Source organism: Rhodanobacter spathiphylli B39, assembly GCF_000264295.1.
Classification (GTDB): Bacteria; Pseudomonadota; Gammaproteobacteria; order Xanthomonadales; family Rhodanobacteraceae; genus Rhodanobacter; species Rhodanobacter spathiphylli.
Window position 1 is genome coordinate 114,973 of the sequence record NZ_AJXT01000048.1, and the last position, 55,105, is coordinate 170,077.

Genomic DNA, 55,105 nt, shown 5'->3' on the forward strand with positions numbered 1-55,105 from the left:
GCCGCCGGTTCGGCCCCGCGCAGGTGCAGCCAGTGCCGCCACGACACCACCGCGTTGATCCAGTACACCGCGTACAGCACCGAGGTGAGGTACAGGCCGCGGCTGGCGTACAGCGGCACCGCGATGGAGTTGACCAGCAGCCAGAACGGCCAGCTCTGCACGTGGCGGCGCATCATCAGCAACTGCGCCACGATGCTGAAGGCCAGCACGGTGGAGTCGAGGAACGGCGCATAGGCGTCGGTGAAGCGATGCAGCAGCACGCCGTAGCCGAGCGCACCCAGCGTGCCGCAGAGGAGCTGCCACAACAGTTGGCGCGTCGGCAAATCCGTGACCGGCAGTGCCTCGCCATGGCTGCCATGCAGCCACTGCCACCAGCCCACCACACTGGTCACCACGAAGAACGCCTGCAGCACCGTATCGGCGTATAGACGGCTTTCCAGGAACACGAAGGCGAACAAGCTGCAGCCGATGATGCCGGTCCACCAGGTGTGCACGCTGTTGCGTCCGGCCAGCAGGATCGAGGCGCCGGTGATCAGGTTGGCGGCGATTTCCAGCAGGTTCACGTGCGGGCAGGGTCCGCGAGAAACGTCTCGAGCTCCCGCAGCCGCGGCATGCCGCCCTGCGCGCCCAGCTTCGTCACCGACAGCGCGGCGGCGGCGCAGGCCTTGCGCACGGCGGTGGGCAGGCCTTCATGCAGGAATACCGCCAGCGCCGCGTTGAAGGTGTCGCCCGCGCCGGTGCTGTCGACCACGTCGACCGTGAAGCCGGCCTGGTGCAGCGGTTCGCCCTGCTCGCGATACCACGCGCCTTCGCCGCCGCGGGTGAGCACGACCGGGCATGGGGCGCGTTGCATCAGCGCCTTGAAGTCTTCGCCGGGATCGGCGCCGAGCAGGATCGCCAGCTCGTGCTGGTTCGGCGTGACGTAGCGAACCAGCTTCAGCCAGTCGACGGGCAGCTGCTGCGCGGGCGCGGGGTTGAGGATCACCGGCACGCCGAGACGCTGGCCCAGGCGCACGGTGGTCTCGACGGTTTCCAGCGGGATCTCCATCTGCACCAGCACGGCGTCGGCGCGTTCGATCAGCGAACGGGCGGCGTCGACCTGGGCGGGCATGACGCGGCTGTTGGCGGCGGGCACCACGATGATCTGGTTTTCGCCCTCGGCGACGGTGATCGAGGCGGTGCCGCTGGCGCTGTCGTCGAAACGGGCGACATGGGTGAGGTCGAGGTGTTCGGCGGCGAGGCCCGCGTGCAGCTGGTCGCCGAAGGCGTCACGGCCGAGCGCGCCGACCAGGGCCACTTCCGCGCCCAGTCGTGCGGCGGCCACCGCCTGATTGGCGCCCTTGCCGCCGGGCACGGTGAGGAAACGTTCGCCCAGGATGGTTTCGCCCGGGCCGACGAAGCGCGGCGCCTGGGTGACCAGATCCATGTTGATGCTGCCGACGACGACGATGCGTGTCATGGCTCAAACCCCTTGCGCAGGTTCCACGATTGAAGGGGGAGAGCTTAGCTGCTGCGGGCGGTGGAGGCGGGCTTGGGCGGGGGCGGAGAGCGACCCCTCCCCAGCCCTCCCCTGCGTTGCAGGGGAGGGAGCTCAAGGCTCAGGGGGACGGGACGCGACCGATGCCGGTGTCGCCGCCGGGCAGCAGGTCGGGGGCGGGGCCGGCCACGGCCAGCAGGGATTGCGCGTAGGCGTCCTCGATGCTGACGGTGGAGACTTCGTCCCAGCTGAAGAACGAGGGCTCGCGCATCCACTCCGCGTCGGGGCTCAGTTCCTGCATGTTGAAGCCGTCTTCCTCGACGTCGACCAGGCGGCCGATGTAGCAGACTTCGGATTCATCCTCGCTGTCGACATGCACGCCGATCACCGGTGCCTGGGCGCCGGCGGCCTGGATCACTTCGCGGATGTTGTCCAGCGGGAAGCCGCGCGGCGGGTGCGGCTGGATGTGCTTCAGGGCCAGTGCCTTGGCGAAGAACACGTGGTGCTTGTCCGGCGCCTCCAGTTCGGAGATGTCGCGGTGGCGCATCACGTACATGCCGTCGTAGGTGATGCCGTCGCCGACCACCCACAGCAGGAAGAACTCGCGCCCGACGCCACCCACGTAACCGCAGAAGCTGCCGTGCTCCAGCCCCTCGCGCCACAACCGGACCAGGGTCTGGTTCTGTTGCGCCTCGCGCAACTGGGCGCGCTGGCCGGTGCCTTTCAATTCGATAACGTTATTCACGGCGTCCATTTTAGCAGAGCCGCCTGAGCGGCTTGTTAGTACCCCAAAGCTAGAGGATGTAGCGGCTGAGGTCTTCGTCCAGGACCAGGCTTCCGAGGTTTTTGTCTACATGTTCGGCGTCGATCAGGTACTTTTCGCCGGATTTGTCCGCCGCCTCGAAGGAAATCTTCTCCAGCAGCCGCTCCATCACGGTGTGCAGCCGGCGCGCACCGATGTTCTCGGTGCGTTCGTTCACCTGGAAGGCCACCTCGGCCAGCCGGTCGATGCCGGCATCGGAGAACTCGATGCCCACCCCCTCGGTGCCCAGCAGGGCCACGTACTGCTTGGTCAGCGCGTTGTGCGGTTCGCGCAGGATGCGCTTGAAGTCGTCCACGGAAAGCGCGGACAGCTCGACCCGGATCGGCAACCGGCCCTGCAGCTCGGGGATCAGGTCGGACGGCTTGGCCAGCGAGAACGCGCCGGAGGCGATGAACAGCATGTGGTCGGTCTTGATCGGGCCGTACTTGGTCGACACGGTGGAGCCTTCCACCAGCGGCAGCAGGTCGCGCTGCACGCCCTCGCGGCTGACCCCGGCGTGGCCGTGGTCGCTGCGCTGCGCCACCTTGTCGATCTCGTCGATGAAGACGATGCCGTTCTGCTCGGCGTTTTCCATCGCCTGGGCGCGGATCTCCTCGTCGTTGAGCAGCTTGCCGGCTTCCTCGTCGATCAGCAGCGGCCGGGCCAGCTTGATCGCCAGCTTGCGGCTCTGCGTCTTGGCGCCGCCGATGTTCTGGAACATCTGGCGCAGCTGCGCGCCCATCTCCTCCATGCCCGGCGGCGACATGATTTCCACGCCCACGTTCATGGCGAAATCCAGCTCGATTTCGCGCTCGTCCAGCGTGCCTTCGCGCAACTGCTTGCGCAGCTTCTGGCGGGTGTCGCTTTCGATGGCGGGCTCGGGCTTGGCGTCGTGGCTCCAGTCGCTCGGCTGGGACTGCCGGCGCGGCAGCAACGCGTCGAGGATGCGATCCTCGGCGCGGTCTTCGGCTTGCGAGCGCACGCGCTTGACCGCCTGCTCGCGGGTCAGCTTGTAGGCGCCGTCGGCCAGGTCACGGATGATCGATTCGACATCCTTGCCCACGTAACCCACTTCGGTGAACTTGGTTGCCTCCACTTTCACAAACGGAGCGTTGGCCAGCGTGGCCAGGCGTCGCGCGATCTCGGTCTTGCCCACGCCGGTGGGGCCGATCATCAGGATGTTCTTGGGGGTGATCTCGTTGCGCATCTCGGCCGGCAACTGCATACGCCGCCAGCGGCTGCGCAGCGCCACCGCCACGGCGCGCTTGGCGTCATGCTGGCCAATGATGTAGCGGTCGAGTTCATTGACGATTTCGCGGGGAGTGAGTTCGGACATGGGCTTTACTCAAAGGAACGGGGAACAGGGAACGGGGAACAGGGGACAGCGGTCGGCGGTTTGCCGTTCCTCGTTCCCTGTTCCCCGTTCCCGCCTCAAAGCTCTTCGATACTGACGTTGTGGTTGGTATAGATGCAGATGTCGCCGGCGATCTTCAGCGCCTTCTCGACGATGGTGCGGGCATCCAGTTCGGTGTTTTCCAGCAGGGCCATCGCCGCGGACTGGGCGAATGGGCCACCCGAGCCGATCGCGATCAGGCCGTGTTCGGGTTCGACCACGTCGCCGTTGCCGGAGATCAGCAGCGAGGTTTCCCTGTCGGCCACCGCGAGCATCGCCTCGAGCTTGCCGAAGCGGCGGTCGGTGCGCCATTCCTTGGCCATCTCCACCGCGGCGCGGGTGAGGTTGTTGTTGTGCTTTTCCAGTTTCTGTTCGAACAGCTCGAACAGGGTGAACGCATCGGCCGTCGCGCCGGCGAAACCGGCCACCACCTCGCCGGCTTTGCCGAGCCGGCGCACCTTGCGCGCGTTGCCCTTCATCACCGTGTTGCCAAGGGTGACCTGGCCATCGCTGCCGATCACGACGCGGCCGTCGCGGCGCACGCAGACGATGGTAGTGGCGTGAAACGATTCCATGGGTGCTCCGCAAGAGGATGTCTGAGCGGATGAGATGGGGCCATGGCCGGGATGCTTCAATGTCGGTGGTCAAGCTCCCTCCCCTGCATGCAGGGGAGGGAGCACAGCTTACGGTTTGCGTTTGGCTCGTGGATGCGCGGCGTCGTAGACCCTGGCCAGATGCTGGAAATCCAGATGGGTGTAGATCTGGGTGGTGGCGATGTCGGCGTGGCCGAGCAGTTCCTGCACGGCGCGCAGGTCGCCGGAGGATTCCAGCATGTGGCTGGCGAAGGTGTGACGCAGCAGGTGCGGATGGATGTGTTTCGGGATGCCCTGTTGCAGCGCCAGCTTGTTCATGCGCAGCTGGATCGTGCGGGGATTGATCGGCGCGCCGCCGCGGCCGCGGAACACCGGGCCGTCGGCCGGCATGCCCTGCTCCGCACCGAGCGCGCGCAGCGCCGTCACGGCGTGACGGCCGACCGGCACGATGCGGGTCTTGCCGCCCTTGCCCAGCACGCGCACCTCGCCATCGTCGAGGTTGAGGTCGAGCCAGCGCAGGCCGACCAGTTCGGACAGGCGCAGGCCGCTGGAATAGAACAGTTCCAGCATCGCGCGGTCGCGCACGGCGAGCTGGCCGCCGCTGTCGGTTTCGACCAGGGCGGTGGCCTCGTCGACGTCGAGCACCTGGGGCAGCTTGCGGCGCACCTTGGGGCCGCGCACGCCGAGCAGCGGATCGTTCGCCAGCTGGCCTTCGCGGGTGAGCTGGCGAAACAGGCTGCGGCAGGACGACAGCAGGCGTTGCAGGCTCTTCGGTGCCAGCCCGTCGCGATGCTCGCCGGCGATGAAGGTGCGCATCCGGTTCGCGTCCAGCGCATCGAACGACGCCATCCGTTGCTCCTGCATGAAGCGCAGCAGCTTGGCCAGGTCGCGCCGGTAGCCGGCGATCGTGTGCGGCGAAGCGTGGCGTTCTTCGGCGAGGCGGCCGAGCCAGCGTTCGACCTGTTGTTCGGGCGTCATCGCCGGCTCAGGAGATGTCCCGTGAGCGCGCCAGCGCCGCGGTGATGGTGGCCGAGATCATCTTCAGGAACAGCGTGCCCATGCCCGGCTGGAAGCGGTCCGGGTCGGCGCTGCCGATGGCCAGGATGCCGCAGTCGCCGAGCCGCATCATCGCCACCGAATGGATCTGCGGGGCATCGACGCCGAACAGGCGCACGAGTTTTTCGCTCGCCAGCCGTCCGGACACGGGTTCGTTCTTGTGCAGGAACTCGCTGAATTCCGGCAGTGCGCTGGCGCCTTCGGGAATCTGCTGCATCCAGTCGGTGCGCGGCAGCTGCGGCTCGTCGCCGAACAGCAGCAGGCGTACCTGCTCGGTGTGGAAATCCGCGGACAGCCTGGCGATGACCGTGCGCACGGTGACCTCCATGGTGTTCGCCCGCAGCAGGGCCACGGTCAGCGCATGGACACGCTCCATCAGCTTTTCGTTCTCGGCGGCGATGGCGACCAGCTCGGCCAGCTGGCGTTCCAGTTCCGCGTTCTTGTCGCGCAGGCTCTGCAGCTGATAGACCGCCAGCGAGGCCACCGCGCCCTCGGGGCGCGGCATGGTCAGCTTGGCCGCCAGCTCGGGATACTCGCTGAGAAACTCCGGATGGCGCTTCAGGTAAGCGGCGACCACCCGGGCCTGGGTGGCATCGTCGAGCAGGGTTGCGGTCATGCGCGGAGTTCCTCGAACCGTTCCGGGGCACGCGCAGGATGCGTGCCGCCTGGCGCGAGTGTGCGATGGACCGGGGCGCGCTTCAACCGCCCCGGTCGCCGTCGACCGCGGGAACCGGCCATTCGCCCTCGAACACGAAGGCGGCCGGACCGGTCATCCACAGCGGATGGCCGGGGCCGGCCCAATCGATCCGCAACTTGCCGCCGGGCAGTTCGACGCTCACCGAGTCGCCCACCTCGCCGCGCTGGTGCAGCACCGCCATCGCGGCACAGGCGCCGGTGCCGCAGGCGCGCGTCCAGCCGGCGCCGCGTTCGTGCACGCGCAGACGCAACTGCGTGCGGTCCAGCTGCAGGACGAAGCCGGCGTTGGCGCCTTCGGCAAACCGCGGATGGCTGGTCAGCAGCGGACCGAGCTGCTCCAGCGCCGGGTCGGCCAGATCGGCCACGCTCACCACCGCGTGGGGATTGCCCATCGAGACGGCGCCGAACTCGACGCTTCGATCACCCGCGAGGATCTCGTAGCGATCCACCCTCGCCTCGGCCGACAGCGGAATGCGCGCGGGTTCGAACATGGGTTCGCCCATGTCCACGGTCACCTCGTGGGCGTCCAGCAGGCGTACCGTCACGGGCCCCGAAGGACTTTCGATCATCACCTGCTCGCCCAGCGCCAGCGCGCCGGCGCGATGCAGCCACGCCGCCACGCAACGCACGCCGTTGCCGCACTGGCCCGACGGCGAACCATCGGCATTCCAGATGCCGTAGTAGAACGCGCAGGACGGATCGCGCGCGGGCTCGACGCTCAGCAACTGGTCGAAACCGACGCCGACATGGCGATCGCCCAGCGCACGGATCTGTTCCGGGTTCAGCGGAAAAGGATGCTGCCGGCAATCCAGCACGACGAAGTCGTTGCCGATGCCGTGCATCTTGGAGAAGCGCAGCTGCATCGGGTCGTGCCGCTCAGCGTGGCTGGCTGGCCGGTGCAACCGTCGCCGGCGCCGTCGCGGTGGAAGCGGTGGCGGGATGGCTGGGCAGCACCAGCGGGCCCTTGTTGCCACAGCCGGCAAGCAGGACGAGGGCGAGGCAGCAGGCCAGCAGCGAAAGGGTACGGGACATGGCGGGATTTCCTGTGGATTCGCGCAGTATAGCGAGGCCGGGCACCCCGCTCAGCGGGCGCCGGTTATCATGCCGACGCAGGTCGCCGGCCGCGGCGACGAGGATTAAGACGATGGACTGGGCCACCCTGCTGCGCTTGCCGACGACCCTGCTGCTGGTGCTGGCTGCCGTGCTTGCACTGGCCACCCTGGTGCAACTGGTGGCCGTGCGTCAGCGCCTGCAAGGCGGTCGTCGACTGGCGGCCAGCTGGCGTGCGCTGCTCTGCCTGACCTGCCTCGCCCTGACCCTGCTGCTGGCCGGCGCCGGCTATGCCTTGCGCGGCTACCGCCTGTTGGGCGAAGAGGCGCCGGTGGTGGAGATCGACGCGCGGATACTGTCGCCGCAGCGCTGGGACGTCACCCTCAACTGGCCGGATGGAAGTACGCGCCAGGTGCAACTGGCGGGAGACCAGTGGCGCATCGAGGCCGTGGTGCTGAAATGGAAACTGCCGGCGCTGCTGGCCGGTGTGCCGCCGCTGTACCGGATCGACCGCCTGTCCGGCCGCTATGACGATGCGGCGCAGGAAATGAACGCGCCGCGCACGGTGATCGACTTCAGCGAGAACGGCCGCTTCGACCTGCTCGACCTCAAGAAGCAGTATCCGCGCTGGCTGCCCGAGGTGGACACGGTCTACGGCAGTGGCGCGTTCCTGCCGCTGGTCGACCAGGGCCACTACACGGTGAGCCTGATGCGCACCGGCGCGCTGGTGGCGCGGCCGGACGAGGCGACCGAGCGGCGCATCGGGCAGCCGCTGGGTGGCTGAACGGACCGGCGCTCAGTCCAGCGACTTTTCATAACGCCACGCGTCCGCGCCGTCCTGGTAGTAGCGCTCGTAGCGGCCGATGCGCTGGAACCCCGCGCGCTCGTACAAGCCGATCGCAGCGGCGTTGTCGGTGCGTACTTCCAGTCGCAGCGCGCGGCAGCCGCGATGCCGACAGGCATTCACCACCGCTTCGAGCAAGGCTGCACCGACACCCTGGCCACGTGCCTCGGGCCGGGTCGCCAGCGAATAGAGCCGACCCACGCCACTGCGCTTGCGGAAAAACAGCACGGCGCTGCCCAGCAACGGCCGAGGGTGGCCGGTGGCGACCAGGATCATCGCGGTATCGCTGTCCAGGTGGCGGCGATACTGCGCGCGGCTGAGTCGGTCGCTGCTGAAGCTGCGCTGTTCCAGGGCGACCAGCTCGTCCAGGTCGGACGAGGCAGCTCGGCGCACGCGCGCGCCGGCGGGAACGGGCGGCACATCGGCGGATTCCGCCACGACGCGGCGCGCGGAGTCGGGTGAGGCTAGGGGCGTTTGAGTCGGCACGCGCGGACTCTAGCAGCCGGCGGGCCGGAAGGTGCGCATCGCAGTGCCTTCGTGCCGTTTAGTCACGCTTCAGCGCCTGCCCTTGTGCAGCGTGGTTGCTGTGCCAAACTGCGCGACTTGCACGTACCGCCCTGCCCACGCAGGCCTGTCCGCCGTCGCCGCATCGCCTGAGTGGTGTCATGACCCGTCTGGTCATCGTTGTCGAAAAAGCCTCCGACTGGGGCTCGTACTATCCGTCCGTCGATGTCATGAGCGCGATGGACTACCTGCGCAAGCCGGTCGGCGGCGACGACGAGCGCACCCACGTGATCAACCTGTGCCGCAGTTACAAATATCTGGGCACCGGCTACTACGTGTCGCTGCTGGCCGAGGCGCGCGGGCACAAGGTGATGCCGTCGGTGCGCACGGTGAACGACCTGCGCCGGCGCTCGCTGTACGGCCTGGACATCGACGACCTAAACCAGAAGCTCACCCACTTCCTGCCTGCCGGCGGGCGCGACACCACCGATTTCGGCATCCTGGTCTACTTCGGCGAGACCGCCTACCCGGCGCTGCAGGACCTGGCCCGGCAGGTGTTCGAAATGTTCCCCTGCCCGTTGCTGCGCATCGAGTTCGAGCGCGACCGCGTGTGGCAGGTCAGCTCGATCAAGCCGGTCGGCCTGCACACGCTGGACGACGCCCAGGAAGACGCCTTCGCCGAGGAGCTCGATCGCTTCTCGCGCAAGTTGTGGCGCAAGCCGCGTGCGCGCCGGCAGTTCCGCTACGACCTCGCGATGCTGGTCGATCCGAAGGAAAAGATGCCGCCGTCGAACAAGAAGGCGTTGAAGGCCTTCATCGACGCGGGCAAGGAACTCGGCATCGAGGTCGACCCGATCGGCAAGAACGACTACCAGCGGCTGGCCGAATATGACGGTCTGTTCATCCGCGAGACCACCGCCTCGGACAACCACACCTACCGCTTCGCCCATCGCGCGGAGAAGGAAGGCATGGTGGTGATCGACGACCCCAGCTCGATCCTGCGCTGTACCAACAAGATCTACCTCAACGACCTGATGGTCTCGCGCAAGCTCGCTGTCCCTCGTACGGAAATTCTCTACCGCGACGACAGCAAGGGCATGAAGGAAGTCGTCGCCAAGCTGGGCTTCCCGCTGGTGCTGAAGATCCCGGACGGTTCGTTCTCGCGGGGCGTGGTCAAGGTCGAGGACGAGGCGGCGCTGGCCGCCGCGGCCAGCGGCCTGTTCCAGCACAGCGCGCTGCTGCTGGCGCAGGAATACGTCTACACCGAATTCGACTGGCGCATCGGCGTGCTCAACCGCGAGCCGCTGTACGCCTGCAAGTACTACATGTCGCGCGGCCACTGGCAGATCTACAACCACGGCGCCAAGGGCACCGCGAAGTCCGGCGGCTTCGAGACGATTGCGGTGAAGGACGCGCCGGCCGAGGTGGTCAAGCTGGCGCTGAAGGCGACCCAGCCGATCGGCGATGGCCTCTACGGCGTCGACCTGAAGCAGGTCGGCAGCAAGCCTGTGGTGATCGAGGTCAACGACAATCCGTCGATCGATGCCGGCGTCGAGGACGCCCATCTCGGCGACGAGTTGTACTCGCGCATCATGCAGGAGTTCCTGCGCCGGATGGAGCGCAAGCGCCAGGGCGGCAGCGCGCGCTGAGAGGTTGTGAGTTTTCAACCTCTCAGGTCGGCCATGGATGACCGAGCATGAAGCAGTCATGCAAGTGACTGTTTCATGTGAGCGAGTCCGGGCGTGTACCGGACTCGCGATAGAAGGAAACCACAGGAAGTGGCTTTCTTCACAGGCGCTGAGCGCAGGACGATCGTCTCGTGCAGAGGGCGGGTCGGGGCCGATGGCGCCTCGACGGTTCCCGCGATGTCCCGTGCGCAACGGGCGGGTTCAGGCAGACGCCCTTCGTCAGCGGGGCGACGCTGACGCGATTTCCTTCCTGGTGAGATTGCAACGCAGCGTGTCGTCGCTGCCGTCGTCGTAATCCTGGCGCGAACGGTAGCCCGTGGCATTCCAGTATTCCGGATGTTCGGCATCCCGCTCCAGCGAAATCACCGCGAAGGCGCAGGCGGAACCCGGCTTCAACAGGAAGACCCTGCGCGTCGCGCCGCCAACGGCGGGCTGGTCGAGCACTTCGTAGGCTGTTCTTGCACAGCTCGCAAACGGGGTGTGCCACGCGATGATCCTGGCCTGCACCAACAGGACGCCCCGACATTGCCGGCCGCTTCCCTCGAACTGGCCAGTCAGCATGGCATCGCCCGCGTTGGCGCAACCGACCAGCAGGATCAGGCCCGCCAGCACGGCCATCCTGCGTCGGATCACGGCCGGCATGGCGGCACGTTGCCCTGCTGGATGACCGACAGGGCGAAATCCAGCTTTTTCGCGCAGGCCGCGTCGTCATACATGGCGACGTTTGCCGTGGTGGCAGCCCGCCATCCCGCGACCGTCTGGCGGGGCCTTTTGATATTTCAGAACCTGGCCTGGGTGCAGCCCACGCACCCCGGGGTTCCATGCCTGCATGACCGCAACCGTGCTTCCGTGCGCATGCGCCAGCTTGTCGAAGCTGTCGCCAGCCTTCACGGTCAGCTGGTGGATCGTGTTGTCCTTGTCGAGCACGTCCTTCACCTCGAACCCTGCGAGTTTGAGCAGCAGATAACCCACGCCTGCGCGAATGTTGTAAAGCGGCGTCGTGCGCACGGCCTTCCTGGTCAGCGGCTGCTTCCAGGCCGGAAGAATCAGGCGTGACGCCGGCGCTCCCGACAGCAACTGATCCGGCCCTGGATCATTGCACCCGGGCGCCGAGCCGGTGCCGGATACCGGCCACGTCGGGCCGTCCTGCGACGTTGAACGCCAACGTCGAGGGTGGCGCTGGAGCTGCTGCGGGAATACTGAAAAGTCGTAGGCAGATATCGACTCGCCGGCTGCCCTGCAAGGAACCGGCCGGACAATCCGCCGGGGTCACATGGCGCGGCGGATCGCGCGTCGCTGCGGTCGGCACAACGCCAGCACCTGCCGCGGCAGCGTCGGCTCCAGCACCAGCACCACGATCATTGGCGCGCCGCACAGCCAGAACGCCGGCGTCCAGCCGAGCAGCTCCGTATGAGCTGGCACCAGCATGCTCAGAAGCAACAGGGTTCCGCCCAGCAACCAGAGCACGGCGGCGCCGAGCAGGCGCAGGTGGCGCGGCGAGGGCAGGACGGGCATGCGCATGGGAGCTCTCCTCGGACAGGTTGTCCGCAAGTTGCCGGACCGCCATCTCATCACCTGCGACTTCGCTTCCCCAAAAATCCGGCTTGTAGAATAGTGGCCAGACATCCTGCGGGGAATCGCATGCCCATCGCCCAGTTCGCCGTATTCGGCCATCCGATCAGCCATTCGCTGTCACCGCGCATCCACCAGGCGTTCGCGCAACAGTTCGGCATCGAACTGGAATACCGCGCGGTCGACGCGGCCCCGGCCGATTTCGCCGAGGCCGTGCGGCGGTTCTTTGCCAGCGGCGGTCGCGGCGCCAACGTCACCCTGCCGCACAAGGCCGCCGCCTTCGCGCTGGCCGACCAGCGCAGCGCGGCCGCCACCCGCGCCGGCAGCGCGAACGTGCTGACCCGGCTGCCTGACGGCGAGCTGGCGGCACACAACACCGATGGTGCAGGCATGGTGCGCGACATCACCGAGCGCCACGACCTGGACCTGCGCGGCCATACCGCGCTGCTGCTGGGCGCGGGCGGCGCCGCGCATGGCGTGGCGTGGAACCTGCTGGACGCCGGCGTGGAAACGCTGACCATCGTCAACCGTTCGCCCGAAGCGGCCGATGTGCTGGCCGACGCGATCGGCGACCCGGCGCGTGCGCACACGCGCTACTGGGACGACCTGGCCCATATCGGCAGCTACGACCTGATCGTCAACGCGACCTCGGCCGGCGTGCTGGGCGTGGCGCTGCAACTGCCGTTTTCGCTGATCGGCGCGCGTGCGCTGTGTTACGACCTGTCCTACGGCTCCGCCGCCGGCAGCTTCCTGGCCTGGGCCAAGGCGGCGAGTGCGCGCTATGCCGTCGACGGCCTCGGCATGCTGGTGGAAACCGCGGCCGACGCGTTCGAGTTGTGGCATGGCCGGCGCCCCGAGACCGAACCGGTCTATCAGTCCCTGCGTCAGCAAGCCGCGTGAGTTCGGCGATTTGCCGGATCGGTTGCGGCGCCTGCTGCATCGCGCCGTCGATCTCCTCGCCGATTCCCGGCATGCCGAACGGCAAGCCGGCCGGCTTGCGCTGCGTGCAACTCACCGACGACAACCGCTGCGCGATCTTCGGCCGGCCCGAGCGCCCGGCGGTGTGCAGCAGCCTGCGCGCCGAGCCGGCGATGTGCGGTAAGGATCGCGCCCATGCGCTGGCGTGGCTGGCGCGACTGGAAGCGGCCACGGCGACGACGTGAGCGCCGCGCCACACGACTGCAACAAATCGCCGCCAAGATGCCGCCACCCGCCGGGAGCGCGTCGATGACGGAGGCTCCAGTGCGCGGCCATCGCTTGTGCAGCAGGTGTTATGTCCCGCTTCCTTTCCGCCGTGTCGCATCGACACGCGCTTGCTCTTGTCTCCTTGCTGGTGCTGGTCGCGGCTGTCGGGATTTTCCGGCATGGCCAGGCGGCGGCGAATGCCGCGATCGAGGACGCCGCGTTGTCGACTGGCTGGGTGAGCGAGGCATCGACCGACGATGCGCAGAGCGGCACCGGCATCCTGCTCGGGCTGGCCCGCGACGCGATGCGGGACGGTCGACTGGTGGCGCCGGCAGGCAGCAACGCGTTCGAGTTCTACCTCAGCGTGCTGCAGCTGGAGCCGGCAAACCTGACCGCCCACGAGGCCCTGCGCGAATCGTTCGTGCGCGCCTCGGAAGAGATCGAACGCACCATCAACCGGAAAGACCTCGAAGAGGCGCGGCGCGAGATCGACCTGCTGCGTGAGTTCGACAGCGACAACTTCACGCTGGCCCTGCTTGGCGGCAAGCTTTCCGCCGCGCGCAACCTCATGACGAAGCAGCACGAGGCGGAGGCGGAGCGCATCCGCCAGGCAAGGGCTGCGGGAAGCTGAGCCGGCATGGCCGTCAACGCAGCGACGGTTCCGCCCTTCGCCACAGCAGGACGCCCGGCTCCGGCTGCATGAACGCGCAGTGGTCGGTGAGGTCGAGGCAGATCGCCTTCTTGCGGCGCAGCCGGTTGCAGCTGCGCGGAAACAGCGCGCGCGGTGCGGTCATTCGACCCCGGCCAGGTAGCGATCCTTCAGCCGCACGTAATGGTCGGCCGAGTAATGCAGCTGCTCGATCTGGCGGTCGCTGAGCAGGCGCACGAACCGCGCCGGGTTGCCCAGCCACAGCTCGCGCTCGCCGATCACCTTGCCCGGCGCCACCAGGCTGCCGGCGCCGACGAAGCCGTATTTGTGGACGATCGCGCCGTCCATCACGGTGGCATGCATGCCGATCATGCAGTAGTCGCCAATGGTGCAGGCATGCACCACGGCGGCGTGGCCGATGGTGACGCCCTCGCCGATCAGGCAGGGAAAGCCCGGACCGTACGGACCGGCGTGGGCCACGTGCACCACGCTGCCGTCCTGGATGCTGGTCCTTGCGCCGACGCGGATGTGGTGGACGTCGCCGCGCAGCACCGTGCCGGGCCAGATCGAGACATCGTCGCCGAGCACCACGTCACCGATCACGCTGGCGGCCGGATCGACGTAGACGCGTTGACCGAGGGTGGGCGTGACGCCCTGGAAGCTGCGCAAGGAGTTCATCCGGGCATTCTAGCGGCGGGGCCGCGTCGTCACGTCGCCGCGCTTGATTTCGCCCCGTCCGGTTGCCACGCTGGCGCATCGCAAAGGAGCGTTCATGAGTCACGACAACCCCCTGCTGGCTGACGATACCTTGCCGGCGTTCTCGCAGATCCGCCCCGGACACGTGCTGCCGGCCGTCGAGTCCATCCTGGCCGACTATCGCGCCGGCATCGACGCCTTGCTGGCGCCCGCCTCGCCGCGCGACTTCGCCACCGTGATGCTGACCCAGGAGCGGCTGGAGCAGCGGCTGGCGCGCGCATGGGCGCCGGTGTCACATCTGCATTCCGTCGCCGACAGCGAGGCGCTGCGCGAGGTCTACGCGCCGGCCGAGGAGAAGCTCACCGACCACGCGATCGAACTGGGCCAGAACCGCGAGCTGTACGCCGCGGTGCAGGCGCTGGCCGATGCGGCGGACTTTCCGTCGCTGCCACGGCCGGAGCGTGCGCTGGTCGAGCACGCCTTGCGGGATTTCCGCCTGTCCGGCGTGGCGCTCGAAGAGCCGGCACGCTCGCGCTTCCGCGAGATCGGCGTCGAGCTCAGCAGGCTTTCGACCGAATTTTCCAACGCCGTGCTCGATGCCAGCGAGGCGTGGCACGAACACGTCACCGACGAGCGCGATCTCGCCGGCATCCCCGATTCCGGTCGCGCGGTGCTGCGCCAGTACGCCGAAGACCAGCAGCTGGATGGCTACCTGGTCACCCTGAAGCAGCCCAGCGTGCAGGCGGTGCTGACCTACGCCGACAACCGCGGCCTGCGCGAACGGGTCTACTGGGCGTACCAGACGCGCGCTTCGGACCAGGGCCCGAACGCGGGCAAGTTCGACAACAGCGCACGCATCGAGCAGATCATGGCGCTGCGCCACGAGGCGGCCGGCCTGCTGGGCTTCGCCAACGCCGCCGAGGAGTCGCTGGCGACCAAGATGGCCGGCTCGCCGACCGAGGTGCTGGAATTCCTGCACGACCTGGCCGCCCGCGCCAAGCCGGTGGCGCAACAGGAACTGGCCGCCCTGCGCGCCTTTGCCCGCGAGGAATTGCAGCTCGACAACCTCGAACCGTGGGACGTCGGCTATGCGTCGGAGAAGCTGCGCCAGCGCGAGTACGCGCTGGACGAGGAGCAGCTGAAGCCGTACTTCCCCTTGCCGGCCGTGATCGATGGACTGTTCGGCCTCACCGAAAAGCTTTACGGCATCACCCTCGCCGTGCGCGATGGCGTCGACGTATGGCATCCGGACGTGCGCTATTACGACGTGCGTGATGCCGATGGCCAGGTGTTCGCCGGCGCCTATGTCGACCTGTACGCGCGCAATGGCAAGCGCGGCGGCGCGTGGATGGATGTGTGCCGCGCCCGTTTCGACGACGGCGACCGGAAGCAGCTGCCGGTGGCCTTCCTCACCTGCAATTTCGCGCCGCCGACCGAGGGCAAGCCGGCCCTGCTCACTCATGACGACGTGCTGACCCTGTTCCACGAATTCGGCCACGGCCTGCACCACCTGCTGACCGGGATCGCGCTGCCCTCGATCGGCGGCATCGATGGCGTCGAATGGGACGCGGTGGAGCTGCCCAGCCAGTTCATGGAAAATTTCGGCTGGAACCGCGAGGCGCTGGACCTGTTCGCGCGGCATTACGAGACCGGCGAACGCCTGCCGGATGCGTTGTTCGAGCGCATGCTGGCCGCGCGCCACTTCCACGCGGGACTGTTCCTGGTGCGCCAGCTGGAATTCGCCCTGTTCGATTTCCTGCTGCACCTGGAGTACGAGCCGACGCAAGGCGCGCGCACGCTGGCGGTGCTGGAGCAGGTCCGCAAGCAGGTGGCCGTGCTGCATCCGCCGGCCTGGCAGCGCTTTCCGCACGGCTTCAGCCACATCTTCGCCGGTGGCTACGCCGCCGGTTACTACAGCTATCTGTGGGCCGAACTGCTCAGCGCCGATGCGTTCGGCGAGTTCGAGGAACATGGCGTCATCGATCGCGCCACCGGCGAGCGCTTCCGCGCCGAGTTCCTGTCGGTGGGTGCCAGCCGGCCGGCACTGGAAAGCTTCATCGCCTTCCGTGGCCGCAAGCCGGAACCCGAGGCGCTGCTGCGCAGCCACGGGCTGCTCTGACCGACGCAACGCCGCGGCCATCGCCGCGGCGTTGTCCGGGAAAGTCCAGACGCCGGGCAAGAAAAAACCCGCCGAAGCGGGTTTCTTCAAGACCGCTCAATTCCCGGGGGAATCAGGCAACCTGGACTTCCTCAGCCTGCAGGCCTTTCTGGCCCTTGGTGACGACGAACGTGACGCGCTGGCCTTCCTGCAGGGACTTGAAGCCCGTGCCCTGGATCGCGCGGAAATGCACGAACAGGTCGTCACCGCTTTCCGGGGTGATGAAGCCAAAACCCTTGGCGTCGTTGAACCACTTGACTGTACCGCTCTGACGATCCGACATGTAACATTACCTTTGAAGCATGGATGATTTGCGGCCCTTGGCGGCGTGCGCCGAACCGCAATAGAAGCAAGCGGTCGCCTTTACGCGGTACTCTTGCTCGACCAGCATACACCGTATTTCGGCGGTTTGCTGGGTTTTTCAGGCAAACGTCCCCGAACCCGCGTTTCCGTTCATCGAAACCGCCGCCTTGCCCCCGAAAGTCGCGTCGCCACGGCCCGCCTGCGCTGCCTCGTTCCGGCGCTTCCCCGTACAATGACCCGATGAAAGTCGCCTCATGGAACGTCAATTCGCTGAAAGTGCGCCTGCCGCACCTGACCCAGTGGCTGGCTGACGCGCAGCCGGACGTGGTGGCGCTGCAGGAAACCAAGCTGGAAGACGCGAAGTTCCCGGTCGACGAGCTGGCTGCCGCCGGCTACCGGGCGGTGTATTCCGGCCAGAAGACCTACAACGGGGTGGCGATCCTGGCCCGCGAGGAGCCGGCCGACATCATCACCGACATCCCCGGCCTCGATGATCCGCAGCGCCGCATCCTGGCGGCGACTGTCGGCGGTCTGCGGGTGGTCGACCTGTACGTGGTCAACGGCAAGGCGGTCGGCGACGAAAAATATGCCTACAAGCTGGACTGGATGGCGAAAGTGCGCGAGTTCCTGGCGCGCGAGCACGAGCGTCACCCGAACCTGGTGGTGCTGGGCGATTTCAACATCTGCCCGGACGACCGCGACGTCTATGATCCGGCGGCCTGGGGCGAGGACATCCTCTGCTCGCCGCCGGAACGCGCCGCGCTCAAGGCCATCACCGACCTCGGCCTGCATGACAGTTTCCGCCTGTTCCAGCCCGAGGCCGGGCACTTCAGCTGGTGGGACTATCGGCAGGCGGCATTCCGCCGCAACATGGGCCTGCGCATCGATCTGATCCTGATCGGCGAGGCGTTGAAATCCGCTGCCACGGCGGCAGCGATCGACCGCGAACCGCGACGCTGGGAACGCCCTTCCGATCACACGCCGGTGACGCTGGAACTGGATATATGAACGACATGACGAAAGCCGAATGGCCCAGCTCGCTGGACGACAGCGAACTGGAAGAACTGGATCGCTACCTGCGCGCGCATACCAGCGAAGGCGACCTGCTGCTCGACGGCGTCCACGGCCTGCTCAGCGCTCTGGCGGTGGGCCCGCTGCTGGTGCTGCCCGACGAATGGCTGCATGAAGTGCTGCACGAGCCGTTCACCGACGAGGACGAAGGCAATCGCGTGCTGGCCTTGCTGGCCAAGCTCAACGATTCGATCAGCGCCGAGCTCGATGTCGACGCCTATGAGCCGATCCTGGGCGAAGTGGAGATGGAAGGCGGCCCGATGCTGTCGGCCGCGGGCTGGTGCGAGGGCTTCAGCCGCGGCATCGACTTGCGCGCGGCGCTGTGGGAAAACCGCCTGGCCGAAGACCCGCAACTGATGGAACTGCTGGGTCCGGTGATGGCTCTGGCCGTCGACGAGGGCATCCTCAGTGCCGACACCGAATTCGAGAAACTCAGCGAAGAAGAGTACGACGAATGCCTGGCCCAGGTGCCCACCGTGCTTGGTGCGGTCAACCAGTACTGGCAGGCCAAACCCGCCACTGAAGCCGAAGTGGAGACGATGGTGTTGCAGCAACGTCCCGGCAAGCAGGAAGAGGCCACCCCGCCGCGCCAGCGCAGCGGCCACTGGGTGCACTGAACAGGGTTTTGCCTGGCTGCAGGCGCGTTTCCGTTTATCCCGGAGTCGCCGTGTCCGAAGTCGGTTTGTACCACCCGCTCAACACGCTGAAGCCGGTCGCCAGCGGCCTCTGGATCGTCGACGGCCCGCTGGTGCACATGGCCGCACTGGGGCTGCGGGCACCGTTTCCCACCCGCATGACGGTGGTGCGGCTGGCCGATGGCGGTTTGTGGTGCCACTCGCCGATCGCGCCCGACGAAGCCTTGTTCGCCGCGATCGACGCACTCGGCCCGGTGCGTCATCTGGTGTCGCCGAACCTGCTGCACTACGCGCACATCGCGGCCTGGAAACGGCGCTATCCGCAGGCGACGGCGTGGGCCTCGCCGGGCGTGCGCGAACGCGCCGCCAGCCAGCACATCGAGGTCGCGTTCGACGCGGATCTCGACGATGCGCCGCCTCCGGCCTGGGCCGCCACGATTGACCAGCTGCGTTTTCGCGGCAGCCGGGTGATGCAGGAAATCGTCTTCCTGCATCGCGCCAGCGCAACCCTGATCCTGGCCGACCTGATCGAGAACTTCGAAGCGGAAAAACTCCCGCCAGCGATGCGCTGGATGGCGCGACTGGGCGGCGTGATCGATCCCGACGGCAAGGCGCCGCTGGACCTGCGCCTGACCTACGTCGGGCGCAAGGACGAGGCGCGCACTTGCCTGGCGCGCATGCTGGCGTGGCAGCCGCAGCGGGTGATTCTCGCCCACGGTCGCTGTTATCCGGACGACGCGCCGGCCGAGCTGGCCCGGGCATTCCGCTGGCTCGACTGACCCCGGCGTTGCCCCTGCCGGAACGATCCGTTCCCGCGCCGGCGCTTGGACAGACGCTCGAACGGGGCCATCTTGGCGGCCAGTCCTTCCCTCCACCGGAGCAAGCCATGAGCGATCGCCACATCACCCGCCGCATCCGCGGCATGGACACCTCCGACGGCGCCGGCGTGAAGCTGAAGCGCGTGATCGGCCAGCCCGGGCTGGACATGCTCGATCCGTTCCTGCTGCTGGACGAGTTCCGTTCCGACCAGGCCGGCGACTACATCGCGGGCTTTCCCGAGCATCCGCATCGCGGCTTCGAGACCGTCACCTACATGCTGGCCGGCCACATGCAGCACGGCGACAACCACGGCAACCGGGGCGACCTCACCCCGGGCAGCGTGCAGTGGATGACCGCCGGCCGCGGCATCCTGCATTCGGAAATGCCGCAGCAGGAAGACGGCCTGATGTGGGGCTTCCAGCTGTGGGTGAACCTGCCGGCGAAGGACAAGATGACCGCACCGCGCTATCAGGACATCGGCCCGGAACGGATTCCCGTGGTGCATCCGGCAGCCGGCGTCGAGGTGAAGGTGATCGCCGGTGAACTGGCCGGTGCCAGCGGACCGGTCGAAGGCATCGTCACCGCGCCGGTGTACCTGGACATCAGCCTGCAGCCCGGCGCGCAGTTCACGCTGGATCTGCCCGCCGGCCATCACGGCTTCGCCTACGTGTTCGAGGGCGAATCAGCCCTGGTCGGCGGCGAATCACTGCGGCGCAGCGAACTGGGCGTGCTGTCCGAAGGCGAACGACTGCAGCTGGCCGGCGGTGACCAGCCCTCACGCCTGCTGGTGGTCGCCGGCAGGCCGCTCAAGGAGAGCGTGGCGCGCTACGGGCCGTTCGTGATGAACACGCCCGAGCAGATCCACGAAGCGATCGCCGACTTCCGCGCCGGCCGCTTTTAATCAGATAACGCGCTTCTTGCGCGTTGCTCCCTCTCCCCCGGCGACCGCAGGAAGTCCCCTTGCGGGAGAGGGGTTGGGGTGAGGGTCCACGCGTCCAGCGTTGCCTGGGCGAAGCGCGCTTCTGTCGAAAGAGGCGGGCATTGCCCGCCTCTTTCCGCCGAGCCGCAACAAAAGCAGAACCGGCGGACAGTGTCCGCCCTGCGTGGCTTCCGTGCAGGGAAGCACCGGGCCGTCGGCGCGATTCACTCACCGCGCAGATCCTTTCCACTGAGTCGCAAATTTTTCTTCAGGTACTCGCGCACCGCCGCGTCCGGCGGCGCGGCTGCGACGCCGCCCAGGTGACGGTGCAACAGTCGTTCGGTGAGGTAGAACATCGCCTCCTTGGCCAGCGGGTTCTCGTTGGTGTGGCCAGCCTCGTCATCCACCAGCAGGCTGACGTCCCGCTCCAGCAGCTTCAGTTGCGCGGCGTACGCGAGCACGCCGCGGATCGCCACCCGGTGATCCTCGCCGCCGGCGATCAACAGCAGCGGACGCCGCATCCGTGCCGCGTTGGCCAGCGGCGACTGCGCATGCAGCCGTGCCATCGTGAGCGGGTCGCCCAGATCCAGCGACAGCGTGCGCAGCCAGGCTTCGAACGGGATGTAGCGGGAAAGGTTCAGCGCTTCATTGCTGCGCGACACCCAGCGCAGGTCCCAGCCGAAATCCGCCGGTGGCACGATCGCCACGCCCACCTTGAACAGCGCCGGCTGGAAGGTCACCCCGAGCAGGGTCGAATAGCCGCCGAACGAAGCGCCGGCGATGCCCACCCGCTGCGCGTCGCCGATGCCCTGCGCCAGCAGATGGCGCGTGCCTTCCACGATGTCCTGCTGCACCCGGCCGTCGCCGAAGTCGCCCCGCGCGGCGAACACGTAGTCGCGGCCGTAGCCGGTGGAGCCGCGGAACTGCGGCTGGAACACCGCGTAGCCGCGATTGACCAGGAACTGTCCGAAGCTGCCGTAATCCGGACGGTCGTGATTCCACGGACCGCCATGCGGCGTCACCACCAGCGGCAACGTGGCCGGGTCGGCACCCGGCGGCAGCAGCAGGAAGCCGTGCAGGCGCATGCCGTCGGAAGCCGTCCAGCTGAGCGGAATCTTGCGCGCCAGCGCCGCCCCGGGCAGCGGTTGCAGCGGCTTGCCGCTGCGCTGCTGCACCAGCGCGTCGTCGAGAAACGGCGTGAACCGACCCGATGACGGCTCGTAGAGATGCCAGCGCCCGGCCTGCAACGTAGGCCCGCGCTCGCCGACCAGCCAGGCGGCCTGCGCGCCGCGACCGACCTGGATGTCCAGATCGCGCTGCGGGAAGTGGCGGGCGATCGCCTCGACCGCCTGCTGCGTCTGGGTATCCAGCCCCCGCTGCGCCGACGTGCTGCTGCGCCAGCTGGCGATCAGCGGCTGGCCGTCGACGGGATCGAGCAGCAGCGCATCGAGGTCCGCTTCGCCCGCCGGATCGGTGAGCAGCGTGTGCAGCGTGCCTAGCGCATCCAGCCGCGCCAGGTCGAGCAGGTTGCCGCCGTGATCCGTGCGCAACAGCAGCTCGCCGTCCGGTGCGGTCACCGGCAACAGGTTGCAGCGTTGCAACCGCTGGCAGCGCAGCACCTCGTGCAGACTGCCGTTCGCGTCGACGCGATGGATCACCAGGTCCTCGTGCTCGACTCGTTCCAGGAAGGCCAGCCGACCCCGCGGATCGAACGCGAAGCCGGCCAGCTCATCGGCGTCCTCGTGCAGCAGGCTGCGCTTGCCGTGGATGTCCACGCGCAACAGGCGCCACGCCCTGGCCGATGCCGGCGACGCGGCGGGCACCTGCTCGCTGATGACGACTGCGGCGTCGCGCAGCGGATCGACGGCACGCAGCTCGCGCCGTTCGCCGCCACCCAGCGCGGTGACGATGCCGGAGCCGCCCTGGCCGACTGCCGCCAGCGCAAACAGCTGGCGCGGCGATTCCAGCAGCAGCCACCGGCTGTCACGCGACCAGTAAAGCTGGCGCGCCTCGGTGCGTGACAGCAGCTGCCGCGCGGTGCCCCCCGCGGTCGACTGCAACCACACGCTGCGCTGGTTGCCCTGCACGCGCAGCCAGGCGACGGATCGCCCGTCGGGCGACAGGCTCACGCTGTCGATCATCCGGTCGACCAGGAAGGCGCTGCGCGGGAAGCGCGGCGCCGGCGGGCGCGCCTGCTCGATGGCGACCGCGCGATGCAGGGCGGCAGCGTCTGCCGCGTCGTCGGCACGTAGCACTCCGCTCGCCAGCGCCAACACGAGGGCGCACGGCACCGCCCACCACTTCGGGAACGTGGACATGGATGTCTCCGGCTGTAGGCCCGTCATGCCGACGGGCCGCATATCAAGGGCCGCGTGGCGTTCGCCACGCGTGGTCATGCCGCGGCCTGCGCCGCGCGTGGTCAGGCGGTGGCGGGCCGCAGCCTACGTCGGTACGTCGCGTATTCGCCGGCCGGATACAGCAGCCACAGACTGGCCAGCGCCGGCAGTCCGACCACGGCGCAAGCCAGCAGCCAGGCCAGCCGCGCCGGGGTGGACAGGGCGCGTCGACGGCACAGCCAGATCGCCGCCAGCAGCGACAGCAGCATCAGGGCGCCGGCGAACAGCTGGACGCGGCGGGGAATCGGCGGTGGCGCGGTGACGTCCAGCGGGTCGACCACCGCGAACAGCCCCAGCGCCGCCACGCGCAGCGCGTACAGTGCCGGCGATGGCCACCATGCCTTGTAGCGGTACAGCGCGGGGTAGTCATAGCCGATCGCGCGATGGGCGACCTCGGTGACGTGGCCGGAGTCGTCCAGCCACAGCACGCTCTGGTACGGCGCCACGCCGGTGAGTTCGTGCGCGTAGGTGGTGAAGGAGAACGACACCAGGTAGCCGTCCACCAGCTCGATCAGATCGATGTCGCGCAGGTCGCCGCTGCGGCCGGGAATCGGCAGCCGCTGGCGCGGGCTCAGCAAGGCGTCGCCGGCGGCCGCGTCGCGGCCGTCGAAGAAATACAGCGCGCGATCGCTCAATACCACCAGGCTTTCGCCCACCGGCGTCACCCCGGCCAGGATTTCACTGGCGGGCAGGCGGATGCGCGGCAATGCCTGATGGCTGGCGCTGACGTAGTGATAAAGCGTGTTGCCGGCGATCAGGGCGCCATCGCCCCTGGGTAGCGCCGGCAGGCTGCCGGCCGCCTGCGCCGGTGCCGGGAACGCGGCATCGTCGGTGCCCACGCCAAGCTCGCCGAAACGCCGACCGTCGGTGAGGCGATAGCCTTCGAAGCGCATGCGATCGTGGCTGAACACCCAGCGCACGCGCAGCTCGTCGTCATCGAATTCCATCTGCGCCGCCGCGGCGTGGGTGAGCTCGTTGCGCACCGGCGTCGCTGCCAGCTGCGAGCCGATCGGCTGCACCTCGGACAGCGCCACCTGCTCGCGCCACAGCGGCGCCTGCGGCGCGCGGCTGACGGCCAGGCCAGCCAGCATGCGCTGCTGCGCCGTCATCCGCTCGGTTTCGTTGTGGCCACCGGGCGGCGGCACGCTCATGTTGTTCGGATGCGTGCCCTGCATGATCCACAGCATCTCCATGCCGAAGCCCAGCAACAAGGCCAGCAGATAGACACCCATCTGCAATGGCAAGGCGGTGATCACGGTGGCGGCGAGCGAACGCGGCGGCGCGCTGAGGTCGGGCTTGAACGCGACCAGCACCATCGCCGCCAGCCACAGCAGGGCCAGCGCCTGCACGATCAGCACCCGTGGACCGATGGCCTGGCTTACCGCCAGCAGCACCAGGAACACCAGCGCGCAAGTCGAGTGACGACGGCCGCCGAGCATGCAGTACGCGCCGGCCAGGTAACCGCAGGTGGCGATCAGCAGCGCGGCCAGCGGGAACAGCCAGTGGCGCAGATCGACCACGCGCGCCGTCATGCCTGCCTGGTAGCCGGCGATCAGCAGCACCGGCAAGGCGGCCGCCACCGCCAGCAGCACCGCTCCGGCACCGAGCAGCGACGCGGCGATGCGCCAGCCCGGCAGCGGCCGGTGCAGCAGGTTCAGCCAGGTGTTGGGACGCCGGTAGCTGCCCATCTGGTACAGCCCCAGCAGCAGGCCGGCGAGCACGTACACGCCACCGAACACGCGGTAGACCAGCAGCGGCTGCTGCGCCAGGTCGACCACCCGCGCCAGGAAGCCCAGTACCAGCAGGTGCAGCACGGCGCCGGCGATGGCCCAGCCGCGGAAGCGCAGCAGTTCGCCCTTGAAAAGATCACGCATGGTGTTCCCCTTGATGGTCAGGCCGCGGCCGGCACGGCGTGGTTCTTGGCCAGGAAGCCGTTGACCGCGCGATCCAGGCTCACCGGCATGCTCTGTACCGAGCGCGCGCCGCTGGCCTTCAGGAAATCGGCGAAGTCCTCGTCCTGGTCCAGCACCAGGTAATGGTGCAGGCCGTCGATGCGCTGCACCTGCAGCAGCCCGGGCACGCTGGCGGGCGCCGGCCCGGCGAACGGAATGTCCGCCACCCAGTGCATCACCCGCGCGCAGAAATCGTCGGGCGCCGACATGTTCATCAGGTGGCCGCGCTCCAGGATGATCAGGTTGTCGGCGACCCGCTCGACCTCCTCCATCTGGTGCGAGCAATAGATCACCGTGCACTGCCCGGCCGCGTTGGAATACAGCAGCGATTCGAGGAAGGCGCGCTTGGCCACCACGTCCAGGCCCAGCGTCGGCTCGTCCAGCACCAGCAGTTCGGGCCGTTGCGCCAAAGTCAGCGCCAGGTTGAAGCCGGCGCGCTCGCCGCGCGACAGCTGGCCCACCTTCTGCTCCGGCAGCACGTGGTAGTGGCCGATCACCTCATCGAACGCGCGCTGATCCCAGCGCGGGTAATGGTGGCGCTGCATCGCGGTCACCGCCGCCACGCGCATCCAGTTCGGCAGCGTGTGTTCCTCGTTGACGAAGCCGATCCGGCCGCGATCGGTCGGGGTCAGATGCTGGCTGTCGCGGCCGAGGATGCTGGCGCGGCCCGAGCTCGGCGGCAGGAAGCCGAGCAGGATGCGGAACAGCGTGGACTTGCCCGCGCCGTTCGCGCCCACGATGGCGTGGATGCGGCCGCTGGCGATGCGCAGGTCGAGATGGTCCAGCGCCAGCTTGGCGCCGTAGCGCTTGCACAGCGCCTCGGTCTGGATCACGTACTCGGAAGGTGTCGGCTCAGTCATGCTCGTCTCTCGTCTCTCGCCTCCGGATCAGGCGCGGGTTGCGGGGTCAGGCGGTTTTTTTTGGGGCGAGCACGCGCAGCGCGCGTTCCAGCCGGCTCAGCGCGCGTTCGGGCGGATAGTCCAGCGCGGCCACCTCGTGCACGAAACCCTGCACGGCTTCGTCCATGCGACGGTCGCGCTCGGCGTTGCTGAGCCGCTGGCGTGGCGTGGCCACGTACAGACCCAGGCCCTGGCGCGACTCCAGCCAGCCTTCGCCGGTGAGTTCGGCGTAAGCCTTGGCCACGGTGTTCGGGTTGATCGTCAGTTGCTGCGCCAGTCCGCGCACGCTGGGCAGCTGCGCGCCCACGGCGAGTTCGCCGGTGGCGATCTTCATGCGCACGCCGTCGACGATCTGCTTGCTGATCGGGCGTGGGTCGCCGGTGGCGATCTGGATCAGCAGGGCTTGGGTTCGGGCCATCAGGATCTCCGCTTGGCTGTACCTTCTGTACTGTGTGCATTAGTACAGTAGGCGCCAGCCAGCGGTCAAGCGGTTTCGCTGTCAGGCCCGCTGGGGGGTCAGTGGGGGGCGTCGATCAGCACGGTGGCCGGCAGCTCGCGGATGACAATCTCGCCATGCTGCCAGGGCCTGGGCGCGCCATTCACGCGTGCCGCACCGGCGGGACTGCCGGCATATGGCCAGCGCAGCACCAGCCCACCGGGAGGCATCGCATTGCCGGCCGGCAGCGACAGCTCCAACTGCCTCTCGTGTTCGCGCAGGCGGTAGCCGAGTTCGCCATATGGCGTGCGCAGGTGCGCGATGCCGATGCCTTCGTCGCGCAGCCAGTCCGCGGGAATACCGTCGGCCAACACCAGGGCGCGATCACTGCGGCGTTCCCAGGCGAACATGTCGTACAGCGAGCGCAGGAAGTCCGAGGCGATCCAGGCGTGCGGCATGTCGCCGACGAAGCGCGGCTGGCGCGCGTCGTGACCGACCACCTCGGCCCACTGGTTCCACGCGGCAGGGCGGCGGTCGGCCATGAAGAAGGCGAGCAGTGGCGGAATCCGTTCGCGCCAGCCCAGTCGCACGAAGGCTGCCACGTTGCGCCACTCGTACGGGGTGTAGTCGTTCCACGCCTTGCCGCTGTCGCGGCGTGCAAGGAAGTCCTGCCAGTAGCGCTCGAAGGTCTGCCGCAGCAAGGCCGGCGGCAGCCATGCCTGCGCGCCGCCGGGCGACAGCGCGATGGTGGTGGAGGTGGCGTCGAAGTCGCCCAGCTCGGCGGCACCGGGGATGTAGTCGATGCGGTGTTCGTGCGTCGAGGCGAGGATCGATGCCTGCAGGTCGGCGCGGAACTCGTCGCGTGAAGCGGCGTAACGGGTCGCCGCGTCAGGCTTGCCCACCGCGTGGGCCAGTTCCACCGCATCGTCGTAGCCGCGCAGTGCCCAGAAGTCGTCCCAGTACGAATGCATCGGCTTGGCCGAGTAGCCCTCGTGGCTGATCGAGGCGGGCATCAGGCCGTACAGAGCGGTGCCGCGATTCGCCGGGGTGCGTTCGCTGGCGCGCAACGCGTCCACGTATGCCACCGTGCGTTCGATGTGCGGCCACAACCTCAGCAGCCCGGCGCGATCGTGGCCGTAACGCCACCACTCGGCGATCGCGAACAGCAGTTCGCCCGGGCTGTCGTTCTCCGGCACCGGATCGGCGCCGCGTGCATCGACGCAGCACGGCACCTTGCCGGTGCTGAACTGGTATGGCGCGTACCAATCCACAAACGCACCGACGACGTCGGCATGACCGCTGCGCAGCAGCGCCTCGCTCATCATCGCGCCGTCACGAATCCACGTGCGTGCGTACGAACGGGTGCCCGGTTGCAGCGCCGGCCCATCGCGCGACACCAGCATCTGTGCCTGGGCGCTGCGCGCCGTGTCGACCAGTGCCTGCTGCGCGGCGGGCAAATGCAGGCTCACGCGGTTGAGCTTTTCGCGCCAGTTGGCGGCCACTTCATCGCGTTGCCGCTGCAGCCACGGCAACGCATCGGCGAGCAGCGTGAACGGCTTGCCGTCGGCGGGCACAACCAGGCCGAGGTCGACACTGGCGTGCGCCGGCACGGTCAGCCGATACAGCAGCGCGCCCTGCGCATAGCCGCTGTCGTCGTACAGCGTGGTGATGCGCGGCCGTTCGCCGCGGGCCAGTCGCTGCGGCAAGCTGAGGTCGCCATGGCGGCTGCCGACAAACGCCGTGGGCGATTGCAGGGGCAGGACGCGCAACGCCCGGTTGACCTGCACGACATGGCCATCCCAGTGGAGGTCGTGGATCGGGCTGATGCCGCCGGGCGTGTTGAGGAACTGGGTCGGCGGATTGACCTGGAACGGTCGCAGCAGCAACGCCAGTGTGAGCGTGCGTGGTTGCGCACCGTCGTTGTGCAGGCGGTATTGCAGCAGCAGGTTCGAATGATCCGGCGTGCCGCTGGCGAAGGCGGTGGTGTCCAGCTGCACGCCGTCGGCCTGCCAGTGCACGGTGGGGATCGGCAGGTAGCAGTCCTGCAGGCTTTGCGTTGTCTGCACCGTGGCCCAGTCGATCAGCGTGTTGCCGTCCAGCAGCATCGGTTCGATCGACCAGCCGCCCTTGCGCACTTCCACCGCGCCATCTTCGGAGATCAGCGCCGATTGCCGCGCGCCGCCATCGACGCCGATCAGAGTCCAGTAGCTCTGCTCGCCGGAGAAGCCGCGTGGATAGATGCCGCGCGCCGCACGCCTGGCCTGCTGCATCAGCACGGCATTCGGGGTGAGGCTGGCCGGCGCCGGCTCGTCGGCAGGTGCCGGCGGCAATCGGGTCAGCCGGAGGTTGCCGACACAGAACTCGCCGCGCCCACCCTGCCCGGCATACAGCGTGAATTCCAGCGTCTGCGTCTGGCGCAGCGTGCGATCCTTTGCCGGCCCCCATGCCGAGTCGATATCGCGCTTGTTCGCGGTGATCGTCTGCCACGCATCGGTGGGCTGGAAGTGTTCGCGGCGGTACCACCATACGTTGTCGCCGCTGGCATCGATCAGTTTCAGTTGCAGATCGTTGGGCGGCATCGTGCCGCGCACGTCGAAGGAGAGCGCGTAGTTCGCGGGGAAGCTGATCGGCAGCGTCCGCCGCAGGGTGGGGCCGCCCGACACGCCGTTGAAATCGAAGTCCAGGCAGATCGCCTTGCCGTGCGGGCCGTTGGCCGGGCGCAGGGTGGCGTTGATGTCGTCGGTGGCGGTGGCCTGCCAGGCATCCGGTTGGGTGAAGTCATCCAACGTTCGCGACGTTGCCTCGGCATGCGCGAGGTGGCTGACAACCAGCAGGGCAAGCAGCACGAGACGGCAGTGGCGCATCTTCAACCCTTCACGCTGCCCAGCAGCAGTCCTTCGAGGTAGTAGCGCTGCAGCGACAGGAACAGCAGCAGCACCGGCAGCACAGTCACCACCGAGCCGGCCATCATCAATTCGCTGTCCTGCGAATGTTCGCGCGCCAGCGAGGCCAAGCCGATCGGCAGGGTGTAGTGCTCCTGTCCGGTCAGCACGATCAGTGGCCACATGAAATCGTTCCAGGCGGCGAGGAAGGTGAAGATCGCCAGCGTCACGACGATCGGTTTCAGCAATGGCAGCACGATCTGCACGAAGATGCGCCACTCGCCGGCGCCGTCGATCCGCGCCGCCTCCAGCAGCTCATCGGGAATGCCGCGCGCGTACTGGCGCACCAGGAAGATGCCGAACACGGTGGCCAGTGCCGGCACCACCACGCCGGCGTAGCTGTTCACCAGGCCCATGTGCTTCAGCAGCAGGAACAACGGCAGCATCGCCACTTGCGCCGGAATCACCAGCGCGCCGAGCAAGGCCTGGAACAGCCGCTCGCGGCCGGCGAAACGCAGCTTGGCGAACGCGTAGCCGGCCAGCAGGTTGCAGGCCAGCGACAGCACGGTGATGGTGCCGGCGACCAGCAGGCTGTTGAGCAGGTAACGGCCCATGCCGGCATGCACGAACAGTTCGCGGTAGTTGCCCCAGCTGGCATGGCGCGGCAGCAACGGCGGTGGCAGGGTGCTGGCGGCGCCGGGTGCCATGAACGATACCGACAGCATCCACAGCAGCGGGAACAGCGCGACGGCGGCCACGCCGATCAGCAGGCCGTTGACCAGTGCCTTGGCCAGTCGCGGGCTCAAGTTTCGTCTCCGCGTCGCGACAACTTCAGCATCAGCACGGTCACCGCGAACATGATCAGGAACAGCAGGAAGGCCACCGCCGAAGCCGAACCGAGATTCCACCACTTGAAGCCCTCGTCGTACATCAGGTACAGCACGCTGACCGTGCTTTGCAGCGGGCCGCCCTCGGTCATCACGTATGGCTCGGCGAACAACTGGAAGTAGCCGGACACGGTGAGGATGCCGACCATCAGCATGGTCGGCTTCAGCATCGGCAGGGTGATGTGGACGAACTGCCGCCACGGTGACGCACCGTCGATCCGTGCGGCCTCGTACAGGTCCGGCGGGATCGCCTGCAGACCGGCGAGGAAGATGATCATGTTGTAGCCGAAGTTTTTCCACGCCGCGAACGCGATGATCGTGGGCATCGCCCAGTGCGGATCACCGAGCCAGTCCACCGGATGGACGTCCAGAAGGCCAAGAAGGTAGTTCGCCATGCCGTACTTGGTGTTGAACAGATAGCGCCAGATCACCGCGGTGGCCACCACCGTGGTCACCACCGGCGCGAACAGCGCGGTGCGGAAGAACGGTTTGCAGCGCGCCAGCGGCGAGTTAAGCAGCATCGCCGCACCGAGCGAAGCACCCATCGACAGCGGCACGCCGACCGCGACGAAGTACAGCGTATGCCCCAGCGCCGACCAGAACAGCGGACGCTGCAGCAGTTCCCGGTAATTGCCCAGCGCCACGAAGCGCAGGTTGCGGATGTCCGCCAGCGCGTAGAGATCGTAGTCGGTGAGGCTGAGCACCAGCGCGGCCAGCACCGGCAGCAGGAAGAACACGCCCAGCACCACCAGCGCCGGTGCGAGGAACAGCCACGCGGTGCGCTGCGGATTCATCGCGCAGGCTCCTCCGTGTGGCCGCCGTGATCGAGCACCCAGCGCCGCTTGGCCAGGATCGTGTCGGCGCGGCGATCCATCTCGGCCGCGGCCTGGTCGATCGTCAGCCGGCCGGCGATCGCCTCGGCGGCGACCAGCTGCATCTCGTTGGCGATGCGTTCCCACTCTGGTACCGCCGGCGTGGGCCTCACGTGTTCCAGTTGCTCGCGGAAGGCGCGCGCCTTGGGATCGTCGCGCAGCGCGCCGCCCGCCCACGAGCTGCGCCGTGGCGGCATGTCGCCGAGCAAGTCGTAGAACTGCTGCTGCACCGCCGGTTGCGACAGGTACTCGATCAGCTGCCAGGCCGCCTCCTTGTGCTGCGAGCGGCGGAAGATCACCAGGCTGGAACCGCCGGCCACGCCGATGCCGGCACCGTCCGGACCGGGCAGCGGCGCGGTGGCCCAGTCATCCTGCTGCGAAGCGGGCAGGCGCGAGCGGAACTCGCCGATGTTCCATGGGCCGGACAGGTAGAACGCGTACACGCCGCGGCCGAATTCCGTCCACGGGTTGCCCGCTTCCACATTGGTGATCGCCGGAGCCTGTTGCAGCCGGAAGGTGTCGACGTAGAAGGTCAGCGCGCGCTTGAAGCCGGCGCTTTCGAAGTTGCCGTAGCGGCCGCCGTCGCGCAGCAATGGCTCATCCTGCTGCAAGGCCAGCGACATCAGCTGCTCGTACTCGTTGGTCGGCAGCAGGATGCCGTAGTGGTGATGCGCGGGATCGCTCATTGCGGCGAGCTGTTGCCGCCACTGCGCCCAGGTGCGCGGCGGGGCATCGAAGCCGGCGGCCTTCAGCAAGTCGCGGCGATAGAACAGCAGCCGCGTGTCGACGTACCACGGCACGCCGTACAGCGTGCCGTCGATCACGTTGGTGGCCCAGATGCTGGCGAAGTAGTCGCGCGGCTGGATCACCCGCGAGCGGCCGACCCGCGCCTGCAAGGGCTCCAGCGCGTGCAATGCGGCCAGCTCGGGCAACCAGGTGTTGCCGAGCTGGCTGAGGTCCGGGGTGGAATCGCCGGCGAAGGCGGTAAGCAGCTTCTGGTGCGCGGCGGTCAGCGGCAGCTGCTGCACCCTGACGTGGACGTCCGGGTGGGCGCGTTCGAAGGCGGGCAGCAACTTGACGATGGCTTCGCCTTCGCGGCCGATCGTCCAGAACGTCAGTTCGTGGTTGTCCGGCGCTTGTGTGCAACTGCCCAGCAGGGCGCTGCAGCAGGCGATCGCCACCAGCCATGCGTGCCGCCACGGGCGCGCACGGCAGCTCATTTTTTCGACGCCTCGGCGGCCAGCCAGCCGCCTTGGAAGCCGGCGCGCTGGAGTCCCTTGCGGATGTACGGGTTCTTCTTCATCACGTTCCAGACGAAGTCGCTGCGCCAGTTCTCGATCATCAGCACGATCGGCCCCTGGTCGATGCCCAACTGCTCGCTGTCGACCCAGCCCATCGGCAGCACTTTGCCCGTGCGTAACTCCGTTTGCACGTGGAAGCTGGGATTGAAGGCGTCGACGAAGCCGTGCCGGTTGTAGATCGCGCTGCCGTACCGGCGCTTCATCTCCTCCAGCGCGGGAATCACCAGCTCGGGCGCGAACGCGATCGAGCCGGCGACCGCGGTGGGCACGAGGGTGCCATCGTCGACCAGGTAGCCCAGTCCGGCGCCCCGCGCCGTGTAGCCGTAGAACTGGCGCTTGCTCTTGCCGTCCATGACGATGCCGCCGGGACCGTTGCTGGCGGTGAGCCCCCACATGTTCGGGCCGTAGCCGGTCCAGCCGCCCGGGTTGGCGATCGCGTAGTTCCTCTGGGCGATCACCGCGCGGCGGCTGTTCTCGAAATAGTCGAGGTCGTGCTGGCGGTTCCAGGCATCGCGGATGCCGCGGAAGTCGATCCACACATGGCTGTACTGATGGCCGAACAACGGGCCGAAGTTCAGCAGTTGCTCGCCGTGGAAGCTGCCCCAGCTGCGGTCGTAGGTGCGGGTCCATGCCGTCCAGGCGTCGGCGTCCACCGGATGCGTGGGCGAGCCCAGCGCCAGCACGTAGACCAGCATCGCCTCGTTGTAGCCTTCCCAGTCGTGCGGGATGAACTTGCCGCCCGGCGTCCAGCCCATGCTGATCAGCGGCGCGCGCACCTGTGCCCAGGGCCAGTCGACCCGCCGGTAGATGCGGTCGGCCAGCGTGCGGATTTCCTGCTCGGCCGGCGTGCCGCGGTCGTAGTACGACTGCGCGAACAGCACGCCGCCCAGCAGCAGCGAGGTGTCGACCGTGGACACCTCGGTCCAGCGGGCGAAGCGCCGGCCGCTCTTCATGTCGAGGAAGTGGTAGAAGAAACCGTGGTAGCCGCTGTCGTCGTCCTCGCTGTCGCCCTGCGGCGCGGTGTCGAAGAAGCGCAGCGTGGCCAGCGTGCGCTCCACCGCCTGTTCACGGGTGATGTAGCCGCGCTCCACGCCCACGCCGTAGGCGGTCAGGCCGAAGCCGACCGCGGCGATGCTGGAGAAGGATTCGCCCGGATAGTGGTCGGGCACCAGGCCATTGGCCGGGTCCGCGCTGTCCCAGAAGAACTGGAAGGTGCGCTGTTCGAGGTCGTTGACCAGCGCCGGTACTTCGGGCGTGCTGGTGGTGGCGGGAGTGGGATCGGGTCGGGCCTGCCAGGCCGGGCTGGCGGGAGCTGCCAGCACCAGGGCCAGGCCGAGCAGGAGGGAGGCAAGCCATGCGGGCCGGTGGGGAAACGTCATGATCGGTCTGCCGTACTTGTGAGCGACGCCACCTGGACCCGCGGGTGGCGCGGGTTCAGGTGGACGTCCAGACGTCCGTTCTCACGAGGCGGACGGTTGAATCGGTAGTGCCTTGCCGCGAGCGGATCAGAACGTGTAACGGGCGCCGATCTGGAAGCGGCGGGTCTGGTTCGGGTCGGCACTGGTGGCGCGGCCGAAGTCCGGGTTCGGGTTCAGCGTGCCCCAGTTGTACTGGTTGTTGATGTAGCCGTTGTCGACGTCGCGGTTGAACACGTTCATCACGTCGAAGCGCAGCTCCAGCGCCTGGCTTTCGCCCCAGCGGAATTCCTTGGCGATCGACAGGTCGAGGTTGAGGTACTTCTGGCCGTACTTGCCGTTCTTGTAGAAGATGCAGTTGTAGTCGCAGCCCGGCACGTTGGCGAAGTAGTCCCAGGGCAGGCCCGAGCCATAGGTGAAGATGCCGGTCAGGCGGGTGTCCCACGGGCCGCGCACGATGCCGTTGAGCACCAGGTGCTGCTTCTCGCCCACGTTGTCGGCGAAGTAGCCCGCCGGATCGACATAGTCCAGCGAGTAGTTGTCGCCACCCTGCTGGCGCGCGCGCTGGTAGGTGTAAGCCAGGCCCACGCCCCAGCCGGACGCCTCGGTGTACGGCTTGTCGATGCTGACCAGCACGCTGCTGGACTGGGTCTTCTTGTCGGTGTTGTGCAGCACCACGCCGTACGGGCTGCCGGGCATCTGGTCGAGCACGAAACCCGGCTCCGGCAGGCGGTTCCAGATCCAGGTGAACTGGTCGTAGCCCAGCACGCGGGCCAGTGTCAGCGAGGCGGTCCAGTCACCCATCACCTGGCGCACGCCCAGACTGAACTGGTCGGTGTGCGGCGGCTTGGTGTTGTTGTTGATCACGTCGATTTCGGAACTGAAACCGGCCGAGCCGGATGCCAGCAGACCGTTGAGGCCGGCCGGCGTCAGGTAGCTCGGGTCCCATGCGATGGTGCCGGGAGTGACGCCGCCGGGGCTGAACAGGAAGGTGTAGTTCGGCACCAGCGAGTGCAGCTCCTCCTGGCTGATCCAGTCGAACGGCGTGCGGTCGTAGTAACGGCCGGCACCGCCGAAGATCGTGGTGCTCTGGTCGCCGTCCTTGCTGACGTCCAGCGAGAAGCCCAGGCGGGGCTGGATCGCGCCCTTGTAGCCGTCGCGGTTGTGGCCGTTGCTGATGTAGTTCTGCAGGCCCAGGTATTCCAGCGTGGGAATCTGCTCGGCCGGCGTCACGTAGTCCTTGTTGAGGGCATTGGTCTCGTAATCCCAGCGGATGCCCAGGTTCAACTGCAGGCGTTCGGTGATGTCCCAGTCATCCTGCACGTACAGGCCGAGCTGGTTGGTGTGCAGGTTGGCGCTGGCCCCGTTGGGCGCGTACACCGCCTTGTACGGCGAGTTGAAACCGCCGGGATAGGCCGCGTCCTCGCTGAAATAGTAGGTTGGCACGGTGGAGCTGTTCTGTTCCAGCGTGATGCCGTAGGCGGCGTACTTGATGCCCGCCTTGATCGTGTGGTCGGGCAGGCCGAACCAGGTGAAGTCGTCGCGGAAGGTACGCTGGTTCTGGCCCTTGTCCTGCAGGTCACCGCCGGCGCCGATCACCGCGATGCCGGGATCGTAGATGGCCCGCACCGTGCCGGATTCGGCCGAGGTGGGGTGCCATTTCGCCGTGCCCGCATCCAGCAGCAGGTCATTGGTGTAGCTGTCGCCGCGCTTCTGCCATTTCAGCAGCAGGTCGTCGACGTTGTTCTTGCGGTTGCTGCGCGCGCTGTAGGCGGTGGTGCCGCCGAAGCCGAGCTGTTCGCTGTCGCGGCGCGTGGTCAGGCTGAGGTCGACGTTGTTGTCGTGGTTCGGCTGCCAGCTCAACTTGCCGAAGAAGGTCTTCTCGTTGAACGGCGCCGAGAACGTGCCGTTGTACTGGGCGAAGCGCGGGTCGTTGATCTGCACCGTGTTGTTGGCGGTGTCCTTGCGCTCCTCGTAGTTGATGAAGAACTGCGCCACGTCCTTGATGATCGGTCCGCCCAGGGTGAAACCGCGCTGTTCGCGCTTGTACTCGGGTTTCTTGACGTGGTTTTTCTTGTCGAACGAGTTCTGCGCGATCATCGACGTGTTCTGGAAGTAGTCGTAGAGCGAACCGTGGAATTCGTTGGTACCCGACTTGGTCACCGCGGTGATGATCGCGGTGCCGGCCTGTTCGTACTCGGCCTTGTAGTTGTTGGTGAGTACCCGGAATTCCTGCACCGCCTCCTGCGAGAACGGGTTGCCGCGGGTGGAATCCTGGCCGGCGATGCCGCCCTTGAGCACGTTGTTCTTCAGGCTGGCGCCGTCGATGAAAACGTTTACATTCTCGGCCGATTGACCGCCCGACGAAAAGCTTTTCGAGTTGGGGTCGCGCGAGGTGGTCACGCCCGGCACCAGCTTGGCGAAATCCAGGAAGTTGCGCTCGTTCTGCGGCAGTTGCTGGATCTGCTTCTGGCTGATGTTGGTGGCCACTTCCGAGGTGCGCGTCTCGACCAGGGTGGTGGCGTTCACCGAAACGCCCTGCAGCTCGGTGGCATTGCTGGTGCTGGGTCCGGCCGCGGCGGCACCGGCGTCCAGGTTGAGGTTCAGCGCCTGGCCGACCTGCACCGTGACGGTGCGGCTGGCGCTGCTGCCGTTGCCGCTGGCCACGATGGTGTAGCTGCCCGGGCTCAGTCCGGCCAGGGTGTAGTTGCCGTCCGCACCGACCTTCGCCTTGCTGACGAAACCGTTGGCGGTATTGGTGGCCACCACCTCGGTGGGCATCGCGTCCTGCGGTGCGCTGACGTGCCCGCGCAGGATCGCCGTGCTGGTCTGGGCGTGCGCGCCCGGCAGCGCGAATGCGGTGACCAGCAGGCCGGCGAGCGCCAGCGAGATGTGCCTGGATAACGTACGTTGATTGACCATGACTGACCCTCTCCCGTAATCGTTGCAAGGTGGTGGAACGCTCTTCCGTCGTTGCCGTGCCGTTGTCTGCGGACCGTTACCGCGGCCCGCCTGGATTGCACCGACCCCTGCCCGGTGCGGTTTCTTCCGGCGCGATCCGGCGCCGGTATGTCGGTGTGTGTCAGCCCGAGGGCGCGGCGCTGGACGCCCGCACCACCAGCTCGGCGTCGACCCGTCGCCGGCTGCCCGCGCGCACGTCGTCCGGGTGGTCGAGCTGTTCGCCCAGCAGGGCCATCGCCTGCCCGCCCAGTTCCGCGATGTGCACCTGGATCGTGGTCAGCGGCGGTGTCACGTAGCGCGCCATCGGCACGTCGTCGAAGCCGCCCACGGCGATGTCCTGCGGAATGCGCAGGCCCGCCTCGCGCAGGGCCGCCAGGCAGCCGATCGCCATCATGTCGTTGGCGGCAAACACCGCATCCGGCCGCGGCCGCATCGCCAGCACCTGGTGGCCGGCGCGATACCCGGATTCTTCGCTGAAGTCCCCGCGCAGCATCATCATCGGACTGTCCGGTGCATGGCTGGCCAGCGATTCGCGATAGCCGAGTTCGCGCTGGGTGGCGTCGCGGTTGCCCGGAGGCCCCTGGATGAACACGATGCGCCGGCGACCCAGCGACAGCAGGTGTTCGACCATCAGCCGCGCGCCGCCGTCGTTGTCGACCGACAGGGCGCAGTAGTCGGCGCCGGACAGCCGGGTGTTGATCAGCACGGTGGGAAGATTCTGCGGCAGGTTCTGCCGCAGGAAGTCAGCATCGGCGTGGGGTGACATCAGCAGCAGGCCGTCGACCCGCCCCTGCATCGCGCGCAGGGCGGCGGCGGCCGCTTCCGCGTCATCGTGCGAGCTGGAGACCAGCAGGTGCAGGCCGCGCGATCGCGCCGCCAGGTCGATGCCGCGGATCAGTTCGGAAAAGAATTCGCCGTACAGATCCGGCAGCAGGGCGCCCACCGTGTTGGTGCGCCGGGTAATCAGCATGCGGGCGGCGGCATGCGGCACGTAGCGCAGGCGCTGGGCCGCCTCGAGAATGCGCTGGCCGGTCTCGGCGGTGACGCCACGGCCGCCATTCAGCGCGCGCGACACCGAGGCCACCGATACACCGGCCTCGCGCGCTACGTCTTTGATGGTTGCTGCTGGCATTGTCGACCCGATCCGCGAACAGGGAACCGCACTGCGGCGCCAACGTAAACGTTTTCATGGCCGATTGTAAAGCGCTTGTAAAACGAAACCTCTGCTGCGCCGCGGCAGGTCTGCCGCGCAGCGAAGCGTGCCTCCGGGCAGATCCCGTGGTGCCTGCCCGGCCCACCGATTTGCGCCCGGATGCCGTCGCCGCCCGTCGATTGGCACGATTGAAGCATGGTATTCGGCGGCTTGACGGTTCTGTGACCGGCGTCGTTATCGGCCCCCGCCTGACCGCTTGTTAAATTTTCAGTTTCGCCGTTAAATGCAGGTTAATCTTTGTGGACTCAGTCAACTGTATCCTCAAGTTATCGCGGTTACTCAACAAACGATAGGCAACTTGCTGTTTTTCCAGACCATGATGACTGCTGCCCTCACCCTGCTGCTTGTCTCCACCGTGCTGGTCGCCAGCGCCGTGCGCCATGTGCCGGCCGGCCAGGTTCACAGCCTGTATCGCCGCGGCAAGCTGGTGCGGGTGCTGCAGCAGGGGACGCATCTGGTGTTGCCGTTGTTCGATCGGGTCGCCCACAAGATCAACCTGGCCGGGCAGACGCTGCGGCTGGACGCGTCACAGGAGGATGCCGGCGAGGTGCGCGGTACCGTGTACTGGCAGGTGCTGGAGCCGGAGCGGGCGGACGCGGTGTTCGAGCAGGTCGACCAGCTGATCCGCCGCGGCGCCCGCGAAGCGCTGCGCAACGAGCCTGCCGCCGCCGACACCGATCGGCGCGACCTTGGCGCCCGCATGAAGCAGTCCTTGAACAGCGCGCTGCGCGAGCGCGGCATGATGGTGACGCGGGTCGAGTTGGACGCCGCCTGAACCACGTCATCCGGAACGGGGAGATCGCGCCAGGGCGTCCCAGAACGCTCGCGCCGCAGGGGATTTGCAGGTATTGAACCCGCTACGGCGGGTTTTTCTTTTGGCGGGGCTGGCAAGCGCGGCAGCGGCCGTCGATACTTTGCGGCCCCATGTGACGAGTGAACCGATGACCAGCCGCGACGCCCTGCAGGCACGACTCGAACAAGGCATCGCCGTGCTTGGCCTGTCGTTGCCGCCCGAGGCGGTGCCGCGCCTGCTCGACTACCAGGCCCTGCTGCAGCGCTGGAACGCGGCCTACAACCTCACCGCGGTGCGCGATGCGGACGAGATGATCACTCGCCACCTGCTCGATTCGCTGGCGATCCTGCCGTACGTGCAAGGCCAGACCCTGGCCGATCTCGGCACCGGTCCGGGCCTGCCCGGCATCGTGCTGGCGATTGCCGCGCCCGGTCGGCAGATCCTGCTGGTGGATTCCAACGGCAAGAAGGTGCGCTTCCTGCGCGAGGCGATCCGCTCGCTGAAACTGGAAGGGGTTCGTGCCGAACAGTCGCGGGTGGAAGACGTCGAAGGCCAGTTCGACTGCGTCACCGCCCGGGCGTTTGCCAGCCTCGCCGACATGCTGGGCTGGGGTGGTCATCTGCTGGCCCCGGACGGAATCTGGCTGGCGATGAAAGGCAAGCGGCCGGATGACGAGCTGCCGGGCATTCCGCCGGGCTTCGCGCTGCGCAGCACGCACGAGTTGACGGTGCCGGGCCTGCCGGCCGAACGCCACCTGCTGGTGCTCGGCCGCACGGGGTGAGCGATGTTCCTTCCCCTGCGGGGCAGGGGAAGCGAAAGCTTCCGATGGGTCAGTCGTCCAGCACGGCGCCGTTGCTCTCGATCACCCGGGCATACAGTTTCGCGGTGGCCTTGGGTGTGCGCTGCTGGGTGGCGAAGTCGACGTGGTACAGCCCGAAACGCTTGGAGAAGCCCAGCGACCACTCCAGGTTGTCCAGCAGCGACCACGCGTAATAGCCCTTGAGGTTCACTCCGGCCCCGATCGCCTTGTGCAGCGCCTTGAGGTGCTTGCGCAGGTAGTTCGTGCGCAGCGGGTCGTCCAGCTCGCCGTTCTCGGCCACCGGCGGGTCGTAGAACGCCGAACCGTTCTCGGTGATGTACAGCGGGATGTCGCCGTAGCGATCCTTGAACCAGGTCAGCGTGTCGGTCAGGCCCTGCTCGAACACCTCCCAGCCGGTCTCGGTATAGGTCTTGTTCGGCTGGCGCACCGGCACCGCCTTCAGCGGATAGGCGTTCGCATCGTGTTTCACCACGGCGCGGGTGTAGTAGTTGATGCCGACGAAGTCGACCTTCTGGTTCGTCAGCTTGAAATCGTCTTCGGGAAAGTCCGGCCAGGCCTCGCCGAAGATCTCCTTCAACTCGGGCGGGTAGCTGCCCAGCAGGGCGGGGTCGGCGAATTGCTCGTTCATGTAGGCATGCGCGCGGCGGGTGGCGGCCAGATCCTCGGCGCTGTCGCTGTGCGGGTATTTCGGCTCGATGTTGAACACCACGCCGATCTCGTGCCTGCCATGGGCGCGATAGGCCTGGATGCCGGCGCCGCTGGCACGCATCAGGTTGTGCGCGGCGATCGGCGCCTCGTACTTGCTGCGATGGCCCGGCGCCAGCGCGCCGTGCAGGTAGCCGCCGTCGGTGACCACCCAGGGTTCGTTGAGCGTGGCCCAGCGCGGCACGCGGTCGTCCAGCGCCTTGAACATCACCTCGGCGTACTCGGCGAACCAGTGCGCGATGTCGCGGTTGAGCCAGCCGCCGCGATCGTCCAGCGCCGCCGGCAGGTCCCAATGGAACAGCGTGGCGTTCGGCACGATGCCGTTTTCCAGCAATTCGTCGACCAGCCGCGAGTAGAAATCCAGCCCCTGCGGATTGACCCGGCCGATCCCCTCGGGCAGCACCCGCGCCCAGTTGATGCTGAAGCGGTAGCCCTGCAGGCCCAGCGCCTTCATCAACTGCACGTCGCCCTTGTAGCGGCGGTAGTGGTCGCAGGCGACGTCGCCGGTGTCGCCGTTCACCATCATCCCCGGCGTGTGGGCGAAGCGCTGCCAGATGCTGGGGCCGGCGCCATCGGCCAGCGGCGAACCCTCGATCTGGTAGGCCGATGTGGCGGCACCCCAGTGGAAGCCGTCGGGAAAGCGGAAACTGGGGCGTGTCATCGGGATTCCTGCAATCAAAGTGCTTGATGTAAACGATTACATGGGCAGAATAGCCGAATGTTTCGCCGCTGTGCACGCCTGGGCATGCCGTGGCCGAACCGATGAAGATTCACACCGATGACGATGCGGCCATCGTGGCCACCCCCCGCGGAGATGCCGATGGCCACCGTACGCCTGGATCAGTTGCGCAAGGTCTACCCCAACGGCCACGTCGGCGTGGCGGGCGCCAGTTTCGATATCGCCGACGGCGAACTGCTGGTGCTGGTGGGGCCGTCCGGCTGCGGCAAGACCACCCTGCTCAGGATGATCGCCGGCCTGGAAACGATCAGCGACGGCACCCTGGCGATCGACGGCCGCGTGGTCAACGACGTGGCGCCCAAGGATCGCGACATCGCGATGGTGTTCCAGAACTACGCGCTGTACCCGCACATGACGGTGGCCGAGAACCTGGGCTTCGGCCTGAAGCTGCGCGGCCACGGGCAGGCCGACATCGACGGCCGCGTGGCGGCGGCGGCGAAGACGCTGGAGCTGGAAGATCGGCTGGCCTCGCGCCCCGGCGCGCTGTCCGGCGGCCAGCGCCAGCGCGTGGCGCTGGGCCGGGCGCTGGTGCGCGATCCCAAGGTGTTCCTGCTGGACGAGCCGCTGTCCAACCTCGACGCCAAGCTGCGCCTGTCGATGCGGGTGGAGATCGCCCGGCTGCATCGCCAGCTCAAGGCCACCATGGTCTACGTCACCCACGACCAGATCGAGGCGATGACCCTGGGCCAGCGCATCGTGGTGCTCGATGGCGGGGTGATCCAGCAGATCGACACGCCGATGAACCTGTACGACAAGCCGGCCAACCTGTTCGTGGCCGGCTTCGTGGGCAGCCCGGCGATGAACCTGCTGCACGGCACCCTGCAGCGGCAGGACGGCTGGAAGCTGGTCACCGCGCAGGGCGACATCGCGCTGGGCGAACCGCCGCAGGCCTCCGCGTGGGAGCCGTGGCGCGATCGTGCGGTGGTGCTGGGCGTCCGCCCGGAGGACCTGCAGCCGCAGCCGTCCGGCGCGGCCGCCCCCGCCCTCACCGCGCAGCTTGAAGTGCTCGAACCGGTCGGCAACGAGGTCTTCCTCAACCTGCGCCACGGCAGCCAGCCGCTGGTCTCCCGGGTGGCGCCGCAAGCCCTGCCCGAGCCTGGCAACGCCGTGCCGTTGGGCCTGGCGCGCGAGCGGCTGCACCTGTTCGATGCGGCCAGCGGCCAGCGCGTCGTGCCGTGAACCGGCGGCCGGCCCGGCAGGCAAGCCGCGGCGGCAATGCTAATCTAGCCGTCCTTCGCGAACGGTAGCTATCCATCCATGGCCCGCATCATCGCTGTCGCCAACCAGAAAGGCGGTGTCGGCAAGACCACCACGGCCGTCAACCTCGCCGCGGCGCTGGCCGCGGCGAAGCGCAAGGTATTGCTGATCGATCTCGATCCGCAGGGCAATGCCACCATGGCCTCGGGCGTCAACAAGCGCGACATCCAGGCCAGCGGATGCGAGGTGCTGCTGGAGGAAGTGACCCTGGCCGCCGCGATCGTGCCCACCGATGCGCACTACGACCTGCTGCCGGGCAATGGCGACCTCACCGCGGCCGAGCTGAAGCTGATGGATGCGCTGGCGCGCGAGCATCGGCTGAAGGAACTGCTGGCCACGGTGACGGACAACTACCACACCATCCTGATCGACTGCCCGCCCTCGCTGAACCTGCTGACCCTCAACGCGCTGACCGCGGCCGATGGCGTGCTGATCCCGGTGCAGTGCGAATACTTCGCGCTGGAAGGCCTTTCCAGCCTGCTCGACACGGTCAAGGCGGTGCGCCACCGGCTGAACCCGAAGCTGGAGATCGAAGGCTTGCTGCGCACCATGTACGACGTGCGCAACAACCTCGGCAACGAGGTGTCGGCCCAGCTCACCCAGCATTTCGGCGACAAGGTGCTGCGTTCGATCATCCCCCGCAACGTGCGCCTGGCCGAGGCGCCCAGCCATGGCCAGCCGATCCATCTGTACGATCGCAGCTCGCGCGGCGCGATCGCCTACATCGGCCTGGCCGGCGAAGTGATCCGGCGCGAGCGCGGGCTGCCGCGGAACGTGGCGGCGGAGCCGGTCGAAGACATCGAGGTGGCGGCGCCGGCGCCGGCACACGACGACAGCGGTCCGACGCTCAAGGCGCCGGCCGCCAATCACCAGGAATGAGAGCCTGTTCGTGACCTTCAGACACCCCGCGTTGTCATCCCGTGGCTGTCAGGTGGCAGTGCGTGGTGCCGGCCTGCCTGGCCGGCAGGCCAAGCCGCGCGCTGCCGCATGGCGGCCACGGGATGACAACCCATCGGGCCGGATCTGTTTGCGTGCAGGCCGGCGTCATCATTCGGTCGTGGACGGACGTCCACTCCCTCACTCTTCCTTGGCCTGCGCGCAAACAGATTCCGGCGCGGGGTGTTTGAAGATCATGAACAGGCTCTAGACATGGCTGCTGCGAAAAAACGTGGATTGGGACGCGGGCTCGACGCCCTGCTCGGCGGCGATGGCGACGCCACGCCGTCGATGCTGGCGCAGGAAGGCGAGCTGCGCATGCTGCCGATCCAGCAGGTCCAGCCCGGCAAGTACCAGCCGCGGCGGCACTGGAACGACGAGGCGCTGGACGAACTGGCCGCCTCGATCAAGGCGCAGGGCCTGATCCAGCCGGTGGTGGTGCGCGAGCTGGGCAAGCACAGCTACGAGCTGATCGCCGGCGAGCGGCGCTGGCGCGCGGCCCAGCGCGCCCAGATGAGCGAGATCCCCGCGCTGATCAAGCAGGTCTCCGAGGCCGCCGTGCCGGCGATGGCGCTGATCGAGAACATCCAGCGCCAGGACCTCACCCCGCTGGAAGAGGCCGACGCGCTGAAGCGGCTGATCGACGACTTCGAGCTCACCCACCAGCAGGCCGCCGATGCAGTGGGGCGCTCGCGGGCATCGGTGTCGAACATGCTGCGGCTGACCGACATGCCCGAGGCGATCAGGCGCCTGCTTGACGAAGGCAAGCTGGAAATGGGCCACGCCCGTTGCCTGCTGACGCTGGAGGAGTCCATCGCCGTGCCGCTGGCGCGCCAGGCCTCGACGCTGGGCTGGTCGGTGCGCGAGCTGGAGGAAGCCGCCCGCCGCGCGCAGACCGCGCCCAAGGGCAAGGCCAGGCACGCGCCGGCACGCGACCCGAACATCAGCGCGCTGGAACGCGAGCTGGGCGAGCGCTTCGCCACCCGCGTCGAGCTGGCCCAGGGCAAGGGCGGCCGCGGCAAGCTGGTGATCCACTACCACAGCAACGACGAACTCGACGGCATCCTCGGCAAGATCCGCTGACCTTGGTGAAAGATGAAACGCTCCGGGCCGGTCTATCTGGCAGTGAGTTCCCGACAACGTCAATTCGAGGCGCTGACCCGCGCGCACGCCGGCGACCTGTACCGCTTCGCCTACTGGCTGTGCGGGCAGGACGCGCTGGCCCAGGACCTGGTGCAGGAGACCTTGCTGCGCGCGTGGAAAAGCCTCGATGCGCTGCGCGAGGCCGAGTCCGCCAAGCCGTGGCTGCTGACCATCCTGCGTCGCGAACACGCGCGCCTGCATGAGCGCAAGGCGCTGGATACCGTCGAGCTGGAAGACAACCTCGCCGAGGACGCCGCCTGGGCCAGCCCCGAGCGCCACGGCGATGCCGCCGAACTGCGTGAAGCCATGTCCCGATTGCCGCACAAATATCGCGAACCGCTGCTGCTGCAGGTGCTGGGCGGCATGAGCTGCGACGAGATCGCCGCCGAGCTGGACCAGCAGCCCGGCACAGTGATGACCCAGTTGTTCCGTGCCCGGCAGAAGCTGAAATCCATCCTGCAGGGCGGCCGCCCGGAGGCGCAGCATGGACTGCCTTGAGTTCCGCCGCCGCCTCGGCGCCGAGCCGCACTCGCGCGCGGCCGAGCTGCTCGCCCATCGCGACCGCTGCGCCGCGTGCGCCGCCGCGTGGGAGCGCGCCCAGGCCTTCGAGCGCGAACTGCACGCCGCGCTCGAGGTGTCCGTGCCCGAAGGCCTCGCCGAGCGCGTGCTGCTGGCCCAGGCCACCGGCGAGCGCCGCCAGCAGACCCGTCGCCGCCAGCTGGCGTTCGCACTGGCCGCCTCGCTGCTGCTCGCGCTCGGCCTCGGCGGCTACGGCTGGAAGCAGCTGGATGCGCGCTCGCTGCCGGCGCTTGCCGTCGCGCACATGCCCGACGAAATCCACTCGCTCGACCTCGTCCAGCCCATCGGCGCTCCGGCCATCGTCGACGGCTTCGCGGTGCGCGGCGTCAGCCTGCGCGGCCCCGCTCCCGCCGACGTCACCTATGTGCACGACTGCCCGGTCGGCCCCTACAAGACCGTGCACCTGGTCAGCCGCGTCGGCGGCACCCCGGTCGCCGTGCTCTACCTGCCGCACAAGCAGGTGGCGAAGGCCAGCGACTTCCAGCGCGACGGCTGGCATGGCCGCATCGTGCCGCTGCAACACGGCACCCTGGTGATGCTCACCGACCGTGGTGGCGCACGTCCGTTCGACGCGGTGGCGCGCCACTGGCGCGCGGCGATCGATGGAGAGGGCGGCGCGCAGACCGCGCAAGGCCGCGCGGTCAACAAGGCGCCGGGCCGGTTGGCACCCTGAGTCTTCCCGTCACCGGAACCGCCGGGTCACCACGGCGTCCAGCGAAATCCGCCCTGCTCCGAGCCCCACCAGGGCCAGCAGCATCAGCCCCCAGGCCTTGTGGTCGTTGAAGTCGCCGCCGATCAGGCCGGCCCAGAGGCCGTTCGGCCACAGCGCGGGATAGGAGACCACGGCGACGATGTTGTAGACGAACAGCACGGCGGCGACCATGCGGGTGCCGAGGCCGAAGGCGAGGAACCACGGCAGCACCAGCTCGGTCCAGGTGGCGAGCGTGGCGGCCAGCGCGGGGGCTAGCAGGGGCACCTGGTATTCGTTGTCGAACAGGTAGGCGGTACCGCTGGGGTCGTCCCACTTCACCGTGCCGGCGCGCCAGAACGCGAGCGCCACGAACACGCGGAACAGCAGCAGGGCAAGCGGGGTGAGCACCGCGAGTTGCGCGGTGAGGCGCGACCAGCGGGCGATGGCGACGGTGGTGTTCATGCGGGCGATTCCTCGGAAAGTGGATGACGGATCACGCGGCGAGCAGCGCGTGTTCGAGCAGGGGACGCAGCAGGGTTTCGGGCGGCGCCTGCGGGTCGATCAGCTGGGCGGCGGCGAGCGCCAGATCCAGCGATGATCCGTGCCGCAGCGCGGCCACGAACGCGGCCTGCGCGGGTGCGATGGCACGCATCGCCACCTGGCTGCCTTCGCGCCACAGCAGCACGGATTGCGGCGCGATGGGGTCGATGGCGTCGTGTTCCGGCGCCTGCGCACAACGCCACAGATCCAGCACCGCCCAGGCGCAGGACAGCACGCGCACGCAGGGCCGCAGCCGCGGCGGTTGCTCCGCGTCGGCCAGCGCGGCGACCAGGGCTGCCGCATCGGCGGGCGCGGCATCGGCGGCCAGCGCCACTTCCTGGCGCAGCCATTCCAGCCGTGCCACGTCACCCAGCCAGGGCCATGGCGCGGTTTCCGGTTGCGCTTCCACGAACGCGGCGAAGTCGGCGCCATGGTCCTGCAGGTTGCCGCTGCGGTTGCCGCGGTACGCAGCGTGGCGGGTGGCGAGGCCGTCGAAGCAGTCCTCGCCGAGCAGGCGCTGCAGCGCGGGAAAACTGGTGGCCAGCGCATCGACGTGGATCGCGAGGTTCGCGTTCCGATAGATGCGCAGGCGGGCGGCGGGCGCGATGCCGCGCGCGGCGATCCACGGTTCCAGCGCGGGTGCTGCGCCGTTCACGATGGCGCCGGCGAACGCGTGCTGCAGTTCACGCAGCGAGGGCGGTGACGACATCGAGATGCTCCGTGGCGAGCCGCGCCTCGTCCTCCAGCACGGCGAAATCGGGCAGGTGCTGGTCCCATTCGATCAGGCTCGGCCTGGCCCCGATGCGGGCCAGCGTGTAGCCATACAGCGCCCATACGGCCGCATCGACGCGCTGGTCGTGCGAGTCGATCAGCAGTTCGCCGCCCAGCCCGTGCTTGCGGGTGAAGCCGGCCAGGTGCAGTTCGCCCACCGCGTCGGCGGGGACGCCGTCGATGAAGCGTTGCGCGTCGAAGCCGTGGTTGACGCTGTTGACGTAGACGTTGTTGACGTCCAGCAGCAGGCCGCAGCCGCTGCGCGCGGCGAGTGCGGCAAGGAACTCCCACTCGCTCAAGGTCGAGTGGCTGAAATGGATGTAGCTGGAGACGTTCTCCACCAGCACGCGGCGGCCCAGCGCTTCCTGCAACTGGCCCACGCGCGCCACCATCAGATCCAGCGCTTCCTCGGTGTAGGGCAGCGGCAGCAGGTCGTTGTAGTGGCGCCCGCCGATGGCGCCCCAGCACACGTGCTCGGACACCAGCGCGGGCTCGGCGCGTTGCACCAGCGCGCGCAGCGCGGCGAGGTGGGCGGGATCGAGCGGATCGGCCGAGCCCAGCGACAGGCCCACGCCGTGCAGGCTCACCGGGTAGTCGCGGCGCAGCGCGTCGAACGCGTCCCACAAGGCGCCGCCGGCGCAGAACAGATTCTCACTGTGCAGCTCGAAGAACGGCACGGCGGGGCGGTGTTGCAGCACGTGCGCGACGTGCGCCGGCCGCAGCCCGATCCCGACACTCGTCGGGATCGGCTGCGCACGCACGGGGCGTGACGGGGGCACGGCTGTCAGCTCTTCTTCATCATGGCGTCGTGCGACATGGCAGCCTGCGCCTGCAGCGAACCGCCGTCGAGCTTGGCGCACAGGCCGGCGGGCACCGCCACGAAGGCCTGCGGATCGCGCGCCTTGCTGTCCTGGCCCGCGCAGGAATGACCCGGGGACTGGCAGTCGTTCTTCATCGCGGCGTTGACGCCGTAGCACTTCTGGGTGGCGCTGGCGGCCATCTTGTCGGCGGCGTGGGCGGTGCTGGCGGCGCCCAGCGCGCCGGCGGCGAGCAGGCTGAGCAGGGCGGAGCTGAGGATGGTCTGGGTTTGCATGGGTTTCTCCCGTGGATGCCGGACGATTCCGGCTGCGGTAGATGACCCGGTGGCCGCGGATTTCCTTACAACGGGTTTTGGGCCCGGTTTCGACGGTTCGAGCCGGCAGGCATTAAACTGCGCGTTCGCCGCCCTTCGCGGTGCCCGTTCTGCTGAAAGGCCCGCCCCATGCCGCAACTCTCCGTCGTCGTCCCCGTCTTCAACGAGCGTGACAACATCCCGCCGCTGCTGGCCGAGATCGCTGCCGCCCTGCGCGGGCAGGTCGACTACGAAGTCATCTACATCGATGACGATTCCAGCGACGACAGCCGCGCGGTGCTGGCGGCGCAGAAGGCGAGCCATCCGGAACTGCGGGTGCTGCACCACGTGACCCGCAGCGGCCAGAGCACGGCGGTGTGGAACGGCGTGCGCGCGGCGCAGTCGCCGTGGATCGCCACGCTGGACGGCGACGGCCAGAACGATCCGGCCGACATCCCGAAACTGCTGGCCGCCCGCGATGCGGCGTCGGCCGAAACGCGGCTGTTCGCCGGCTGGCGCACCACCCGCCGCGACAGTTTCAACAAGCGCATCTCCTCGAAGATCGCCAACGCGGTGCGCTCGCGCATGCTGCGCGATGCCACCCCGGACACGGGCTGCGGCCTGAAGCTGTTCGAGCGCGAGGTGTTCCTGCGCCTGCCCTACTTCGACCACATGCACCGCTACCTGCCGGCGCTGGTCAAGCGTGCCGGTTTCGCCGCCCAGAGCGTGCCGGTCGGCCATCGCCCGCGCACCGCCGGCGTGTCCAAGTACGGCATGCTGGACCGGCTGTGGGTCGGCCTGGCCGACCTGCGCGGCGTGGCCTGGCTGATGCGTCGCGGCAAGGTCACCCGGGTCGAGGAACTCTGATCCAGGTCACGTCGCCCGATCCGGAGGCTCGTATGCTGGGTGGGGTCCTTGGCTGATCCGGAGCATCGGGAGACTGCCCGTGAGCATTGCCGTCAAACGCGTCTACGAACCGGCTGCAGCAACCGATGGCTATCGCGTGCTGATCGATCGCCTGTGGCCGCGCGGCCTGAAGAAGGACGCGGTGCCGCTGGACCTGTGGGCGAAGGAACTGGCGCCGTCGACCGCGTTGCGCCGGTGGTTCGGGCACGATCCCGCGTTGTGGGACGGTTTCCGCCATCGCTACGCCAGTGAACTGGACAAGCTCGCCGAACACTGGCAACCGCTGGCGCAGCGCGCCAGCCGGCACAAGCTCACCCTGCTGTACGGCGCCCGCGACGAGGAACACAACAACGCGGTGGCGCTGAAGGCGTATCTGGAAAACTGGCTGCGCTCGCACGGGCCGCGCTGAGAGGTTGTGAGTTTCAACCTCTCAGGCCGGCCACGGATGGCCGGACATGAAGCGGTCACGCAAGTGATTGCTTCATGTGAGCACGTCCGGGCAGGTACCGGACGTGCGATAGAAGAAAACCACAGGAAGTGGTTTTCTTTACAGGCGCTGAGCCGCGACCTTCAGGCCTCGCGCTGCGGTGTGCCCGCCCGCGGCCAGCTGGCCAGCGTGGCGCGGGCCTGCAGGCGGCCCATCTCGATCAGCTCGCGCGCCCGGTAGAACTCGTAGGCGCTGGCGATGTTGCGCGGCAACTCGATCAGCAGATCCGGCTCGTAGGCGGCCAGGCGCAGCCGCGCCAGGTTGGCCTGCATCAGGTCCATCGATTGGGTCAGCAGGTCGAGCGTGCCCGGCACCGGCGGCTGGTTCTCGCCATGCGAAACCATCCGGCCGATGAAGTCGCCGATGCGCTGGCGATAACCGGCTTGCGCGTTAGTGTCGCGGACTGGCGGTTGCGGTGGCGTGGTGGTGACGGGCGCGCCGTCGACGCTGACGGCAATCGTGTAGTCGGCGTTCTCGCGGATCAGCGGAGTCACCGGCACCGGGTTGAGCAGGGCGCCGTCGACCAGCCGGCGCCCGTCGATCAGGTGCGGACGAAACACGGTGGGGATGGCGATCGAGGCACGGATCGCGTCGAACAGGCAGCCGCGGCTGAGCCAGACTTCGCGGCCCCGCTCGATGTCGGTGGCCACCGCGGTGAAGGCCAGCGGCAGCTCCTCGATCTGCACGTCGCCGATCAGCCCGCGCATCGTCTCGATGATCTTCTCGCCCTTGATCAGCCCGCCGCCGGTGAAGGTCCAGTCGACCAGCCTGAGCACGTCGAACTTGGCCAGCGCGCAGACCCAGTCGCGATAGACCTCCAGCTTGCCGCTGGCATGGATGCCGCCGATCAGGGCGCCCATCGAGGTGCCGGCGATCGCCACGATCCGGTAACCCTGCGCCTCGATTTCCTCGATCACGCCGATATGCGCCAGCCCCTTGGCGCCGCCGGCTCCCAGGGCCAGCGCCACCGTCGGCCCGGGTGGCGCGGCGGGCAGTTGCGGCGTGGTCGAGGGCGGTCCGGGCTGATGTGCTTTCATGGCGGGCATTCAATCACGAAATGCAGGCGCTGCCGTTGGCAGGCTGCATCACCGCGAGCGACGGTGGCGGCGGCTGGTTAGTATGACCGGGCTGCGGCACCCGGCCGGCGGCAACGAACACGGAATCACGCATGGCTTCTTCATCATCCATTCCTGACCGAAAGCCCTGCCGCGTGCGCGGGCCGGGGTCTGCCGCGTGAGCTGGCAGGCCTGGGCGACCGTGGCGGTGATCGCGCTGGCGATGGCGCTGTTCGCCAGCGAGAAGCTGCGCATCGATCTGGTCGCCCTGCTGGTGCTGGCGACCCTGGTGATCCTCGGCATCGTCACGCCGGTGGAAGCGCTGAGCGGCTTCAGCAACGAGGCCACGGTGACGGTGGCGGCGATGTTCGCGCTGAGCCTGGGCATCGAACGTTCCGGTGCGCTGGAACCGCTGAGCCGCTGGCTGATCCGGATCAGGCGTCCCTGGCTGCTGACCCTGGCGCTGATGCTGGCGATCGCGCCGCTGGGCGCCTTCGTCAAGAACATCGCCCTGGTCGCCACCTTCCTGCCGCTGGCGCTGCGCGTGTGCCAGCGCACGCATACGCCGCCAGGCCGCGTGCTGATGCCGATGGCGTACGCCGCGCAGATGGGCGGCGTGTGCACGCTGATCGGCACCTCGTCCAACCTGCTGGCCGACACGCTGGCGCAGAAGCACGGCATGCCGGCGTTCGGCGTGTTCGAGTTCACCCGCATGGGGGTGATCCTCGCCGTGGTCGGCATCCTCTATCTGATGCTGGTCGGGCGCTGGCTGCTGCCGCGCCACATCGATGCGGAGATGCCGGAGCAGGAAGACATCGGCAAATACGTCACCGAGCTGGAAGTGACCGAACAGTCGTCGCTGGTTGGCGGCAGCATCGCCGATGCGAAGCTGGGCGAGCGCTACGGCGTCTACCCGCTGGAGTTGTTGCGGGGCGAAAAGCGCATGTGGTCGCCGCGCAGCCAGGAGATCGCCGTGGGCGACGTGCTGCTGGTGCGCGGCGACTGGGAAAAGATCGAGGAATTCCAGCGTCGCACCGGCCTGCGCAACGCACCGGACCGGCGTTATGCCAAGGGCGACGACCGCTCGCGCGTGATGGTGGAGCTGATGGTGGCACCGGCCAGCCCGATGGAAAGCCGGCGGCTCGACGAGACCGGCCTGAACTGGCGCTATGACGCGGTCGCCCTGGCCATCCACCGGCGTGGCCAGCTGTTGCGCGACAAGCTCAGCGACGTCAGCCTGGCGGTGGGTGACGTGCTGCTGGTGCTGGTGGACGACGACGCCCTGTCGAACCTGCGCAACGACGAGGCCTTCATCGTGCTGAGCGAGCGCGAGGAAACGCATCGCACGCCACGCAAGGCGTTCTACGCGGCGGCCATCATGGCCGGCGTGGTGGTGGCCTCGGGCCTGCACTGGCTGCCGATTCCGATCGCCGCGATCTGCGGCGCCATCGCCATGGCGATCACCGGCTGCTTCGGCCGCAAGGACGTCTACGAAGGCATCGACTGGAAGATCATCATCCTGCTTGGCGCGATCCTGCCGCTGGGCATCGCGATCGAGCGCAGCGGCCTGTCGCAGGAACTGGTGCAGATGGGCCTGGGCGTGGTCGGCGAGCACGGCCCGCTGGCCGCCCTGCTGATGGTCTACCTGCTCACCGCCCTGCTCACCGAACTGATGGGACACAATCCCTCGGTGGTGCTGATGGTGGGCATCGCGGTGTCGGTCGCCCATGCGATGAAGGTGGACCCGCGGCCATTCGTGGTGGCCGTCGCCTTCGCCGCGGCCACCTCGTTCGCCACGCCCGTCGGCTATCCCACCAACACCATGGTCTACTACGCCGGCGGTTATCGCTTCACCGACTTCATGAAGGTGGGCATCCCGCTGATCGCCATCTTCTGCGCGTTGTCGATGTGGCTGATACCGCAGTTCTGGCCGTTTTAATAGAGCTAAAGCGCATTTCGCGTTTGCTCCCTCTCCCTCCGGGAGAGGGTTGGGGAGAGGGTGCCCCCCGCCTGGAACCAGCATCGAAGCCGACTTCGATCAAGTTTCGTCGTACACCGGCCCTCACCTCAATCCTCTCCCCCGAGGGGGAGAGGAGGCGAACGTGCCGTGCGGGAGTCGCCACATCGTGCATTCGGGAGGGGCGAGCGTCGCTGAGGAGTGGTAGTGCCAGTCATGGCTGGGCGTATCCGCCCAATGCCAGCTGCAGCAGGATCTTCATCTCCTCGCGCAGCGACATGGGCGCCACGATCTCCGCATCCGGACCGTACTTGAGCACGTCCATCAGCAGCTCTTTCGAGTTGGAATAGGGCAGCTTCAGTTCATAGCGGCCGTCGGGCAGCCATTCGCCCTTTTGCTGCGAGTGCCAGTGTTCGTCGGCGACCCAGCGCGCGGCGTGCGACGAGAAGCGGATGGTGGCCCAGGCCTTGGGCTTGCCCGCGAAGATGCCGTAGCTGGAGGCGAGCAATTCGTTGAGGTCGCTGTCGGGGACGTCGATGGCGGCGCTGTCCAGCGCGTGCGCCTCGGCCATCCGGTCGACGGCGAAGCTGCGCAGCGCCTCGCGGTCGTGATCCCACACGTCCAGATACCAGTTGTCGCGATAGTGAGTCAGCCGCTGCGGCGACACGGTGCGGCGGCTGTCGGCATTGGTGGTGCGCGCGCGGTAGCGGAAGCGCAGCTGCTGTCGCTGCAGCACCGCACCGGCTACCGTGCGGAACACCTGCTGGTCGAGCTTGCGCTCGCCCCAGGGAATTACCCTGATCCGCTCGATCGGCAACGCCTTGCCGTTGTCGTGGTTGGAAAGCAGGCCCTCGATGCGCGACTTGAACGGCGCCAGCGCGCCGGCCAGCACGCCGGGGCCGGAGCGGCCGATCAGCTCGTTCAGCGCCAGCAGGGCGGCCAGCTCGTCGGAGGTCAGCCACAGGCCGGGCAGTTCGAACTTCTCGCCTTCGCCCTGCTCGTAACGGAACGCGGCGGCCTGGTCGTTGCCACCGCTCTCGATCGGCGCGCGCAATGCGTCGCGCAGGAAGGCCACGTCGCGATACAGGGTGGCGCGCGAACATTCCAGTTCGTCGAGCAGGCGCGGCAGCGGTATCGGATAGTGCGCCGACTTCAGCAGCCGGTGCAGGGTCAGTATGCGTTCGTAGCGATCCATGGGTCGTCGGCGTTTCGTCGATGGCAGGCCTTGTGTAGCATGGAGGCGGCCTGCGTTGCTCACAAGTCGCCGCCGGCATGGTCGAAACCAGCATCGGATGCCTCATGTCGCCCAGCCGCGAATTGCCGACAGACGTCACCAGCACGCACGACCCCGCCCTTGCCGGGACGACCCGATCCAGTTACGCCGAGATCCTGCTGCGCGTGCTGGCGGTCAGCGGCTACGGCTTGTGGATCTGGCTGGGCATGGGCCTGACCCTGGGCATGAACCAGATCGGCAACGGCGCGATGCAGATGCCGCTGGTGCTGGGCACCGCACTGGTGTGCGCGGGACTGGCCCTGGGCGGCTTGCGTCTTTCGGCGAACACCGCGTGGTACGGCGGGCCGCCGGCGGAACGACGCTGGCCCAAGCGGGCGGCGTGGATGGCGCTGGCCTGCTTCCTGCCCGTGCTGTTGCTGCTGGTGCTGGGGGACGGGCACGGACACGTGTTGTCGATGCGCATGGCCGGGGTGGCGTTGCTGCTGTGCAGCCTGGTCAGCCTGGTGCACAGCGCGTACCGCTTTCGCAGCCAGCTTTCGCCCGACCTGCAGCGGATGTCCTCCTCCCTGCCGGTCAGCCGGCTGGTCACCGCCTGGTACGGCGGCGGCTTGTGGCTGTGGCTGTGCGTGATGATGCAGGGCGGGCCAGGCCCCGAGCACGGCGCCTATCCGTGGATTCTGCTGTTGCTGGCGCTGGCCTTGCTGCTGGGCCTGCTCGAAGGCATGCGCTGGCAGTCACTGGCGCCGGCCCAGGGCAGCGACCATGACCTGTACGTCCAGCACCTGTCGTTGCCCCGCATCGCCGCCGCGCTGCTGATCTACGTGCTGCCCTGCGCGGCCCTGCTGTTCACCGACCGATTCGGCGGCGGGCTGCTGGCGTCCGCCCTGGCCGTTCCCAGTTGCCTGCTCGGCAAGATGATCGAGCAGCATGTCTATGAAACGGCTCTGGCGCGGGGGCTCCCCGCCGGCGGGATGAATCCGTTCCCGTGATTTTCCGGAACGTTCATTGGCAGTTCAAACCGCCACGTTAAGGTAGCGGCCTTACCATCTTTTAACAAATGGATCGCCCCGATGAAAAAGACCCTGATCGCCGGCCTGCTGCTGGCCGCCTTCGCGAGCTTCGCCGTCCAGGCCCAGGATACCGACACCCAGGCCGCCAACGGCGGCTGGAGTGGCTCGGGCGAATTCGGTTTCGCCTCGTCCACCGGCAATTCGCGCTCGGAGAACATCAACGCCAAGCTCGGCCTGAGCCAGGAAAACGAGCAGTGGAAGAACAACTTCTTCGTCGACGCGCTGCGCTCGAAGAGCCAGCAGACCCTGGTCGACACCGACGGCAACACGATCAAGCAGTTCAACACCACCGCCAACCGCTATGACGGCGGCGCCTCGGTCGGCCTCAAGCTCGATCCGCGCAGCTACATCGTGGGCGCCGCGCGCTACGAGCACGACGATTTCGGCGCCAATCTGTGGCAGGGCATCGTCTCGCTGGGTTATGGCTACATCGCGCTGAAGGACGGCCGCAACGAGCTGTCGTTCGAAATCGGTCCCGGTTACAAGCGCTACCGCCCGGCCGACGTGGACGTGGTGGTCGACGGCGCGGTGGTGCACCAGCAGCAGCCAACCGAGAGCGAAATGGTCGGCCGCGGCCTGATCAACTACAAGTTCAAGCTCACCGAGAACACCGCGTTCGAGGATACCTTCCTGATGGAAGCGGGCTCCAAGAACACCTACCTGCAGAACGACGCGGGCCTCGCCGTCAGCATGACCAGGAAGCTGGCGCTGAAGGTGGGTTTCCAGCTCCGCCACAACAGCGACGTGCTGCCGGGAACCAAGAAGACCGACACGCTGACCACGACGAACCTGGTTTACAGCTTCTGAGGAAAGAGCGGGAACAGGGAGCGGGAAACGGGGAACGGGAAGAGCGCGAAGCGCAGAGTCCCCGTTCCCGCTTCTACCCCAGCAGCTCGCCCGCGCCCTGCGCCAGCAGGGCTTCGGCCACCTGCCGACCCAGTGCCTCCGCCTGCTCGCCGGGGCTGGCGGCTTCGGCATGCAGCAGGC

At 67.8% G+C, this 55,105-nt stretch carries 58 protein-coding genes (2 of these 58 running past the window's edge); 22 read left to right on the forward strand and 36 right to left on the reverse strand.

The genetic code is table 11. From position 1 onward, the window contains the following. From pnuC to lptM, 9 genes are all read right to left on the reverse strand, one after another. Window positions 1-563: the 5' portion of a nicotinamide riboside transporter PnuC gene (pnuC, locus tag UU7_RS15275; protein ID WP_007809844.1), read on the reverse strand. The gene continues 10 nt to the left of window position 1, outside the view; 563 of the gene's 573 nt are visible here — the first part of the coding sequence; its start codon is at window positions 561-563; the stop codon falls past the left edge of the window. Continuing rightward, window positions 560-1,459: a ribokinase gene (gene rbsK, locus UU7_RS15280; protein WP_007809845.1), complete on the reverse strand. Its 900-nt coding sequence runs from the start codon at window positions 1,457-1,459 to the stop codon at window positions 560-562. Before rbsK ends, pnuC begins: the two co-directional genes overlap by 4 nt. A 139-nt stretch (window positions 1,460-1,598) precedes the next feature. After that, the gene (locus UU7_RS15285) at window positions 1,599-2,231 is read right to left on the reverse strand and encodes a hypothetical protein (protein ID WP_007809846.1); all 633 of its coding nucleotides are present in this window, start codon (window positions 2,229-2,231) and stop codon (window positions 1,599-1,601) included. 40 nt (window positions 2,232-2,271) lie between these two features. Next, window positions 2,272-3,615: an ATP-dependent protease ATPase subunit HslU gene (gene hslU, locus UU7_RS15290; protein WP_007809847.1), complete on the reverse strand. Its 1,344-nt coding sequence runs from the start codon at window positions 3,613-3,615 to the stop codon at window positions 2,272-2,274. Between the two features lie 95 nt (window positions 3,616-3,710). Further along, window positions 3,711-4,247 carry an ATP-dependent protease subunit HslV gene (gene hslV, locus UU7_RS15295; RefSeq protein WP_007809848.1) on the reverse strand — a complete coding sequence of 179 codons (537 nt, stop codon included), beginning with the start codon at window positions 4,245-4,247 and terminating at the stop codon, window positions 3,711-3,713. A 108-nt stretch (window positions 4,248-4,355) separates the two neighbouring features. Then, window positions 4,356-5,243: a tyrosine recombinase XerC gene (gene xerC / locus UU7_RS15300; RefSeq protein WP_007809849.1), complete on the reverse strand. Its 888-nt coding sequence runs from the start codon at window positions 5,241-5,243 to the stop codon at window positions 4,356-4,358. Window positions 5,244-5,250: 7 nt separating this feature from the next. Then, window positions 5,251-5,937 (reverse strand): DUF484 family protein, encoded by a 687-nt coding sequence (locus UU7_RS15305; RefSeq protein WP_007809862.1) that lies wholly within the window; start codon window positions 5,935-5,937, stop codon window positions 5,251-5,253. 82 nt (window positions 5,938-6,019) lie between these two features. After that, on the reverse strand, window positions 6,020-6,880 hold the full coding sequence (gene dapF, locus UU7_RS15310; protein WP_007809863.1) for a diaminopimelate epimerase: 861 nt from the start codon (window positions 6,878-6,880) through the stop codon (window positions 6,020-6,022). 13 nt (window positions 6,881-6,893) lie between these two features. Then, the gene (gene lptM, locus UU7_RS18475; RefSeq protein ID WP_157582344.1) at window positions 6,894-7,049 is read right to left on the reverse strand and encodes an LPS translocon maturation chaperone LptM; all 156 of its coding nucleotides are present in this window, start codon (window positions 7,047-7,049) and stop codon (window positions 6,894-6,896) included. 112 nt (window positions 7,050-7,161) lie between these two features. Here lptM and UU7_RS15315 point away from each other — a divergent pair, with 112 nt between their 5' ends. Continuing rightward, window positions 7,162-7,851 carry a hypothetical protein gene (locus UU7_RS15315; RefSeq protein ID WP_007809866.1) on the forward strand — a complete coding sequence of 230 codons (690 nt, stop codon included), beginning with the start codon at window positions 7,162-7,164 and terminating at the stop codon, window positions 7,849-7,851. Between the two features lie 12 nt (window positions 7,852-7,863). Here the strand turns inward: UU7_RS15315 and UU7_RS15320 are convergent, their stop codons facing one another. Next, window positions 7,864-8,304, reverse strand: a complete 441-nt coding sequence (locus UU7_RS15320) for a GNAT family N-acetyltransferase (protein ID WP_238530966.1) — start codon at window positions 8,302-8,304, stop codon at window positions 7,864-7,866. Window positions 8,305-8,576: 272 nt separating this feature from the next. On the opposite strand from UU7_RS15320, the gene UU7_RS15325 reads away from it, so the two are divergent. Then, the gene (locus UU7_RS15325; RefSeq protein ID WP_007809870.1) at window positions 8,577-10,064 is read left to right on the forward strand and encodes a RimK family alpha-L-glutamate ligase; all 1,488 of its coding nucleotides are present in this window, start codon (window positions 8,577-8,579) and stop codon (window positions 10,062-10,064) included. 258 nt (window positions 10,065-10,322) lie between these two features. Here UU7_RS15325 and UU7_RS17480 read toward each other — a convergent pair whose 3' ends face one another. From UU7_RS17480 to UU7_RS15340, 3 genes are all read right to left on the reverse strand, one after another. Continuing rightward, a complete protein-coding gene (locus UU7_RS17480) occupies window positions 10,323-10,715 on the reverse strand; it encodes a hypothetical protein (protein WP_157582346.1) in 393 nt (130 codons plus the stop codon). A gap of 96 nt (window positions 10,716-10,811) precedes the next feature. Continuing rightward, on the reverse strand, window positions 10,812-11,111 hold the full coding sequence (locus tag UU7_RS18685; RefSeq protein WP_162098654.1) for a LysM peptidoglycan-binding domain-containing protein: 300 nt from the start codon (window positions 11,109-11,111) through the stop codon (window positions 10,812-10,814). A 261-nt stretch (window positions 11,112-11,372) separates the two neighbouring features. Further along, the gene (locus UU7_RS15340; RefSeq protein ID WP_007809875.1) at window positions 11,373-11,624 is read right to left on the reverse strand and encodes a hypothetical protein; all 252 of its coding nucleotides are present in this window, start codon (window positions 11,622-11,624) and stop codon (window positions 11,373-11,375) included. Window positions 11,625-11,744: 120 nt separating this feature from the next. On the opposite strand from UU7_RS15340, the gene aroE reads away from it, so the two are divergent. The 3 genes from aroE to UU7_RS15355 all read left to right on the forward strand — a co-directional run bounded on the left by aroE (window position 11,745) and on the right by UU7_RS15355 (window position 13,491). After that, entirely contained in the window at window positions 11,745-12,575 is an 831-nt protein-coding gene (aroE, locus tag UU7_RS15345; RefSeq protein ID WP_007809877.1) for a shikimate dehydrogenase, read from the forward strand. Further along, on the forward strand, window positions 12,572-12,838 hold the full coding sequence (locus UU7_RS15350) for a YkgJ family cysteine cluster protein (protein ID WP_040673559.1): 267 nt from the start codon (window positions 12,572-12,574) through the stop codon (window positions 12,836-12,838). Before aroE ends, UU7_RS15350 begins: the two co-directional genes overlap by 4 nt. 110 nt (window positions 12,839-12,948) lie before the next feature. Continuing rightward, the gene (locus tag UU7_RS15355; RefSeq protein WP_040673561.1) at window positions 12,949-13,491 is read left to right on the forward strand and encodes a hypothetical protein; all 543 of its coding nucleotides are present in this window, start codon (window positions 12,949-12,951) and stop codon (window positions 13,489-13,491) included. A gap of 13 nt (window positions 13,492-13,504) precedes the next feature. Here the strand turns inward: UU7_RS15355 and UU7_RS18480 are convergent, their stop codons facing one another. Both UU7_RS18480 and UU7_RS15360 read right to left on the reverse strand, forming a co-directional pair. Next, a complete protein-coding gene (locus UU7_RS18480; RefSeq protein WP_007809883.1) occupies window positions 13,505-13,654 on the reverse strand; it encodes a hypothetical protein in 150 nt (49 codons plus the stop codon). After that, the gene (locus UU7_RS15360) at window positions 13,651-14,187 is read right to left on the reverse strand and encodes a gamma carbonic anhydrase family protein (RefSeq protein ID WP_007809885.1); all 537 of its coding nucleotides are present in this window, start codon (window positions 14,185-14,187) and stop codon (window positions 13,651-13,653) included. Before UU7_RS15360 ends, UU7_RS18480 begins: the two co-directional genes overlap by 4 nt. A gap of 94 nt (window positions 14,188-14,281) precedes the next feature. On the opposite strand from UU7_RS15360, the gene UU7_RS15365 reads away from it, so the two are divergent. Next, window positions 14,282-16,324, forward strand: a complete 2,043-nt coding sequence (locus tag UU7_RS15365) for a M3 family metallopeptidase (protein WP_007809887.1) — start codon at window positions 14,282-14,284, stop codon at window positions 16,322-16,324. Window positions 16,325-16,436: 112 nt separating this feature from the next. Here the strand turns inward: UU7_RS15365 and UU7_RS15370 are convergent, their stop codons facing one another. Continuing rightward, the gene (locus UU7_RS15370; protein ID WP_007809889.1) at window positions 16,437-16,646 is read right to left on the reverse strand and encodes a cold-shock protein; all 210 of its coding nucleotides are present in this window, start codon (window positions 16,644-16,646) and stop codon (window positions 16,437-16,439) included. Between the two features lie 260 nt (window positions 16,647-16,906). Between UU7_RS15370 and xth the strand changes: the two genes are divergently transcribed. The 4 genes from xth to UU7_RS15390 all read left to right on the forward strand — a co-directional run bounded on the left by xth (window position 16,907) and on the right by UU7_RS15390 (window position 20,092). Beyond that, window positions 16,907-17,674, forward strand: coding sequence for an exodeoxyribonuclease III (gene xth, locus UU7_RS15375; RefSeq protein ID WP_007809891.1), 768 nt, complete (start codon window positions 16,907-16,909; stop codon window positions 17,672-17,674). Further along, window positions 17,671-18,354, forward strand: coding sequence for a YecA/YgfB family protein (locus UU7_RS15380; protein WP_007809892.1), 684 nt, complete (start codon window positions 17,671-17,673; stop codon window positions 18,352-18,354). The genes xth and UU7_RS15380 overlap by 4 nt, the downstream gene beginning before the upstream one ends. A gap of 50 nt (window positions 18,355-18,404) precedes the next feature. Then, complete coding sequence (locus UU7_RS15385) at window positions 18,405-19,151, forward strand: DUF4336 domain-containing protein (RefSeq protein ID WP_007809894.1); 747 nt, start codon at window positions 18,405-18,407, stop codon at window positions 19,149-19,151. Window positions 19,152-19,258: 107 nt separating this feature from the next. Then, window positions 19,259-20,092: a pirin family protein gene (locus tag UU7_RS15390; protein ID WP_007809896.1), complete on the forward strand. Its 834-nt coding sequence runs from the start codon at window positions 19,259-19,261 to the stop codon at window positions 20,090-20,092. A gap of 242 nt (window positions 20,093-20,334) precedes the next feature. Here UU7_RS15390 and UU7_RS17485 read toward each other — a convergent pair whose 3' ends face one another. The 11 genes from UU7_RS17485 to UU7_RS15445 form a co-directional block, all read right to left on the reverse strand. Next, window positions 20,335-22,428, reverse strand: a complete 2,094-nt coding sequence (locus UU7_RS17485; RefSeq protein WP_007809898.1) for a S9 family peptidase — start codon at window positions 22,426-22,428, stop codon at window positions 20,335-20,337. A 101-nt stretch (window positions 22,429-22,529) separates the two neighbouring features. Beyond that, complete coding sequence (locus UU7_RS15400; RefSeq protein WP_007809900.1) at window positions 22,530-24,380, reverse strand: hypothetical protein; 1,851 nt, start codon at window positions 24,378-24,380, stop codon at window positions 22,530-22,532. A gap of 17 nt (window positions 24,381-24,397) precedes the next feature. Then, on the reverse strand, window positions 24,398-25,318 hold the full coding sequence (locus tag UU7_RS15405) for an ABC transporter ATP-binding protein (RefSeq protein WP_007809903.1): 921 nt from the start codon (window positions 25,316-25,318) through the stop codon (window positions 24,398-24,400). A 46-nt stretch (window positions 25,319-25,364) separates the two neighbouring features. Then, a complete protein-coding gene (locus tag UU7_RS15410; protein WP_007809904.1) occupies window positions 25,365-25,775 on the reverse strand; it encodes a GntR family transcriptional regulator in 411 nt (136 codons plus the stop codon). 98 nt (window positions 25,776-25,873) lie between these two features. After that, on the reverse strand, window positions 25,874-28,657 hold the full coding sequence (locus tag UU7_RS15415; RefSeq protein WP_040673563.1) for a hypothetical protein: 2,784 nt from the start codon (window positions 28,655-28,657) through the stop codon (window positions 25,874-25,876). 2 nt (window positions 28,658-28,659) lie between these two features. Further along, window positions 28,660-29,481 (reverse strand): carbohydrate ABC transporter permease, encoded by an 822-nt coding sequence (locus tag UU7_RS15420; RefSeq protein ID WP_007809906.1) that lies wholly within the window; start codon window positions 29,479-29,481, stop codon window positions 28,660-28,662. Next, entirely contained in the window at window positions 29,478-30,356 is an 879-nt protein-coding gene (locus tag UU7_RS15425; RefSeq protein WP_007809907.1) for a carbohydrate ABC transporter permease, read from the reverse strand. The genes UU7_RS15420 and UU7_RS15425 overlap by 4 nt, the downstream gene beginning before the upstream one ends. Continuing rightward, complete coding sequence (locus UU7_RS15430; RefSeq protein ID WP_007809908.1) at window positions 30,353-31,654, reverse strand: sugar ABC transporter substrate-binding protein; 1,302 nt, start codon at window positions 31,652-31,654, stop codon at window positions 30,353-30,355. The genes UU7_RS15425 and UU7_RS15430 overlap by 4 nt, the downstream gene beginning before the upstream one ends. Further along, a complete protein-coding gene (locus UU7_RS15435) occupies window positions 31,651-33,114 on the reverse strand; it encodes a glucoamylase family protein (RefSeq protein ID WP_007809909.1) in 1,464 nt (487 codons plus the stop codon). The genes UU7_RS15430 and UU7_RS15435 overlap by 4 nt, the downstream gene beginning before the upstream one ends. A 126-nt stretch (window positions 33,115-33,240) precedes the next feature. Next, the gene (locus tag UU7_RS15440) at window positions 33,241-36,072 is read right to left on the reverse strand and encodes a TonB-dependent receptor (protein WP_007809910.1); all 2,832 of its coding nucleotides are present in this window, start codon (window positions 36,070-36,072) and stop codon (window positions 33,241-33,243) included. 160 nt (window positions 36,073-36,232) lie between these two features. After that, window positions 36,233-37,243 (reverse strand): LacI family DNA-binding transcriptional regulator, encoded by a 1,011-nt coding sequence (locus tag UU7_RS15445; protein WP_007809911.1) that lies wholly within the window; start codon window positions 37,241-37,243, stop codon window positions 36,233-36,235. A gap of 400 nt (window positions 37,244-37,643) precedes the next feature. Between UU7_RS15445 and UU7_RS15450 the strand changes: the two genes are divergently transcribed. After that, a complete protein-coding gene (locus UU7_RS15450; protein ID WP_040673581.1) occupies window positions 37,644-38,099 on the forward strand; it encodes an SPFH domain-containing protein in 456 nt (151 codons plus the stop codon). Window positions 38,100-38,265: 166 nt separating this feature from the next. Then, the gene (gene rsmG / locus UU7_RS15455) at window positions 38,266-38,898 is read left to right on the forward strand and encodes a 16S rRNA (guanine(527)-N(7))-methyltransferase RsmG (RefSeq protein WP_007809913.1); all 633 of its coding nucleotides are present in this window, start codon (window positions 38,266-38,268) and stop codon (window positions 38,896-38,898) included. 49 nt (window positions 38,899-38,947) lie between these two features. Here rsmG and UU7_RS15460 read toward each other — a convergent pair whose 3' ends face one another. Then, on the reverse strand, window positions 38,948-40,303 hold the full coding sequence (locus UU7_RS15460) for a GH1 family beta-glucosidase (RefSeq protein ID WP_007809915.1): 1,356 nt from the start codon (window positions 40,301-40,303) through the stop codon (window positions 38,948-38,950). 159 nt (window positions 40,304-40,462) lie between these two features. Here UU7_RS15460 and UU7_RS15465 point away from each other — a divergent pair, with 159 nt between their 5' ends. From UU7_RS15465 to UU7_RS17490, 5 genes are all read left to right on the forward strand, one after another. Next, window positions 40,463-41,560 (forward strand): ABC transporter ATP-binding protein, encoded by a 1,098-nt coding sequence (locus tag UU7_RS15465; RefSeq protein ID WP_007809916.1) that lies wholly within the window; start codon window positions 40,463-40,465, stop codon window positions 41,558-41,560. Between the two features lie 78 nt (window positions 41,561-41,638). Next, complete coding sequence (locus UU7_RS15470) at window positions 41,639-42,517, forward strand: ParA family protein (protein WP_007809918.1); 879 nt, start codon at window positions 41,639-41,641, stop codon at window positions 42,515-42,517. Between the two features lie 270 nt (window positions 42,518-42,787). Beyond that, window positions 42,788-43,657 carry a ParB/RepB/Spo0J family partition protein gene (locus UU7_RS15475; protein WP_040673564.1) on the forward strand — a complete coding sequence of 290 codons (870 nt, stop codon included), beginning with the start codon at window positions 42,788-42,790 and terminating at the stop codon, window positions 43,655-43,657. A 12-nt stretch (window positions 43,658-43,669) separates the two neighbouring features. Next, window positions 43,670-44,215: a sigma-70 family RNA polymerase sigma factor gene (locus UU7_RS15480; protein WP_007809921.1), complete on the forward strand. Its 546-nt coding sequence runs from the start codon at window positions 43,670-43,672 to the stop codon at window positions 44,213-44,215. Next, window positions 44,202-44,969: a DUF3379 family protein gene (locus UU7_RS17490; RefSeq protein WP_007809923.1), complete on the forward strand. Its 768-nt coding sequence runs from the start codon at window positions 44,202-44,204 to the stop codon at window positions 44,967-44,969. The genes UU7_RS15480 and UU7_RS17490 overlap by 14 nt, the downstream gene beginning before the upstream one ends. A gap of 9 nt (window positions 44,970-44,978) precedes the next feature. On the opposite strand, the gene UU7_RS15490 is transcribed toward UU7_RS17490, so the two are convergent. The 4 genes from UU7_RS15490 to bufA1 are packed head-to-tail and all read right to left on the reverse strand — an operon-like array spanning window position 44,979 to window position 47,391. Next, window positions 44,979-45,449, reverse strand: coding sequence for a DoxX family protein (locus UU7_RS15490; protein WP_007809925.1), 471 nt, complete (start codon window positions 45,447-45,449; stop codon window positions 44,979-44,981). Window positions 45,450-45,480: 31 nt separating this feature from the next. Next, window positions 45,481-46,236, reverse strand: a complete 756-nt coding sequence (locus UU7_RS15495) for an HvfC/BufC N-terminal domain-containing protein (protein WP_007809926.1) — start codon at window positions 46,234-46,236, stop codon at window positions 45,481-45,483. Continuing rightward, window positions 46,211-47,077 (reverse strand): MNIO family bufferin maturase, encoded by an 867-nt coding sequence (gene bufB / locus UU7_RS15500; protein ID WP_238530967.1) that lies wholly within the window; start codon window positions 47,075-47,077, stop codon window positions 46,211-46,213. Before bufB ends, UU7_RS15495 begins: the two co-directional genes overlap by 26 nt. Window positions 47,078-47,082: 5 nt before the next feature. Next, a complete protein-coding gene (bufA1, locus tag UU7_RS15505; RefSeq protein WP_007809930.1) occupies window positions 47,083-47,391 on the reverse strand; it encodes a BufA1 family periplasmic bufferin-type metallophore in 309 nt (102 codons plus the stop codon). A gap of 168 nt (window positions 47,392-47,559) precedes the next feature. On the opposite strand from bufA1, the gene UU7_RS15510 reads away from it, so the two are divergent. Both UU7_RS15510 and UU7_RS15515 read left to right on the forward strand, forming a co-directional pair. Further along, complete coding sequence (locus tag UU7_RS15510) at window positions 47,560-48,276, forward strand: glycosyltransferase (protein ID WP_007809932.1); 717 nt, start codon at window positions 47,560-47,562, stop codon at window positions 48,274-48,276. Window positions 48,277-48,355: 79 nt separating this feature from the next. Continuing rightward, complete coding sequence (locus UU7_RS15515; protein ID WP_007809934.1) at window positions 48,356-48,724, forward strand: DUF488 domain-containing protein; 369 nt, start codon at window positions 48,356-48,358, stop codon at window positions 48,722-48,724. Between the two features lie 161 nt (window positions 48,725-48,885). Here UU7_RS15515 and UU7_RS15520 read toward each other — a convergent pair whose 3' ends face one another. Next, entirely contained in the window at window positions 48,886-49,839 is a 954-nt protein-coding gene (locus UU7_RS15520) for a patatin-like phospholipase family protein (RefSeq protein WP_007809935.1), read from the reverse strand. A gap of 13 nt (window positions 49,840-49,852) precedes the next feature. Then, window positions 49,853-49,990 (reverse strand): hypothetical protein, encoded by a 138-nt coding sequence (locus UU7_RS18690; protein ID WP_162098655.1) that lies wholly within the window; start codon window positions 49,988-49,990, stop codon window positions 49,853-49,855. A 45-nt stretch (window positions 49,991-50,035) separates the two neighbouring features. Here UU7_RS18690 and UU7_RS15525 point away from each other — a divergent pair, with 45 nt between their 5' ends. Continuing rightward, window positions 50,036-51,796, forward strand: coding sequence for an SLC13 family permease (locus UU7_RS15525; protein ID WP_007809937.1), 1,761 nt, complete (start codon window positions 50,036-50,038; stop codon window positions 51,794-51,796). Between the two features lie 232 nt (window positions 51,797-52,028). Here the strand turns inward: UU7_RS15525 and UU7_RS15530 are convergent, their stop codons facing one another. Then, entirely contained in the window at window positions 52,029-53,009 is a 981-nt protein-coding gene (locus tag UU7_RS15530) for a helix-turn-helix transcriptional regulator (RefSeq protein ID WP_007809939.1), read from the reverse strand. Window positions 53,010-53,113: 104 nt separating this feature from the next. Between UU7_RS15530 and UU7_RS15535 the strand changes: the two genes are divergently transcribed. Next, a complete protein-coding gene (locus tag UU7_RS15535; protein ID WP_040673586.1) occupies window positions 53,114-54,037 on the forward strand; it encodes a hypothetical protein in 924 nt (307 codons plus the stop codon). Between the two features lie 81 nt (window positions 54,038-54,118). Continuing rightward, entirely contained in the window at window positions 54,119-54,925 is an 807-nt protein-coding gene (locus UU7_RS15540) for a DUF481 domain-containing protein (RefSeq protein WP_007809943.1), read from the forward strand. A 73-nt stretch (window positions 54,926-54,998) separates the two neighbouring features. Here the strand turns inward: UU7_RS15540 and hemC are convergent, their stop codons facing one another. Beyond that, window positions 54,999-55,105, reverse strand: the end of a protein-coding gene (gene hemC, locus UU7_RS15545) for a hydroxymethylbilane synthase (RefSeq protein ID WP_007809945.1). Its footprint extends 808 nt past the window's final position; only the last 107 of its 915 coding nucleotides appear in the window; the start codon falls outside the window, past its right edge; its stop codon occupies window positions 54,999-55,001.

Bases quoted from the DNA above. Each gene is read 5' to 3' on its own strand.
- rbsK (WP_007809845.1), bottom strand. From the start codon at position 1,459: ATGACACGCATCGTCGTCGTCGGCAGCATCAACATGGATCTGGTCACC.
- UU7_RS15285 (WP_007809846.1), bottom strand. From the start codon at position 2,231: ATGGACGCCGTGAATAACGTTATCGAATTGAAAGGCACCGGCCAGCGC.
- hslU (WP_007809847.1), bottom strand. From the start codon at position 3,615: ATGTCCGAACTCACTCCCCGCGAAATCGTCAATGAACTCGACCGCTAC.
- hslV (WP_007809848.1), bottom strand. From the start codon at position 4,247: ATGGAATCGTTTCACGCCACTACCATCGTCTGCGTGCGCCGCGACGGC.
- xerC (WP_007809849.1), bottom strand. From the start codon at position 5,243: ATGACGCCCGAACAACAGGTCGAACGCTGGCTCGGCCGCCTCGCCGAA.
- UU7_RS15305 (WP_007809862.1), bottom strand. From the start codon at position 5,937: ATGACCGCAACCCTGCTCGACGATGCCACCCAGGCCCGGGTGGTCGCC.
- dapF (WP_007809863.1), bottom strand. From the start codon at position 6,880: ATGCAGCTGCGCTTCTCCAAGATGCACGGCATCGGCAACGACTTCGTC.
- lptM (WP_157582344.1), bottom strand. From the start codon at position 7,049: ATGTCCCGTACCCTTTCGCTGCTGGCCTGCTGCCTCGCCCTCGTCCTG.
- UU7_RS15315 (WP_007809866.1), top strand. From the start codon at position 7,162: ATGGACTGGGCCACCCTGCTGCGCTTGCCGACGACCCTGCTGCTGGTG.
- UU7_RS15325 (WP_007809870.1), top strand. From the start codon at position 8,577: ATGACCCGTCTGGTCATCGTTGTCGAAAAAGCCTCCGACTGGGGCTCG.
- UU7_RS15340 (WP_007809875.1), bottom strand. From the start codon at position 11,624: ATGCGCATGCCCGTCCTGCCCTCGCCGCGCCACCTGCGCCTGCTCGGC.
- aroE (WP_007809877.1), top strand. From the start codon at position 11,745: ATGCCCATCGCCCAGTTCGCCGTATTCGGCCATCCGATCAGCCATTCG.
- UU7_RS15355 (WP_040673561.1), top strand. From the start codon at position 12,949: ATGTCCCGCTTCCTTTCCGCCGTGTCGCATCGACACGCGCTTGCTCTT.
- UU7_RS18480 (WP_007809883.1), bottom strand. From the start codon at position 13,654: ATGACCGCACCGCGCGCGCTGTTTCCGCGCAGCTGCAACCGGCTGCGC.
- UU7_RS15360 (WP_007809885.1), bottom strand. From the start codon at position 14,187: ATGAACTCCTTGCGCAGCTTCCAGGGCGTCACGCCCACCCTCGGTCAA.
- UU7_RS15365 (WP_007809887.1), top strand. From the start codon at position 14,282: ATGAGTCACGACAACCCCCTGCTGGCTGACGATACCTTGCCGGCGTTC.
- UU7_RS15370 (WP_007809889.1), bottom strand. From the start codon at position 16,646: ATGTCGGATCGTCAGAGCGGTACAGTCAAGTGGTTCAACGACGCCAAG.
- xth (WP_007809891.1), top strand. From the start codon at position 16,907: ATGAAAGTCGCCTCATGGAACGTCAATTCGCTGAAAGTGCGCCTGCCG.
- UU7_RS15380 (WP_007809892.1), top strand. From the start codon at position 17,671: ATGAACGACATGACGAAAGCCGAATGGCCCAGCTCGCTGGACGACAGC.
- UU7_RS15390 (WP_007809896.1), top strand. From the start codon at position 19,259: ATGAGCGATCGCCACATCACCCGCCGCATCCGCGGCATGGACACCTCC.
- UU7_RS17485 (WP_007809898.1), bottom strand. From the start codon at position 22,428: ATGTCCACGTTCCCGAAGTGGTGGGCGGTGCCGTGCGCCCTCGTGTTG.
- UU7_RS15400 (WP_007809900.1), bottom strand. From the start codon at position 24,380: ATGCGTGATCTTTTCAAGGGCGAACTGCTGCGCTTCCGCGGCTGGGCC.
- UU7_RS15405 (WP_007809903.1), bottom strand. From the start codon at position 25,318: ATGACTGAGCCGACACCTTCCGAGTACGTGATCCAGACCGAGGCGCTG.
- UU7_RS15410 (WP_007809904.1), bottom strand. From the start codon at position 25,775: ATGGCCCGAACCCAAGCCCTGCTGATCCAGATCGCCACCGGCGACCCA.
- UU7_RS15415 (WP_040673563.1), bottom strand. From the start codon at position 28,657: ATGCGCCACTGCCGTCTCGTGCTGCTTGCCCTGCTGGTTGTCAGCCAC.
- UU7_RS15425 (WP_007809907.1), bottom strand. From the start codon at position 30,356: ATGAATCCGCAGCGCACCGCGTGGCTGTTCCTCGCACCGGCGCTGGTG.
- UU7_RS15430 (WP_007809908.1), bottom strand. From the start codon at position 31,654: ATGAGCTGCCGTGCGCGCCCGTGGCGGCACGCATGGCTGGTGGCGATC.
- UU7_RS15435 (WP_007809909.1), bottom strand. From the start codon at position 33,114: ATGACGTTTCCCCACCGGCCCGCATGGCTTGCCTCCCTCCTGCTCGGC.
- UU7_RS15440 (WP_007809910.1), bottom strand. From the start codon at position 36,072: ATGGTCAATCAACGTACGTTATCCAGGCACATCTCGCTGGCGCTCGCC.
- UU7_RS15445 (WP_007809911.1), bottom strand. From the start codon at position 37,243: ATGCCAGCAGCAACCATCAAAGACGTAGCGCGCGAGGCCGGTGTATCG.
- UU7_RS15450 (WP_040673581.1), top strand. From the start codon at position 37,644: ATGACTGCTGCCCTCACCCTGCTGCTTGTCTCCACCGTGCTGGTCGCC.
- rsmG (WP_007809913.1), top strand. From the start codon at position 38,266: ATGACCAGCCGCGACGCCCTGCAGGCACGACTCGAACAAGGCATCGCC.
- UU7_RS15460 (WP_007809915.1), bottom strand. From the start codon at position 40,303: ATGACACGCCCCAGTTTCCGCTTTCCCGACGGCTTCCACTGGGGTGCC.
- UU7_RS15465 (WP_007809916.1), top strand. From the start codon at position 40,463: ATGGCCACCGTACGCCTGGATCAGTTGCGCAAGGTCTACCCCAACGGC.
- UU7_RS15470 (WP_007809918.1), top strand. From the start codon at position 41,639: ATGGCCCGCATCATCGCTGTCGCCAACCAGAAAGGCGGTGTCGGCAAG.
- UU7_RS15475 (WP_040673564.1), top strand. From the start codon at position 42,788: ATGGCTGCTGCGAAAAAACGTGGATTGGGACGCGGGCTCGACGCCCTG.
- UU7_RS15480 (WP_007809921.1), top strand. From the start codon at position 43,670: ATGAAACGCTCCGGGCCGGTCTATCTGGCAGTGAGTTCCCGACAACGT.
- UU7_RS17490 (WP_007809923.1), top strand. From the start codon at position 44,202: ATGGACTGCCTTGAGTTCCGCCGCCGCCTCGGCGCCGAGCCGCACTCG.
- UU7_RS15490 (WP_007809925.1), bottom strand. From the start codon at position 45,449: ATGAACACCACCGTCGCCATCGCCCGCTGGTCGCGCCTCACCGCGCAA.
- UU7_RS15495 (WP_007809926.1), bottom strand. From the start codon at position 46,236: ATGTCGTCACCGCCCTCGCTGCGTGAACTGCAGCACGCGTTCGCCGGC.
- bufA1 (WP_007809930.1), bottom strand. From the start codon at position 47,391: ATGCAAACCCAGACCATCCTCAGCTCCGCCCTGCTCAGCCTGCTCGCC.
- UU7_RS15510 (WP_007809932.1), top strand. From the start codon at position 47,560: ATGCCGCAACTCTCCGTCGTCGTCCCCGTCTTCAACGAGCGTGACAAC.
- UU7_RS15520 (WP_007809935.1), bottom strand. From the start codon at position 49,839: ATGAAAGCACATCAGCCCGGACCGCCCTCGACCACGCCGCAACTGCCC.
- UU7_RS18690 (WP_162098655.1), bottom strand. From the start codon at position 49,990: ATGGATGATGAAGAAGCCATGCGTGATTCCGTGTTCGTTGCCGCCGGC.
- UU7_RS15530 (WP_007809939.1), bottom strand. From the start codon at position 53,009: ATGGATCGCTACGAACGCATACTGACCCTGCACCGGCTGCTGAAGTCG.
- UU7_RS15535 (WP_040673586.1), top strand. From the start codon at position 53,114: ATGTCGCCCAGCCGCGAATTGCCGACAGACGTCACCAGCACGCACGAC.
- UU7_RS15540 (WP_007809943.1), top strand. From the start codon at position 54,119: ATGAAAAAGACCCTGATCGCCGGCCTGCTGCTGGCCGCCTTCGCGAGC.